56 protein-coding genes and 4 tRNA genes are annotated in these 49,361 nt (G+C 40.5%); 8 read left to right on the top strand and 52 right to left on the bottom strand.

Features of this window, described 5'->3' with window-relative positions; all coding sequences use genetic code 11:
• Nucleotides 1-183: 183 nt before the first annotated feature.
• The 28 genes from AB1721_00300 to AB1721_00165 all read right to left on the bottom strand — a co-directional run bounded on the left by AB1721_00300 (nucleotide 184) and on the right by AB1721_00165 (nucleotide 26,068).
• Complete coding sequence (locus AB1721_00300) at nucleotides 184-432, bottom strand: hypothetical protein (GenBank protein MEW5805162.1); 249 nt, start codon at nucleotides 430-432, stop codon at nucleotides 184-186.
• Between the two features lie 74 nt (nucleotides 433-506).
• Entirely contained in the window at nucleotides 507-2,687 is a 2,181-nt protein-coding gene (locus AB1721_00295) for a heavy metal translocating P-type ATPase (GenBank protein MEW5805161.1), read from the bottom strand.
• Nucleotides 2,687-2,959: a metal-sensing transcriptional repressor gene (locus tag AB1721_00290; GenBank protein ID MEW5805160.1), complete on the bottom strand. Its 273-nt coding sequence runs from the start codon at nucleotides 2,957-2,959 to the stop codon at nucleotides 2,687-2,689. The genes AB1721_00295 and AB1721_00290 overlap by 1 nt, the downstream gene beginning before the upstream one ends.
• Nucleotides 2,960-3,080: 121 nt before the next feature.
• Nucleotides 3,081-3,338 carry a DUF5652 family protein gene (locus tag AB1721_00285; GenBank protein MEW5805159.1) on the bottom strand — a complete coding sequence of 86 codons (258 nt, stop codon included), beginning with the start codon at nucleotides 3,336-3,338 and terminating at the stop codon, nucleotides 3,081-3,083.
• Nucleotides 3,339-3,398: 60 nt separating this feature from the next.
• Complete coding sequence (locus AB1721_00280; GenBank protein ID MEW5805158.1) at nucleotides 3,399-4,628, bottom strand: hypothetical protein; 1,230 nt, start codon at nucleotides 4,626-4,628, stop codon at nucleotides 3,399-3,401.
• The gene (locus tag AB1721_00275; protein MEW5805157.1) at nucleotides 4,628-6,418 is read right to left on the bottom strand and encodes a hypothetical protein; all 1,791 of its coding nucleotides are present in this window, start codon (nucleotides 6,416-6,418) and stop codon (nucleotides 4,628-4,630) included. The genes AB1721_00280 and AB1721_00275 overlap by 1 nt, the downstream gene beginning before the upstream one ends.
• Nucleotides 6,387-7,307, bottom strand: a complete 921-nt coding sequence (locus AB1721_00270) for a cohesin domain-containing protein (GenBank protein MEW5805156.1) — start codon at nucleotides 7,305-7,307, stop codon at nucleotides 6,387-6,389. Before AB1721_00270 ends, AB1721_00275 begins: the two co-directional genes overlap by 32 nt.
• Nucleotides 7,308-7,377: 70 nt before the next feature.
• Nucleotides 7,378-8,253, bottom strand: coding sequence for a hypothetical protein (locus AB1721_00265; protein ID MEW5805155.1), 876 nt, complete (start codon nucleotides 8,251-8,253; stop codon nucleotides 7,378-7,380).
• Between the two features lie 50 nt (nucleotides 8,254-8,303).
• Entirely contained in the window at nucleotides 8,304-9,206 is a 903-nt protein-coding gene (locus AB1721_00260) for a hypothetical protein (protein MEW5805154.1), read from the bottom strand.
• A 32-nt stretch (nucleotides 9,207-9,238) separates the two neighbouring features.
• Nucleotides 9,239-9,829, bottom strand: coding sequence for a hypothetical protein (locus AB1721_00255; GenBank protein ID MEW5805153.1), 591 nt, complete (start codon nucleotides 9,827-9,829; stop codon nucleotides 9,239-9,241).
• A 114-nt stretch (nucleotides 9,830-9,943) separates the two neighbouring features.
• Nucleotides 9,944-12,163 (bottom strand): hypothetical protein, encoded by a 2,220-nt coding sequence (locus tag AB1721_00250; protein ID MEW5805152.1) that lies wholly within the window; start codon nucleotides 12,161-12,163, stop codon nucleotides 9,944-9,946.
• A 24-nt stretch (nucleotides 12,164-12,187) separates the two neighbouring features.
• Complete coding sequence (locus AB1721_00245) at nucleotides 12,188-12,367, bottom strand: GIY-YIG nuclease family protein (GenBank protein ID MEW5805151.1); 180 nt, start codon at nucleotides 12,365-12,367, stop codon at nucleotides 12,188-12,190.
• 54 nt (nucleotides 12,368-12,421) lie between these two features.
• On the bottom strand, nucleotides 12,422-13,078 hold the full coding sequence (locus tag AB1721_00240) for a transposase (GenBank protein MEW5805150.1): 657 nt from the start codon (nucleotides 13,076-13,078) through the stop codon (nucleotides 12,422-12,424).
• 96 nt (nucleotides 13,079-13,174) lie between these two features.
• Nucleotides 13,175-14,068 carry a hypothetical protein gene (locus AB1721_00235; GenBank protein ID MEW5805149.1) on the bottom strand — a complete coding sequence of 298 codons (894 nt, stop codon included), beginning with the start codon at nucleotides 14,066-14,068 and terminating at the stop codon, nucleotides 13,175-13,177.
• A 44-nt stretch (nucleotides 14,069-14,112) separates the two neighbouring features.
• A complete protein-coding gene (locus tag AB1721_00230) occupies nucleotides 14,113-14,535 on the bottom strand; it encodes an EamA family transporter (GenBank protein ID MEW5805148.1) in 423 nt (140 codons plus the stop codon).
• A gap of 123 nt (nucleotides 14,536-14,658) precedes the next feature.
• Entirely contained in the window at nucleotides 14,659-15,150 is a 492-nt protein-coding gene (locus AB1721_00225) for a hypothetical protein (GenBank protein ID MEW5805147.1), read from the bottom strand.
• 6 nt (nucleotides 15,151-15,156) lie between these two features.
• A complete protein-coding gene (locus AB1721_00220) occupies nucleotides 15,157-15,534 on the bottom strand; it encodes a hypothetical protein (GenBank protein MEW5805146.1) in 378 nt (125 codons plus the stop codon).
• 5 nt (nucleotides 15,535-15,539) lie between these two features.
• Nucleotides 15,540-15,869, bottom strand: a complete 330-nt coding sequence (locus tag AB1721_00215; GenBank protein ID MEW5805145.1) for a nucleoside triphosphate pyrophosphohydrolase family protein — start codon at nucleotides 15,867-15,869, stop codon at nucleotides 15,540-15,542.
• A gap of 44 nt (nucleotides 15,870-15,913) precedes the next feature.
• Nucleotides 15,914-17,068, bottom strand: coding sequence for a DUF763 domain-containing protein (locus tag AB1721_00210; protein MEW5805144.1), 1,155 nt, complete (start codon nucleotides 17,066-17,068; stop codon nucleotides 15,914-15,916).
• A 129-nt stretch (nucleotides 17,069-17,197) separates the two neighbouring features.
• Nucleotides 17,198-17,950, bottom strand: a complete 753-nt coding sequence (locus AB1721_00205) for an undecaprenyl-diphosphate phosphatase (GenBank protein MEW5805143.1) — start codon at nucleotides 17,948-17,950, stop codon at nucleotides 17,198-17,200.
• Nucleotides 17,951-18,201: 251 nt separating this feature from the next.
• Nucleotides 18,202-18,807, bottom strand: a complete 606-nt coding sequence (locus tag AB1721_00200) for a nucleoside-diphosphate kinase (GenBank protein MEW5805142.1) — start codon at nucleotides 18,805-18,807, stop codon at nucleotides 18,202-18,204.
• Between the two features lie 80 nt (nucleotides 18,808-18,887).
• Complete coding sequence (gene aspS, locus AB1721_00195) at nucleotides 18,888-20,291, bottom strand: aspartate--tRNA ligase (GenBank protein ID MEW5805141.1); 1,404 nt, start codon at nucleotides 20,289-20,291, stop codon at nucleotides 18,888-18,890.
• A 231-nt stretch (nucleotides 20,292-20,522) separates the two neighbouring features.
• On the bottom strand, nucleotides 20,523-21,392 hold the full coding sequence (locus AB1721_00190) for an MBL fold metallo-hydrolase (GenBank protein ID MEW5805140.1): 870 nt from the start codon (nucleotides 21,390-21,392) through the stop codon (nucleotides 20,523-20,525).
• A gap of 1 nt (nucleotide 21,393) precedes the next feature.
• Nucleotides 21,394-22,560, bottom strand: coding sequence for a ComEC/Rec2 family competence protein (locus AB1721_00185; GenBank protein ID MEW5805139.1), 1,167 nt, complete (start codon nucleotides 22,558-22,560; stop codon nucleotides 21,394-21,396).
• Nucleotides 22,547-23,410: a class II fructose-bisphosphate aldolase gene (locus tag AB1721_00180; GenBank protein ID MEW5805138.1), complete on the bottom strand. Its 864-nt coding sequence runs from the start codon at nucleotides 23,408-23,410 to the stop codon at nucleotides 22,547-22,549. The genes AB1721_00185 and AB1721_00180 overlap by 14 nt, the downstream gene beginning before the upstream one ends.
• Nucleotides 23,407-23,808: a hypothetical protein gene (locus tag AB1721_00175; GenBank protein ID MEW5805137.1), complete on the bottom strand. Its 402-nt coding sequence runs from the start codon at nucleotides 23,806-23,808 to the stop codon at nucleotides 23,407-23,409. The genes AB1721_00180 and AB1721_00175 overlap by 4 nt, the downstream gene beginning before the upstream one ends.
• 6 nt (nucleotides 23,809-23,814) lie before the next feature.
• The gene (locus tag AB1721_00170; protein MEW5805136.1) at nucleotides 23,815-25,044 is read right to left on the bottom strand and encodes a hypothetical protein; all 1,230 of its coding nucleotides are present in this window, start codon (nucleotides 25,042-25,044) and stop codon (nucleotides 23,815-23,817) included.
• Nucleotide 25,045: 1 nt separating this feature from the next.
• Nucleotides 25,046-26,068 (bottom strand): carbohydrate kinase family protein, encoded by a 1,023-nt coding sequence (locus AB1721_00165; protein ID MEW5805135.1) that lies wholly within the window; start codon nucleotides 26,066-26,068, stop codon nucleotides 25,046-25,048.
• Nucleotides 26,069-26,113: 45 nt separating this feature from the next.
• On the opposite strand from AB1721_00165, the gene AB1721_00160 reads away from it, so the two are divergent.
• Nucleotides 26,114-26,374, top strand: a complete 261-nt coding sequence (locus AB1721_00160) for a hypothetical protein (GenBank protein ID MEW5805134.1) — start codon at nucleotides 26,114-26,116, stop codon at nucleotides 26,372-26,374.
• Nucleotides 26,375-26,386: 12 nt separating this feature from the next.
• On the opposite strand, the gene AB1721_00155 is transcribed toward AB1721_00160, so the two are convergent.
• The 13 genes from AB1721_00155 to AB1721_00095 all read right to left on the bottom strand — a co-directional run bounded on the left by AB1721_00155 (nucleotide 26,387) and on the right by AB1721_00095 (nucleotide 35,824).
• On the bottom strand, nucleotides 26,387-27,385 hold the full coding sequence (locus AB1721_00155) for a transketolase C-terminal domain-containing protein (protein MEW5805133.1): 999 nt from the start codon (nucleotides 27,383-27,385) through the stop codon (nucleotides 26,387-26,389).
• Nucleotides 27,386-27,392: 7 nt separating this feature from the next.
• Nucleotides 27,393-27,827 carry a GNAT family N-acetyltransferase gene (locus AB1721_00150; protein MEW5805132.1) on the bottom strand — a complete coding sequence of 145 codons (435 nt, stop codon included), beginning with the start codon at nucleotides 27,825-27,827 and terminating at the stop codon, nucleotides 27,393-27,395.
• Nucleotides 27,828-27,855: 28 nt separating this feature from the next.
• Entirely contained in the window at nucleotides 27,856-28,692 is an 837-nt protein-coding gene (locus tag AB1721_00145; GenBank protein MEW5805131.1) for a transketolase, read from the bottom strand.
• A gap of 3 nt (nucleotides 28,693-28,695) precedes the next feature.
• Entirely contained in the window at nucleotides 28,696-29,394 is a 699-nt protein-coding gene (locus AB1721_00140) for a hypothetical protein (GenBank protein ID MEW5805130.1), read from the bottom strand.
• A gap of 16 nt (nucleotides 29,395-29,410) precedes the next feature.
• On the bottom strand, nucleotides 29,411-30,331 hold the full coding sequence (locus AB1721_00135) for a 2-dehydropantoate 2-reductase (protein ID MEW5805129.1): 921 nt from the start codon (nucleotides 30,329-30,331) through the stop codon (nucleotides 29,411-29,413).
• Between the two features lie 16 nt (nucleotides 30,332-30,347).
• Nucleotides 30,348-30,785, bottom strand: a complete 438-nt coding sequence (locus AB1721_00130) for an RpiB/LacA/LacB family sugar-phosphate isomerase (GenBank protein MEW5805128.1) — start codon at nucleotides 30,783-30,785, stop codon at nucleotides 30,348-30,350.
• Nucleotides 30,786-30,893: 108 nt separating this feature from the next.
• The gene (locus AB1721_00125) at nucleotides 30,894-31,952 is read right to left on the bottom strand and encodes a glyceraldehyde 3-phosphate dehydrogenase NAD-binding domain-containing protein (protein MEW5805127.1); all 1,059 of its coding nucleotides are present in this window, start codon (nucleotides 31,950-31,952) and stop codon (nucleotides 30,894-30,896) included.
• Between the two features lie 6 nt (nucleotides 31,953-31,958).
• A complete protein-coding gene (locus AB1721_00120) occupies nucleotides 31,959-32,390 on the bottom strand; it encodes an HIT family protein (GenBank protein ID MEW5805126.1) in 432 nt (143 codons plus the stop codon).
• Nucleotides 32,391-32,554: 164 nt separating this feature from the next.
• A complete protein-coding gene (locus tag AB1721_00115) occupies nucleotides 32,555-33,025 on the bottom strand; it encodes an RNA methyltransferase (protein MEW5805125.1) in 471 nt (156 codons plus the stop codon).
• A gap of 169 nt (nucleotides 33,026-33,194) precedes the next feature.
• A complete protein-coding gene (locus tag AB1721_00110; GenBank protein ID MEW5805124.1) occupies nucleotides 33,195-33,686 on the bottom strand; it encodes a YerC/YecD family TrpR-related protein in 492 nt (163 codons plus the stop codon).
• A 135-nt stretch (nucleotides 33,687-33,821) separates the two neighbouring features.
• Nucleotides 33,822-34,751 (bottom strand): FAD-dependent oxidoreductase, encoded by a 930-nt coding sequence (locus AB1721_00105; GenBank protein MEW5805123.1) that lies wholly within the window; start codon nucleotides 34,749-34,751, stop codon nucleotides 33,822-33,824.
• A gap of 143 nt (nucleotides 34,752-34,894) precedes the next feature.
• Nucleotides 34,895-35,125 carry a glutaredoxin family protein gene (locus AB1721_00100; GenBank protein MEW5805122.1) on the bottom strand — a complete coding sequence of 77 codons (231 nt, stop codon included), beginning with the start codon at nucleotides 35,123-35,125 and terminating at the stop codon, nucleotides 34,895-34,897.
• Between the two features lie 18 nt (nucleotides 35,126-35,143).
• Entirely contained in the window at nucleotides 35,144-35,824 is a 681-nt protein-coding gene (locus AB1721_00095; GenBank protein ID MEW5805121.1) for a DsbA family protein, read from the bottom strand.
• 91 nt (nucleotides 35,825-35,915) lie between these two features.
• Here AB1721_00095 and AB1721_00090 point away from each other — a divergent pair, with 91 nt between their 5' ends.
• The 3 genes from AB1721_00090 to AB1721_00080 all read left to right on the top strand — a co-directional run bounded on the left by AB1721_00090 (nucleotide 35,916) and on the right by AB1721_00080 (nucleotide 37,346).
• Nucleotides 35,916-36,899 carry a trypsin-like peptidase domain-containing protein gene (locus AB1721_00090; GenBank protein ID MEW5805120.1) on the top strand — a complete coding sequence of 328 codons (984 nt, stop codon included), beginning with the start codon at nucleotides 35,916-35,918 and terminating at the stop codon, nucleotides 36,897-36,899.
• A gap of 66 nt (nucleotides 36,900-36,965) precedes the next feature.
• A complete protein-coding gene (locus tag AB1721_00085; protein MEW5805119.1) occupies nucleotides 36,966-37,121 on the top strand; it encodes a DUF5679 domain-containing protein in 156 nt (51 codons plus the stop codon).
• A gap of 151 nt (nucleotides 37,122-37,272) precedes the next feature.
• Nucleotides 37,273-37,346, top strand: a tRNA-Ala gene (locus AB1721_00080).
• Nucleotides 37,347-37,385: 39 nt separating this feature from the next.
• Here the strand turns inward: AB1721_00080 and AB1721_00075 are convergent.
• From AB1721_00075 to AB1721_00050, 6 genes are all read right to left on the bottom strand, one after another.
• The gene (locus tag AB1721_00075) at nucleotides 37,386-37,745 is read right to left on the bottom strand and encodes a DUF805 domain-containing protein (protein MEW5805118.1); all 360 of its coding nucleotides are present in this window, start codon (nucleotides 37,743-37,745) and stop codon (nucleotides 37,386-37,388) included.
• 159 nt (nucleotides 37,746-37,904) lie between these two features.
• Complete coding sequence (locus AB1721_00070) at nucleotides 37,905-38,156, bottom strand: hypothetical protein (protein MEW5805117.1); 252 nt, start codon at nucleotides 38,154-38,156, stop codon at nucleotides 37,905-37,907.
• Nucleotides 38,157-38,179: 23 nt separating this feature from the next.
• The gene (locus AB1721_00065) at nucleotides 38,180-39,154 is read right to left on the bottom strand and encodes a hypothetical protein (GenBank protein MEW5805116.1); all 975 of its coding nucleotides are present in this window, start codon (nucleotides 39,152-39,154) and stop codon (nucleotides 38,180-38,182) included.
• A gap of 67 nt (nucleotides 39,155-39,221) precedes the next feature.
• On the bottom strand, nucleotides 39,222-40,061 hold the full coding sequence (locus tag AB1721_00060; protein ID MEW5805115.1) for a bifunctional 5,10-methylenetetrahydrofolate dehydrogenase/5,10-methenyltetrahydrofolate cyclohydrolase: 840 nt from the start codon (nucleotides 40,059-40,061) through the stop codon (nucleotides 39,222-39,224).
• Between the two features lie 69 nt (nucleotides 40,062-40,130).
• Nucleotides 40,131-40,814 carry a hypothetical protein gene (locus AB1721_00055; protein ID MEW5805114.1) on the bottom strand — a complete coding sequence of 228 codons (684 nt, stop codon included), beginning with the start codon at nucleotides 40,812-40,814 and terminating at the stop codon, nucleotides 40,131-40,133.
• 139 nt (nucleotides 40,815-40,953) lie between these two features.
• Nucleotides 40,954-41,973 (bottom strand): CapA family protein, encoded by a 1,020-nt coding sequence (locus tag AB1721_00050; GenBank protein MEW5805113.1) that lies wholly within the window; start codon nucleotides 41,971-41,973, stop codon nucleotides 40,954-40,956.
• A 61-nt stretch (nucleotides 41,974-42,034) separates the two neighbouring features.
• Between AB1721_00050 and AB1721_00045 the strand changes: the two genes are divergently transcribed.
• Nucleotides 42,035-42,109 (top strand) — tRNA-Val (locus AB1721_00045).
• 108 nt (nucleotides 42,110-42,217) lie between these two features.
• On the opposite strand, the gene AB1721_00040 is transcribed toward AB1721_00045, so the two are convergent.
• Nucleotides 42,218-44,047, bottom strand: coding sequence for an ABC transporter ATP-binding protein (locus tag AB1721_00040; protein MEW5805112.1), 1,830 nt, complete (start codon nucleotides 44,045-44,047; stop codon nucleotides 42,218-42,220).
• Between the two features lie 82 nt (nucleotides 44,048-44,129).
• On the opposite strand from AB1721_00040, the gene AB1721_00035 reads away from it, so the two are divergent.
• The 3 genes from AB1721_00035 (at nucleotide 44,130) to AB1721_00025 (ending at nucleotide 45,572) form a co-directional block, all read left to right on the top strand.
• Entirely contained in the window at nucleotides 44,130-44,930 is an 801-nt protein-coding gene (locus tag AB1721_00035) for an RluA family pseudouridine synthase (GenBank protein ID MEW5805111.1), read from the top strand.
• A gap of 55 nt (nucleotides 44,931-44,985) precedes the next feature.
• The gene (gene rplS, locus AB1721_00030; GenBank protein ID MEW5805110.1) at nucleotides 44,986-45,414 is read left to right on the top strand and encodes a 50S ribosomal protein L19; all 429 of its coding nucleotides are present in this window, start codon (nucleotides 44,986-44,988) and stop codon (nucleotides 45,412-45,414) included.
• A gap of 73 nt (nucleotides 45,415-45,487) precedes the next feature.
• Nucleotides 45,488-45,572: transfer RNA gene (locus AB1721_00025), tRNA-Leu, on the top strand.
• Between the two features lie 79 nt (nucleotides 45,573-45,651).
• Here the strand turns inward: AB1721_00025 and AB1721_00020 are convergent.
• The 4 genes from AB1721_00020 to glmS all read right to left on the bottom strand — a co-directional run.
• A tRNA-Ala gene (locus AB1721_00020) sits at nucleotides 45,652-45,725 on the bottom strand.
• A gap of 4 nt (nucleotides 45,726-45,729) precedes the next feature.
• Nucleotides 45,730-46,446: a polyprenyl diphosphate synthase gene (gene uppS / locus AB1721_00015; GenBank protein ID MEW5805109.1), complete on the bottom strand. Its 717-nt coding sequence runs from the start codon at nucleotides 46,444-46,446 to the stop codon at nucleotides 45,730-45,732.
• A 23-nt stretch (nucleotides 46,447-46,469) separates the two neighbouring features.
• Nucleotides 46,470-47,528 (bottom strand): gluconeogenesis factor YvcK family protein, encoded by a 1,059-nt coding sequence (locus tag AB1721_00010; protein ID MEW5805108.1) that lies wholly within the window; start codon nucleotides 47,526-47,528, stop codon nucleotides 46,470-46,472.
• A gap of 7 nt (nucleotides 47,529-47,535) precedes the next feature.
• On the bottom strand, nucleotides 47,536-49,361 hold a 1,826-nt coding region (glmS, locus tag AB1721_00005; GenBank protein ID MEW5805107.1), incomplete at its 5' end, for a glutamine--fructose-6-phosphate transaminase (isomerizing).

Here is a 49,361-nt window from a genome sequence, read left to right as displayed (position 1 = left end):
ATAAGCAAGAATTCCCAACCAAGGCCAAAACCCATAACCGGCGCAGCCGGCCCAGCCCATACCCATCATTCCCATTCCCATCATCGGATACTGGCCATTAAACTCGCTTGTCTCGGCATGAGCCAAACTGATTAAAGGCAAAACAAAAGCTAAACTAACAAAAAGAATTTTTTTCATAGAACTTTATTTTATTAATTTGTTGTAAACCCAAGCAAAAACCGCGCCGGCAAAAAACATCAACGCTGCCGCCTCAACCGCGCCGGCAATGATTCCCCAAAAACTCAAAGAAAAGAACAGGTGCCACTCAATCATCATTTCAGCGGCGCCGGTATAAATGCCTAAATTAGCCGCGATGCCAAGCAAAACCATGCCCAAAGCAGAGATAATTGCTGAAGCATTGGCTAAAGCTAAAACATCTAATTTCTTGTCCATTTTTCTAATTTTTTTATTAATTTTCGACCTTTGGCATCCGAATAGCGCATCGCGAATACGCCTATCCGAATAATTTAATTAAATTGTTTTTTCATTAACAAAGCATTAAAAGCAACAATCACCGTGCTCAATGACATCAACAGCGCGGCTAAAGCCGGCTGAAGCATAATTCCCTTAAACGCTAAAGCGCCGGCAGCCAAAGGCAAAGCAAAGATGTTATAGCCGGCGGCCCAGAATAGGTTTTGAATCATCTTTTTGTGGGTTAAGCGGGAAAGCTGAATCACTTTGGCAATATCTCGGGGATCGTTTTTCACTAAAATAATTCCGGCCGACTCAATTGCCACATTGGTGCCGGCGCCAACAGCAATGCCCAAATCCGCCTGAGTTAAAGCCGGCGCGTCATTAATCCCATCACCAACCATTGCCACTTTATTGCCCTTAGCTTGCAAAGCTTTAACCTTAGCGGCTTTTTCTCCGGGCAAAACATTGGCAAAATACTCGTCAATTCCAAGCTGGTTCGCCACCCATTCCGCCACATCTGAATTGTCGCCAGTAAGCATCGCGGTTTTAATCCCCATTTTTTTCAGCTGTTTAATCGCTCCAAAAGACTCTTCACGGATTAAATCCGCCAAAGCAATCGCGCCCCAAATTTCATTATTAACCATTAGGTAAACAATGGTTTTGCCTTGTTCGGCTAATTTTTTCACCCGTTCAGGAATCTCAAACTGATGGTTTAAAATCGCTTCGCCGCCAACAAAAACCGTTTTGTTATTAACCTCTCCTTTTACGCCTTTGCCGGGAATTCTTTGGAAATTCTTTACTTCCGACAGCTCAAGGTTTTTTTCTTGGGCTTGTTTGACAATCGCTCGGGCAACAAAATGTTCGGAATAAAAATCAACTGAACTGGCCAATTGGAGTAAATCATTTTCAGAAATCGAATCTTTAAACCTAATTATCTCGGAAACTCCGTACTGGCCTAAAGTCAGAGTGCCGGTTTTGTCAAACAGAACCAGATCAACGTTCCGAGCGCTTTCCAAAGCCAAGCGCTGACGAACCAAAAACCCGTGATGCGCCGCTAAAGTGGTTGAGATTGAAGCCGCCAACGGCACCGCCAAACCCAAAGCATGAGGACAGGCAATCACCAAAACCGAAACCAATCTTTCCATGGCAAAACTAACCCCGGCCCGAGCTAAAATCCAGGCAAAAAAAGTAATTATTCCCGCGCCAATGGCTATAAGTGTCAGATAAAAAGCGGCTTTGTCAGATAAAATCTGGAGCCGGGATTTTGACGCTTGGGCTTCAGCCACCAAACGCATTACCCCGGACAAAAAAGTCTTTTCACCAAGCTTAATCACCTGAATTTTTAAAGAGCCGTCGCCATTAACCGTGCCGGCAATTACTTCGCTGCCTTGAGTTTTCAGAATCGGCTTTGACTCACCAGTAATCATTGACTCATTCACCTCTGAACTGCCGCTAATAACTTTAGCGTCAGCCGGGATCTTGGCTCCGGGTCGAACCAATAAAACATCGCCAATCATTAACTCGTCCAAACCAACAACTTCAATCTGTTCTTGATCGCCTGATTTTGATTTAACTCTCTCGGCTTTATCCGGTAACAGTTTGGATAATTCTTTTAAAGCGCCTTGAACTCCGGAAACTGCCCGCATCTCAAACCAGTGCCCTAAAAGCATAATCGTGATTAGGGTTGTCAACTCCCAAAAAAGCACCTGGGCCGGAGCAAAAAATACCGCATAAATGCTCCACAGATAAGCCGCGGAGATTGCCAGAGCAATTAAGCTCATCATTCCCGGCAAACGGGCTTTAAGTTCCTGCCAAGCTGATTTTAAAAATACCGCGCCCCCGTAAAAAAACACCACTGACCCCAATATTGCCGGGATCAAAGTTCCGAATTCCCAATTTCCAATTTCCAAATCTGGGAGGCGCAAACCGACAACTTTTTGAAAAATGTCAGAGTACAAAATCACAGGAATGGTCAAAATTAAACTTAACCAGAATTTTTTCAAAAACATTCCGGCTGAATGCCCGGCATGCTTATTATGGTTTTGATGCTTTTTTTGCATCTCTTTTTGACTTTTTGCTTTTGGCTTTTGGCTTTTTATCAAGTGCATGCCGCAAGCCGGACACTGGCCCGGCCGGTCAGACTCCACGCCCGGACACATCGGGCAGATATAAACAGTTTTTCCCTCTGTCTGATGATTATGCTGATGCTGATGTTGATGATTATGATTAGCCATTAAAATTTTTTCTTAGATAATTTATAAACCGCTAAAATCTCTTCAGCGGCTTGTTTTTGCCTGCCGGATTTCATCTGCTCAATCACATGGGTTGAGAGATGGTTTTCTAACATCAAATCCTCAACTCCGGAAAGCGCTTGCTTGACTGCCAAAGACTGGTGGATAACGTCAATACAGTATTTTTCCTGTTGAACCATTTTCTGCAAACCCCGAACCTGGCCCTCAATAATTTTTAATCGCCGAATCACCCGGGCTTTTATTTTTCTATCCATACATCCATTATACCCACTGGGGGTATTAAAGTCAAACTAAAATAAAACAATCCCCGGGAATAATGCCGGGGGATTGTTTCCACGCTAAAAGTTGTCAGCTAGCTGCTTAACCTTAAATTTTTTATGCCGAAGCAGGCTCGGATTCGGTTTTTTGTTTTTTCCGCTTTATCTCGCTAAAAACAAAGAGGTAAAGAATCTCCAGCACGCCCAAAGTATTGATTACCAGCAAAGCGACAAACCAGTATTTTTGGCTTTTTCTGGCTGACCGCCATAACGCCCAACCCTTCCAAACCAAAACCCAAACTGTAATTAAAAACATTAACCAGGGATTTTGATAAACCCAATAAATAAGATTGTTCAGCTGATTAATAAAGTTCATGGATTTTATTTAATTAATTTTTATGCTTTTATCATAACACGGCCAAATGGAATTACCAGTTTATTCCCAGGATTTTCCCTTTGGAATAAAAATAAAATAGGAAAACCCCGAACCAATCGCGGCCAAAAGAAAAACCATCTTCCAGTTCGGGACGAAAAATAAAATTCCCAGCGCCAGCAGTAAAACTAAAAACTGGGAAAAATGCGAGACAGTTTCCTGATAAACAACAAAGTCCGACTCATTCTGGCTAAACTTGGCTTTATCATAAACTTCGGCAATAAAAGAAACTGAATAAATATTGCCATTAAGCCGGTCAACAACATCAATCAGATAGGCGCCAAGGGGATTGGTTAGAAAAATCCTTGGCAGATACAACAAGGTGTTAACCAAAACGCTTTCTTTTTGGAAAAAGCCAGCCTTCTGTTTTTCAATCACCCGGCCAATCAAAAACATTATTAAAATTGAGACAGCTATTGAGGCAGTTACCAAAAAGCCGATCTTGGCAAAATCAGCTAAAAGCAAAAAAAGCAGAATCGGCCAGAAAATATCATAAAGCATTCCCTCAACAGCTTTGCCGGCAAAAGCCAAAGTGGTTTTCCGATAATCCGGGTTAAGGGCATAATTATTGATAATGTTTTTGATTTGATGTTGCTGATGCTGGTGTTCGTGAATAAAAAACAAAATCGGCAGTGAAGCAACCAGCAAAAGCCCAAGAGTCAAAAAAAACAAAGTGTCAAAACCAAAAACTTTAATAATTAAACCGGCAGTCAACGGGCCTAAAGCGCCGGCTAAACTGACCCAAAGCAATTGGGCGGCGGATTCCTCGCCGAAATTGCCGCCTCGATTGGCCTTTCTGACAAAAAGGATATGGAACGGAATCCAGTAAAAATGAACTGCCAAAGCCGCCAAAAAAGCCGCCAAAAAAACAAAAACAAAATTAGTTTCCGCAGCCAGCCAAGATGAAACCGCGCCGATTAGAAATAGGTTGCTGAAAAAAATTGAGTTTTTAAAGCCGAACTTCCTAAATAAAAAATCGGTTAAAAGCAGATGGCAAAGACTGAGGAAAAAAGCGTAAGCCAGATAATAAAAAACCGCCCAAACAAGATTATTAACTAATAAACTGGAATGAATAACCGGCTTGTTGGCTAAATTAAAGATAAAAATCGGCACAAAAATTCCCGGCAAAGACAAAGCCAAACCCCGAAGAAAATGGCCCAAATAAAGAGTTCCGGCTTCACCCGGCTGCCAATGAAAAGATTGAAAATATTTTTTGGTCTCTAAATGCGGCATCAGCTGATTTTATCTTTTATGTCCTGAATTTCTTTTTTAACAGTTTTTTCCGCCATTGCCAAGTGAAGCTTAAGCTTTTCAATTAACTCGGTCTCTTCTTTAGTCAACTCCCTTTTAGTTTTCGCTTGTTCCAAAACCTTTATCTGTTTCTGGACTTCTAACTGGAGCCGGTAAAACTCTTTTGCTAAAACTGACTCTACCTCCTTTACCTCTTTAGCCAGATTCAAACGCCAAACAGAAAGCTTGTGCTTCAAATACCAAAAGCTAATCAAGCAAACAGCCAAAAGTGAAACGATCGCGGCAACAACCCCAAAAGCATTGACTAAAAATAATCCCATCCGGCTGAAGGTCCCGGGGCTGACTGCAATTGCCACTGGTTCAGTATAAAAACTTTCTGCCCCGTCAGAATCAACTGTTTTGGCAGAAAACCGATAAACCCCTGATTCAACCTTATCATGATAGACAAAAACAAAGTTTCCGAATGGATCAGCCTGAACTGCTTGCTCCCCTAAAACCTGGCCTCCTTTTTCAAACTTAAAAACCACTTTTGCTCCGGGTAAAGATCCCCCTTTAATCACCATTGCCTGGCCGGCTTCTAATTCTTTGGGATAATCAGTGATAATTGGCAAAGCAATTGGTTCAACATAAATCTTCTCTGCCAAAGAAGTTAAGTTGCCTGCCCGGTCAAAAACCTGAATTAGGATACCGTTTTCGCCTGGCGCCAAAACCGGAAATTGATAAACTCCATTGTCTAATTCTTCGGCGGGAACTTTCAAGCCCTCTTGGGCGTCAATAGTAATGAGAAAATAATCTATCCCGGACAAAGAATCGCTTCCGGCTAGTTTAAGCTTTGGCCTGGGGCTGCTTTTCTCTTTACTGCCCAAAAATTCAGCTGAAAGTTCTGGCGCCACCGTGTCTATCTGAAACCGAAAATGACTGATTCCGCCCCAACCATTACTATTTTTTTGCTGGGCATGAAAATAATAAACTCCATCTTTAATTTCTGATAATGATTTTTCCGAGATTGGCGGCTGGTAAACCACTGATGGGACTGACCGCGAATAATTGTCATAAAGCAGCCTAATTGCAGTCGCATCTTTGGTCAATTGCCAAGAAAATTCCGGATTGGCATTAGCATACCATTTGTTCGGATCCGGATGGGTTTTAGAAACAATCTCTGGCGCGGCTGGAGTCGATGGATTAACCGAAGGGGTGTCAATCTCGCCCGGACCGGAAGGGGCAGTCGCGCCCTGCAGATTCAGCTCTGCCCGGCCCAGACTGGTTAGAACATTGGTGCCCAAACCGTCATTGGCCAAAACCGAGCCAGAAGAAAAGTTAACTAAACTTAAACCCGGATTCTTTGCCCGAAGCTGCAAGCTAATAATTTTGCCGGCGGCGCCAGTATAACCAGGGTTTAAAATCACGCCCTCAAAATTAATCTGGCCAGTAGAATTAGAATAGTTTGGTTCCTGAACCCAGAGATTAATAATTGAGCCGGTCTTAGACAAAGAAATCACTTCTAATTTGTCTGAAGGAAAACTGACTATTCCGGAAACCGCGTTGATTGACTCATCTGGCGAAGAAACATAAACACTAAGATTAAGGTTAGAGCTAACTGGATATGACCCGAAAGCCGGAGAAAAATATAATGTCGCCGCCCTTGCTAAGCTCGGCAGTCCGCCAATAATAACGAAAGCAAAACAAATGCCAACGAATAATTTCGTTGCTATTAATATAGAATTCCTTAGTGTTCGCAGATTATTTATCCGCGGCTTGCCTTCTTCTTCCATAAATAGGTTTATCAATCGAATAAAGAGCAGCGCTGACACTTAATATTATTATAAACCATAAACTATAATCCTGGTACCAACTGATTTTGTTCTCCGGCGCCAGCTTAACTATCCGCTCATTGCCGGCTTTATCCACAGCTTTAACATAGATCTCGCTTTTTAACGATTGGTCTCTTAACAAATACGGGCTTGGAGCCCGGCGCCAATCCGGAGCAAATAACCGAAACAACAAAAGCTGGGATCGTTCTTTAACCTGATAATAATCAATCCCGGACAGCTTATCTTGAGTGGTAAAAACCAAAAAGTATTTTCCGTCAAATATTGTTGGGTCGTTTGCCACTATCGGCTCAAATGTTTCTGGTATATCAATGTCCTTTTTTTCAGCCGGAGCGAGTTTGAAAGGCGGCGCTTGTTTTAAAATCACAAATTGCAGATTGGCAACCGTTGTTTTTGTTTCTGTCCCTTGTCCGTCGTTTCGCAGGGCCCTAATGCTTTGGATTTCAATAACGCTGTTGCCCTCGGTCCGCGCCTCAAAAATCATTGAAAAAATCAACCCTCTCTTCTCTTGAAATCCGCCGGGAATAATGCCGGAGAAAACAACGCGGTTCTCTGATGTGATTTTTGGCTCCTCAATCCAAAAATTGATAATGGAATTGCCGCTTTTGATTTCTTTTAATTCCAAGAGGTCGGTCGGAAATGTAATCGCGCCCTCAATCGCGTTAATGTCTTCATCCTCGGTATTTAGAAACAATCCTGCTTCAAACTGTTCGCCAACGTCGATTGTCTGATTTTCTGAATCAATACTAATCTCTACGGCTTGAGCCGAAATAGCCGTAAATAGTAAAGAACAGAGCAGGAGAATAATTTTTAATTTTGAAATTTTGATCATCGGAATTTATTTAGAAATTGGGGTTTAGAAATTAGAAATTCTGGACTGGCTAAAATTTTCTCTGAAAATTTTAGCCAGTCCAGTAGTATGCCATAATTGAAAAATCAACTAAATCAACCTTGCCGTCGCCGCTAAGATGTTCTTTTTCTTTTATCGTAAATTCCGCGCTTATTGACCGTTTATACCAGTACGCGCCCACAGAAAAATCAACGAGATTTACGCGTCCATCGCCGTTTAGATCGCCTCTCAATATAACCGTAGATGGTTGCGCGAGAACGTTTTTCGTACCAACCGCAAAGCTTATTGCTTTACTGAAAGAACTTACCTCGCCGTTTAAAGCCGCCTTTGATTTAGTAAAATGCTGCCCCATATCAAGTTGCGCCGTATCAAAATTATATAAATAGGCGCCACTTTGATCGGATTTCACTTTATTAAAAAATTCTTCATCAGAACTTACTGCAATTGTAATCTCGCTGTTTGGCGAACTTTGCCCGAAAATTGCGATATTGTCGCCACGCTTCACTTCGCTTTTGTCAACCGCGATAGTGGGTGCGATAAAAATACCGCTAACTGAAGTATATGAGCCAGAAGTTACACTCAAGGGAAAAGTTAAAAGAGAAGAGCGATTGCCGCGATTATCTTCACTATATAAAGAGAAAATATAATTACCCGAAGATAGTCCGGAGACACTTAATTGAAAATTAGCATCTGGACCAGCTAAAGTTGTTCCTGCTATCTGAGCATCTTTTAACAAAGTAACGCTGCTTTTAGGATAAGCCCTGCCTTCAAACTTAACTGTTGTTTGCGGCGGAACATAAATACCTCCTCCGCCGCCTCCACCGCCACCGCCGCCAGAGGTCGGGGTTGGAGAAGGAGAAGGGGTCGGATCGGGCGTACCAATTACAGCTTTAATATTAACCGAATTAGCAAAAACAAAGCTTGTCAATGTCAATAAGCTAAAAAATACGACTAAACCAACTAAAATCTGAAAAAACTTCATTTACCACTGCTTTTCTCTGCTTTAGAAATTATCCAAGAATTATATTTTTTTATTCCTAAAGGAGCTAAGGCCAAGATAATGATTGCGCCCAAGAAAATAACAATCCCTTTAATTGGTAAAACAAAAAACCAATATGCTTTATTCAGCTCCTGTTGTCCTTCGCCATACTTTAAATTAAGCTCTGCTTTATAAGCGCCAAAAACAGTTTTTTCTGGCGCCCACTCAAGCTGAAATGTTTTTTTGCTTTGGGGAAGAACAGTCAATTCCTTGAGGTTAATCGGCAAAGTTTCTTTAACTTTGCCAAAAATGTTTTTTATCTTTAACTCGCCTCCTGGTTTTAAGTGAACATTCCCGGAATTTTCCAAGACATACTCTAATGCCATTGGTGAATGGCTAAAAAATCTCTTAATTGCTTTAAAACTTAATAAACTTGCCTCTTCTTTAATCTCTCCAGAAACGCGCAGATAAACTAATATCCCGGCTCGGGTAACAATCGCAACCTGTTGGTCTGCTCCAGCAGAAGCAGGAGCGGTCCCCCACCAGATTACGGCAAAATGACCGCCCGGAGAAGCGTTTTTAGGGACAACGATCTCAAAAGAGATCTTTTTCTGTTCATTGGGATTTAAGCTAATCGAGTCTTGAACTTTAAACCAAGAAGCCAAATCTGTCGGCTCGCCCTCTAAAAAAACTTTTGTCCCATCTTCTTCAATAAACTTTTCAAAAACCGGATAAAAAGTTCGCGGTTCCTTTTCTTCATTCTGAACAAAGAGCTCGCCTTTAACGACATCACCCGGGTCAACGCTATACTCAAGTTTAACCGGCCCAACAGTGACCGAATAAGAAATCAGCGGCAAAATAAATAATCCCGCCAAAAATAAAATAATTAATTTCTTAATCATAACAAAAGAGCTCTTTGCTTAGTCTTAAAAAATTAGTTCCCTGTACAGCTGTAAGTGATCGTATCGGCATAAGAGCCGGCCTTGTTCAAACCGGAAATTGCGGCTTTATGGGTAATCGTCACTTCCCGGCTAGAAATTGGTTCGGTTGACGAAGCCAAAGCTGTAGCCGCCAAATTCAAGGCGCCAACATTATCGCCGGTTTTGTTGTAAACGCCGGCCAAAGTTAAGGTGCCTCCAGAACCATTAGCTGTAGTCGCGGCTTGGATGCCATAACCTTCTGTGCCTGCTGATAAAGTTGCGGTTTGGGAATCAATCAGATCAGTCGGAGCAACTGATTTATACAAACCAGGATTAGAAGTATCACCAGCATCATCAACGTTCAAAGTGCAGCCAGAAGCATAATTGCATGACATTGTTGCTGTGATATTCGGCGAAGAAGTATGTACTGACGAGGTGGTCAAAGCGCCAAAATCAGTGGTGGTCGTGGAAGTTGAACAAGAAACACTCGTAGAGATAGAAGCGCTTACTGTAACATCAGCAGTTTTACCAAATTGGGGGAACAGAAAATAGAAAAACAGAGCTAAGCCGACCAAAAATCCAATAAGAGGAAAGCCTTTTTTCATATTGTTTTTTTTAATTCTTATAACTAAATTTTATTTAATCCGCCTAACTAAATTTTAGAAGAATAGTCAAAAAAGTCAAGTATAGTTCCGCCCGGTAAAAACCATCAAACAAACCTAATTGCCAACACAGCTATAAGTAATCGTATCAGCATAGGAGCCGGCTTTGTTCAAAGGAGAGATTGTTGCTTTATGAGTAATCACTACCTCCCTGTCTGTATAAGTAGTGGTTGAGCTGGCTAACGCAGTCGCTGCCAAGTTTAAGCCGCCAACATCATTACCAGTTTTGTTGTAAGTGCCAGATAAAGTTAAGGTGCCGCCAGAACCATTCGCAGTGGTAGTGGCTTGGATGCCATAACCTTCTGTGCCTGCTGATAAAGTTGCGGTTTGGGAATTAATCAGATCTGTGGGAGAAACTGATTTATATAAACCAGGATTAGTGGTATCACCAGCATCATCAACATTCAGAGTGCAGCCAGAGCTATAAGTACAAGAACCAGTAATCGTGATATTCGGTGAAGAGGTATGAACTGAAGAGGTAGTTAAAGCGCCAAAATCAGTGGTTGAAGTTGAAGTATTACACGAAACAGTTGGGGCTGATTGTAATGTGGTTGTGCCAGAGATTGCCACTACTGAAGCAGGGCTAACTGTGCCAGCAGAAACACTCACTTCTGTTGATGGATTAGAGATCTCGATCTCAATAGTTTGCCCCCCGGTTGCACCAGAGCCAACATCTAAAACAACGTAAACGCAAACTTGGGAAGTTCCTACTGCCATTGTACCAGAGACCGTGGCTTTTTCTGAAGCGTTAAAAGAAGTCCCGGTGCCAAAAAGAGTTTCATTTGCCTCATAACTGCAACTTGCCGCTGTTTCATAATACAAATCAACATTGGAGAGATTCAAATTAGCATTAACAGTCCCGGTATCAGTAATAATAATCTGAGTTACATTAGCTGTTCCAGAATCTCGGATAAAAGTGAAAGCGCCGCCAACATAATTATTAGTACTATTGACATTCATATTGGCAGTCTGAGTGCCAGTAGTACTTACAACTGTGGGTGTCAAATCCAAGCTGTTGACATAATTGAAAAGTAAGCCTTCGGTCGCGTCGTTGCGCCAGACAACCCCGAAGCGATTGCCCATCATTCCCGCCCAGTTTTGGCGGAAATTGCCGGTGGATTCGGAATAGGCGGTGTCGCCGGCGCTCCAGTTCACGCCACCGTCCGTGGATTTGGTGTAATAAATTCCGACAGTCGTGCCTAATGTCTCCGAACCATCCCGCTTGCCGGCGTACGAAACATAAATATTGTTGGTATTCTGGTCAATAAAAACAGACGAGTAATAGTTGTCGTCAATGTTCGTGGTAATGGCGGTCTTTTCGGTAACGGAAGCCGCGCCGTTGATGTCAAAAATCCTGAAGTCAGCGGTGGCAGTATCAAGCTCGGTGTGGACGGCGGCAATCAAGTGATTATCGCTCTGCCTTATGGAACCGGAAAAGGGAAATTCGCCGGTCCCGAGGGTGGTATTTTCAACCACGGTGGCAATCGTCGCAGATTCAGACCAGGTGTTCGCGGAATCGTCGTTTGTTTTAAGCGTAAGCGCGTCAGCTGAAACATCATCGTAAAGCATCCAGATGTCATTCGTGTCGACCTCATTGCCCGGATAGAGAAACCCCTGGTCGCCGCAGGCCTCTTGAGGACTCGTGCGTGTAATATCCCAAGTGGCTCCGCCGTCAGTTGAGCGGCCGAATTCACATTCTGCCGCGGCGTCAATAGTACCCACGACATACAGATTGCCGCCGCGGGCCTTGGTGCCGCTGACAAAGTTTGCGCGATTTGAAGCGCCCGAAGCGCCGTCAAAAACCATTGCCCGCGTACCGAGCGTATCATTGCTCGTGTCCAGCGCCCGGTATTGGATACTATCAGTATCAGTGTTAGCCCACCAAATATGGATTTTGGTCCCGCTGTCGCCCGTCGTCCATTTGTCGTACCAAACATCAAATGCGAGCGCGGTGATGGTCGTGTCGGTGTCTATTTCAGCCACTGCAGGAGTCCAACTTGATCCGCCATTCGTGGTCTTGGCGTATTTAAAATCGTTATCGCTGTCTATGTAGAAGAAGTAGCCGACCGAGGCACTCGTCCAGACCAACGCACGGGCGTAGGCGACGGCGATAGGGCTGGTATCGCCAGTATCAATGGTGATATCCGCTGCCTGTGCTTCCTGGATTTCTCGCCCGCCTAAATTTCTCCAAAATCGAAATGGTGGATATTGAAAAACCCAATTGAATACCAAAAGCAGAATAAGGAAAAAATTAAAAAATTTATTTATGCTCTTCATAAAAATAGTGTTTTAATGCGTTCTTTAAATAATTCCTGCCCCAGCCGTTTTCAGCCATTTCTCTCTGGCAAATGCGCCAAATTTATTCAAATAGACCTCGTAATAAATCAATATCAGCGGACAACGCAGCTTGGTCGCATCAATTTTTCCGGCATTATGCAATCTGAACCTCTTCTTTGAATTATCTGTACAACCAGTATACAATTTGTCATTCTTTCTGCTTTTTAATACGTAAACGTAACGGAGAACTGTTCTCCTTTATTCAATACCAACTTCATACCAATCTACTAAATCTTTTTTATATCTTATCCAATTCCTAACCAAGTTTCTACCACCCCCTTTGCCTAAAATAGCATTAACCAAAAAATCTTTTTGGGTAACTGAAGGAAAATTATTTTTGCCAATATAATCTTGATAGCTTGACCACTTAAAGTTTTCCAAAAATTCCGTTGATTTAATTGTCTGTTTTATTCCTTTTTCTTTCCAGCTGGGCTCAATCAAAGAAAGCGGATTGCAATGAATATAAACAAACACTGTTCTTAATTGACTTTCATCTTGGATATGAACTGCGCGAAATCTGCCTTGGAAAAGATGGCCTTTTCTTTTATGTCTTTTATTAAAATAGCTCGCATAACCCGCGCCAAACTTCCGCATAAAATTAGTTATACCTCCATCTTTTTTCTGATAAAGAAGAAGGTGAATGTGATTAGGCATAAAGCAGAAAGCTAAAATTTCCACCAACAAATCCCTATCATCGGAGAACTGTTCTCCTTTATTTTTCTGAATTTTACGCTTCCGGCGCTGGATAGCGATCTCTACGGGTTTTGTAGTATTAAACTCAAAAATTGAAAAAATGCCCCTATAATAATCGTCTTGGTCCTTAAAGATCAGCTCTTCTCCAGTTCCACGTAACACTATATGATAAATTTGTCCTGTTATTAGTGGTGGTCGTTTTGTTGGCATATTCAGGTACTTTTACTCTGATACAAAATAAAGGAGAACAGTTCTCCTTTATCTTTGAATTCTTAGAAACGTTTGATAATCATTTGGCTCAATCTCTTTGTTCTTGCTCGGAAAAGGCAAGACTGAAACTAACTGAATTGAATAATCTTTATCTTGAAATAAAGCCAGTTCAGGATTTTCCGGATCTAGACTTAAAACCACTGATAAAGGCAGCTGGTCAGCAAAATAAACCTTAAATCTGGCGCTAACTTGCCCGGCAGAAACGCAATAAACTCCAGTTGGGCAACGCGAATCTTGGTTAATTTTTTCAAAAGCAACTGCTAAATCGCCCGAGTTTAAAACTCCAACTTGGCCGCCAAAAAGCTTAAACTCCTCGTCTGGTTCAACCCCAAAAACCCTTTTGTTTGGTTCAGCCCAAAAAACCTGATAAAAAGAACTGGCTCCAGCCACAGGAAAAGAAACTTCTGAAACCAATTTATTTTCTTGGTTAAACCCGAACCCAAAAAGCTCGGTAATTAAAATTGGCTCCTTGGGCAGTTTAAACAGCCAAGCCTGGGAGCCCTGATTTTCAGAAGCTAAAACTGCCTGGCCCCAAAGATTCTTTTTATTCCCCTGTTTGCCCCAGATCTCAACCCGAGCCAGATTCTCGCCCTTAATAATTAAATTTTCTCCATCAGAATCCAGAAAAAAACTTTTTATTTTGACATTAGTTTCGTCTTTAATAAAAACCTTTGGCTCATCTTGGGAAGCTAAATTTTTGCTCTTAAAAATACACTGTTCTGGCGCGCCAAGAACAACCTTACCCTCTAAGCTCTGAAGGCAATCTTCAAAATTAAGGACTTGATTTTTAAGCTTGACTTTCTCAACCAAAAACATTCCCGGCCAAAGAATCAAACTGATAAACAAACTCAAAACAATAAAAATTCTGGCTTTTTTAGTCATTAATTAATTTTAAAACTAATCAGTTAAAGTTGCAACCAACTCTTTTATTTTAGGGAGATTAGAGCCGCGCCCAAAACCATTAACAAGGCGCCAAGAATCGTCTTGGCTGTCAGTTTTTCGCCCAAAAACAATCCGGCAAGAATAATCACGAAAACTAAACTTAACCTGTCAACCGCAGACACTTTAGAAGCCAAACCGAGCTTTAAAGCTAAAAAGTAAAACAACCAAGAAACTGCGCCCGCAATTCCGGATAACAAAACCAAGCCCCAGTCTCTATTGCCCAAACTGGTAAAAGAAAAATTGCTAAATTTGTTTGTCGCCGCGCCAAAAACCACCAGAAACCCGGCCATAATTACGGCCCGAATAATTGTCACTAGGGTTGAATCAACTGTTTTTAAACCCAACTTGGCAAAGATTGCCACTAAGGCCGCGAACAAAGCTGATAATAAAGCGTAGATTAACCACATGGGATAAGTTTTCAATTTCCAATTCCTAAATTCCTAATTCCCAATTTCTAATACTTAATTTCCCCGCCAAAAGCGCCCGCCTGTCCGCCAGACAGAAATCCGCCTTGGGCGGACAATTTTCAATTACCAATTTTCAACCTGCTTTACTTTATTTGAATTGATTCGGCCAAACCCGCCTAAAAGCCAAAGCGCTATTAGCATTAAGCCAATTATCCCCAACATTACCCAGATCCGATACTGGGCTAAAAAACTAAATCCCGCTGTTGGCAGGGCAATTGCCAGAAAAGACAAACATTGAGGGCAAAACGGCACTGCCGCGGCTAAAAAAGAACTTAAAGAGCCCAAAATTCCTGATTGCCAAAGTTTGCTGGTTGAGCAAATTTTTTCATCATTGCGCCAGACAAAAACCGCAAAACTAAGGCCAAAAACCAGCGAATAAACTAAATAAACCAGCCAATCAATTGGCTTAAGCAAAGAAAACCAAAACCAAAAATTATTCAGGCCCTGGGGCGCCACTTGAACCAAAGGATAAAACAAGCCCATTGCGAAAGAAAAAACAATCGCATTGAAAAAATACTTTGGTTTTCTCAAAACCGAAAATAAAACAATCTTCATAAAACTCTAATCTTTATCCCCTTCTGGCTGACTTTTATAAATTCCCGAATCAGTAGGATCGGCAGTTACCTGATACGGATCAGGGGGTTCGCCACCAGCAGTTTTTGACCAGCTCGCTCTGCCTTGGTTATATCTCGCCCGGTAAACAATTGAATTTCCGTCCAGGAGTTTAACTAGAACCTCGGCTATTTTTTTTGACTGGCGCCATCTTTTCACTGTTACCACAGTGCCATCAAAAAGTGTTTTTTCAATAACATTAAAATCCGGTCTCTCATTCCATTCCTTTTTTAATCTGGCTCGTTTTTTAGCCCAGTCTTTAGCTTCTCTGCTCCATCCAGCACCCTGTTCAGGAGTAATTTTTCCTAATTTTGGTTGCCAAGCCATAATTTTTATCGGCTGTCGCCGTCGCCCTGAATTACTCCCCGGTTTAATCTTGACAGCAGTTTATCCAAATTTAAAACCGCGACTTGCTCCAAAGAAATACCTAACTCTGTTGCCAATTGGGCCAAATACCAAAGCACATCGCCCAGCTCTTTTTCAATTTCTTGACGATACTCCTCGGTCAGCTCGCTGTTTTTATCCCGAATTAGTTTTTTTATTTTCTCGATGACTTCGCCCGTCTCGCCCGCCAAACCCAAAGCCGGGTAAATAAAATTTTTTCCTGATTCTGGATATTGGGCAGTTTTCCGGGAAATCTTTTGGTACTCTTCAAAAGTCATTGGGTTAATTTAATAAAATAAAACTCTAATCCTTTAAACAAAACTTATTTACCTATTTTAAATAAAATCTTATCTTTTTCAACCGGATTGATTTTCGCTTTGGCAACCAACTGCTTCATTATTTGAATGGCTTGGTCATAAGTCGGGCAATCGACCGGATAGGGAGTCGCATCTTTGCCGCCAAAAGCAAAACTGAATCTGGCTGGATCTTGATAAGACGGCTTAGCGCCATAAATCACTTCGCCAACCAAACTCAAAGCCCTGACTGTTTTCGGCCCGACCCCTGGCAAACTAACCAGTTCCTGGTAAGTTTTTGGCTGGACTTCGCAAACTTGGTTAATAATCTTTCTTAAATACCTGTTCTCAAAAAAATTTTCTTTTTCCACTGGATGATGCTGGAATTCTTTTCTCTCCAAATTCAGCAAATCTAAGTTCTCGCCCCTAAACTGCAGTCTTAGAGATTGGCTTAATGGCGTTTGATAATAATCTAAAACCTTAAAATTTTTCATTACTGACTTAAAGCCGCCGTCAACCAAATTCAAGCTTAACTCCCGATTTTTATTGCTGATTTTCGCGGTTAGATCCAGCACTGATTTTTTTCTTATCTGGCTGACAATGCCTAAATGCGGCTTATCAACAAAATCAAAATTTTCTTTTAGCGAGCTTGACCAGTGATAACGTCGGGCAGTTTGATTTTGAATATTCATTCCCTGCTGAACCACAGTCCAGGCGCCGTTTTTAGAAAAGAAAAAGCTGTGGTGATAAATCTGAAACCCATCTTGAATTAAAGAGCTGTCAACCTTGGCGGCCATCTTTGAGCTAAAAACCAACTGACGGGTGGCTTTTTCTGAAAAATCAATATTCCCGCTCCAGTTTTTTATCTCTTCTGGAGTCTTTTTTGAGGTTTTGCCTTTGCCGCCGCAGATAAACACGCCCAGATCCCGCTCCTGCCCGCGAATCGCCTCTTTTAATGCCGCGGTTAAAATTGTGGTCAAACCAGAAGCGTTCCAATCAAAAGCCAAAACAGTTCCCAATGACTGAAACCAGGCCGGCTGACCGATTCTTTTGACAAACTCATCCGGACCGAACTCATCAATCATCACCTCAATCATTGACCGGCCCAGTTTAACCATCCGTTGGAACAGCCAGGGCGGGCAAACTCCGTAATCCAATGTAAAAGTCGCTATTCCTCTGTTCATGATTATTTATAACTTAAAATGCTTGCCCCGCAGCGAGCCTTGCTCTACTGCTAGAGTTGCCGTGATTTGGTTCATAATTTAAGCAATTAAACGCTTAAGTCTATTTTAGCAAAATTAAAAAATTATGGGTTAAAAGAAAATCAAAAACATCAAAAGCGCAAACGCCATCCGATACCAGCCAAAAGCCAAAAAATTATTCTTCTGAATCAGTCTTAATAAAAACTTCACCCCGAACAAGGCGCTCAAGAACGCCAAAGAAAATCCCAATCCTAAAATCCGCCAATCAGAAAAACTAAACAATGAATAATTTTTATATAAATCCAAACTCACTGCCCCTAACATTGTCGGCAAAGCCAGCAAAAAAGAAAACTCAACTGCAGTTTTTCTAGAATAACCCAAAAACATTCCGCTGATAATTGTTGCCAAAGCCCGGGAAACTCCGGGGATCATTGCCAAAGTTTGCCCGCAACCAATTAAAAAAGCGTCTTTTAAACTTATCTCGGTTTTATTCTTTTCTTTAAAAAACTTCTCAAGTAAAACCAAAAACGCGCCGCCAATAAAAAGCATTGCCAGGGCTAAATCAATCCGGCCGAGCCAAAATTTAAATAAAGAATAAAAAAATAAACCGGTTATTCCGGTTGGCAAAAAACCGATAGCGATTTTTTTAATTAAACCAAAATTGGAAAATATCTTTTTAAAATATAAAAACAAAACTGCGCTGATTGCTCCAAGTTGAATTACAATCTCAAAAGTTTTTAAGAACTCGGTTGGCTCCAGGCTTAAAAGTTTGGAAAAAATCATTAAATGCGCCGTGGAAGAAATCGGCAGGAACTCAGTCAACCCCTCGATTACAGACAAAATTAATATTTGAAACAAATGCATAAAAAAATTATACCATTCTAAGCAAATATAAAAGGGCCCTCGCGCTAAGACCTGGCTCTTACCAGGTGGGTGGCCTCAACTCCGACATTATATCGGAGCGCTGTTGGCCTCCCGATTTGGACTTACTTAGCCCAGGTTTAACCACGAGAGCCTCTTATATTATAAAGAAATTTTTCTTTCAGCTCAATGAATAAAAAATCAAGAATTAATAAGCAAAAAATATCCCCAATTTGACTCGCCTTAATTTCTGATTACTCCAAAATCCCGTCTAAATTAACATCATAAAGAATTGACTCGCCAACCAAACGGTAATTAACCAGCTCTTTTTGCCCAAACCATAAGCCAATTTCTTTTTCTGCTTCTTCAACTGAGCCAGAAGCGTGAATCAAATTTCTTACTGCCCGTCCGTCAATATCAGCCACTTGATAAGAATCAATTGTTAGATCGCCCCGAATCGTGCCGACATCTGAAGTTAATGGCTCGGTTCCGCCGGTAATTTTTCTAATAATCTTAACGGCGTTCATTCCTTGCCAAGCCATTGCCACGACCGGCCCGGAGCTTAAATATTTTTTCAAGCTGTTTAAAACTTTCTCACCGGCTTTCCCCGGTTCTGTTTCCGCAGGCTCCAAACCTTTATCTTTATACGCCTGAATAGATTTTTCTCCGACTTTTTTCTTCCAATCCGGATCAACCAAATAATGCTTCTCTATTAACTCTTCGGTCGGAACAATTAATTTCAAACTAATCAGTTTCAAGCCGCTTCTTTCATACCTTTTAATCACTTCGCCGATCAAGCCCCTTTGGACTCCGTCCGGTTTAATTACTGCCAATGTTCTTTCTTGCTTATAATTATTCATAAAACTTCATTGAAAGATTAATTATAAATTTAAATCTCCGGCATCTGTAAATTCAGATACCTCCGTAAATTAGCATCGCTTTATTTTTCTATTTTCAGCTTCAGCTCTTTTAACTGCGCCTCGTCTATCGCTGACGGCGCTCCCATCATCAAATCCCGGCCATCACCGGTTTTTGGAAAAGCAAATACCTCCCTGATGCTTGGCTCATTCTGCAAAATCATAATTAATCGATCAATTCCAGGCGCAATCCCACCATGGGGCGGCACACCGTAAGAAAACGCCTCCAACATATGGCCAAATTTATTTTCTATTTCCTGTTTTTTATTCCCCATCGCCTCAAAAACGGCTGCCAAAAGATCGGCGTTATGAATTCTCAACGACCCGCCGGCAATCTCATAACCATTCAAAACAAAATCATACTGCTTGGCTAAAATTTTTCCGGGATCAGTTTTAAATTTTTGCCAAAAATCCTCAGCGCTATCTGCTTTAGGCATAGTAAAAGGATGATGAACCGCATCCCATCTTTTTTCTGTTTCTTTCCACTCAAACATCGGAAAATCAACAACAAAGCCAAAGGCTAATTCATTCGGGTCGTTTTTGTTTTTTCTTAAATCCGGTTTATCCGAGCCATATTTCTCCATTGCTTCTTGATAAGAAATTCTCGGAAAAGGAATCTGGCTAATGGTTTTTCCCGGCACCAGCTTCTGAACCATCTCAATAAAAAGCTGTTCCACCAATGAAAGAATTTCCTCTTCTTCATTAACAAAACTCATCTCAATATCCAATTGGGTAAACTCTGGCTGGCGATCCCCTCTCGGATCCTCGTCTCTTAAACATCGGGCAATCTGAAAATACTTTTCAAAACCAGCTACCATTAATAACTGCTTATACTGCTGGGGCGATTGAGGCAAGGCATAAAACTTTCCTGGCTCAACTCTTGAAGGAACAACATAATCTCTAGCTCCCTCTGGAGTTGATTTGGTTAAAATCGGGGTTTCAATTTCTATAAAACCTCTTGCTGTTAGCCATTCTCTCATAAACAGCTCAACTTGATGTCTTAACCCAAGATTCTCCTGCATTCTTTTTCTCCGAAGGTCTAGATACCGATACTTTAATCTAAGCTCTTCAGAAACCTCTTTACCGTCAGTTTCAACCAAAAACGGCAGAGTTTTCGCTTCTGAATAAACAACCAACTCTTTTGCCTGAAGTTCAATCTGGCCGGTTTCTAACTCCGGATTTTCCATCCCTTTTGGCCTCTGATTGATTTTCCCTTTAATGCCAATTACCCATTCTGACCGAAGTTTGTCCGCGGTTTGATGAAGCTGCTGATTGTCCGGAGCGAAAACCACTTGCAAGATTCCTGACCGGTCTCGTAAATCAATAAAAATCAGCTTGCCATGGTCTCGTCTTGAATTAATCCAGCCGGCAACAAAAACTTCCTGGCCCATTTTATTCTTTGTTTGATTAATTGATATCCTTTCCATATCTTTATTAAAAAACACCCCTAAATTATGCCAACAAGTGCCATATCTTAGGGGTGCTTTTTATTATCAATTTATTAAGCACGGTGCCACCCTATTTTTGACTTATCCCGATTCCCACGGTCTGCGTGATAACGGACGCTCTCCGAGGGGTTCTACTTTCCTAAGGATTTCTTCCCCTGACTCAGCGGTGTTTGCCGCTTCACGGTCTTTAATATAGATTATTATCCTTGTTTAATCAGTTGTCAAGTTTATCTGGTTATTTTGCCAAAAAATCCTGACCAGTCCGTCAACATCGGTCCGGAAAACTTCAGCGCCAATAGCTTTCAGCCGGCTTAAAGCTTCTGGGGTTGGGTGGCCATAAGAATTTTTGCCCACTCCGATTGCCGCAATTTCAGGCCTAATTTTCTCAAGAAAAACCTCTGAACTCGAATATTTTGAACCGTGATGCGGCACTTTTAAAAAATCAACATCAGGCAAACTCGCCAAAAGCGCTTTTTCTGCCTTAGTCGAGATATCACCGGTAAACAGCCCCTGAAGACCCTGATAAGAAAACAAACCAACAATTGAGGTATCATTTAACTGCTTATCTTTAATAAGCGCTCCGGACTTCAGCTCTAAACCGGGCCAAAGAATAACAAATTTTGCCTCTTTTTCTTGCCCGGTTAAAAAACTTATTTCTTGGCCCCGCCGGGCGTAGATTATTGGTATCTGCTGTTCTTTTATCAGATTAATCAAGTTTTTATAGCTGCCCTGTTCTGTCCGGACGCCGTTCAAAAATACTGCTCTGATTTTATACCTTTTTGCCAGTTCAAAAACCCCGCCAAAATGATCTATGTTCGGGTGAGAAATAAACAATAAGTCTATCTTCCGGTTATAAAGCGGGATTATTCCGTCCAGCTGATTAACAATCTTTGATGACGGTCCGGCATCAATTAAGATATTATTTTTTTGAATTGTCAACAAAGCCGCATCGCCTTGGCCAACCGGCAAAAAATAAACACTCGGCTCTTCAACCGCTAGGCCCCTTAAAATCACACCAAAAACAGAGAAATTAGCAAAAACCAAAATTAAGATTAAATAAAACTTCCAATTATTCGGCACGCTAAGGGGATTTTTTAATAATTAAACCAATAAAACCATAGTAAATTATTATTAACAGCGGCGCAATAAAAATCCCAGAAATGCCGGCTAAGGGAAAACGAGCAAAACCCCGGATTATCTCAATAATCAAACTAAGCAAGGGAAAGCTTAGAAAACCGATTGTCTGCCCGAGAGCCGGATAAACCAAAAATCCCAAACCGGACAAAAAACTCAAGCTCATTGCTAAAGGAATTAAAGGCAAAACCAAAAAGTTTGCCAGCATACCGGTCAGCGACAAACTGCCAAAATTATAAATCAAGATCGGCAAAACCATTGCCTGGGCAGATAAGGTTTCAGCCGCGATTTTCTTTAACTCCAAAATCCAGTTCTTTTCTTCTCCGTGTTTCTGTTTAAACCAAACCGGCGCCAGATAGAAAATTCCAAAAGCAGCTAAAAATGAAAGTTGAAAACTTAAATCATATCTTAAAGACAAGGGGTCAATCAAAACCATCAGCCCCAAAACAAAAGCAAAAGCAATCTTGGTATTTTGCTGGCGGCTAAATCTTTCGGCTATAACCACTAAAGCGGCCATAATTCCGGCCCGAACCGCAGAGATCGGCGCGCCAACAAAAACAGTAAAAACAAAGATTCCGGCTAAAGCAAACAGCCAGATCAGTTTCCGATGGACTGTCAACCAAGACAAAAGCCGGGTAATAAATCTGGCCACAATAGTAATGTTATAACCTGAAACCGCAATCAAATGAGCAGTGCTGGTAATTTTCAGCGCCTGCCAAAAATCAGGTTCAAACTTAACTCCCTGGCTGCCGGTAATAATTCCCTGGCTAAAACCAGCTGCTGGTTCTGGAAAAATCCGGCCTAAAGCTAAAGAAAGCTGACCCCGAAGATTTACAAGATAAGATCTCGAGTCGGCCGAAATTAAAGAAAAATTAATTTCCGGAACAAAAATAATTCTTAATAAAGCTAAAATAAAACCAGCCAAAAAACTAACTGCCAACCAGCTAAACTGCGGCCTGACTAATAACAAAAAAATAATCAAAACAACTGCGCCCAACAAAATCTGCCAGATTTTAATGCTGAAAAAAGAAAGCAAAAAAACATTGCTGATAATTCCGATTAAAAACCAGAAAAAATAATCAGCCGGAACGAAAATTTTTTCATTCTCTGCCATTAAAAACTGCTATTTTTTCTTTAATAACAGCTTTTATTTCTTCCACTGCCGGCAGCAAAACTTTATATGGCGCAATCTCCTTTGGATTTTCCTCCAAAGATTTTTCCAAGGCGTTTTTCCAAGCCAAGCGCAGTTCAGTATTTATATGAACAATGCTAACCCCGGCCTGAATTGCTTTTGCTATTGATTGATTGTCTATCCCAGAAGCGCCATGAAGAACTAAATATGCCGGAACAGCATCTTTAATCTCTTGAATCCTTTGAAAAGAAAGGTTTTCTTTGTAGCCTTTAACAATGCCGTGGATATTGCCCACGCCCGGCCCAATCAAATCAACTCCGGTTTCCTGAACAAATCTTTTTGCTTGTTCCGGTTTAATCATTTGTTCTTCTGAAACCACCGCGCCTTCTGGCAGTTGCTCCCGAACCACTGAGCCAAAACCAATATAGCCCAGCTCGCCCTCGGTTAAAATATCCGGATTGATTGATTTAACCAGCTCAACTGCCTGTTTTGTTTTTTTAATGTTCTCCTCTAAATCAAACTCAACCGCGTCAAATAAAATTGCGTCAAAACCCGCTTCAGCGGCCTGCTTGATTTTTCCCAAATCTTTAAAATGGTCTGCGTTTAAAAACAGCGGCAGATTATAAGTCTGGCGGAAATGCCGGACAATAGCGGAAATCTCTTTAATGCCTAAAAATTCGGCTTCGCCTTCTGACGCGCCGATAATAATTGGTTGGTTTAATTCCCGACTAATCTCTTTAACTGCCCGAATTCCTTCCCAGTTAGAAACATTAAAATGGCCAATGGCTTTTTTATTCTCAACTGCTTGGTCTAAATAATTTTTTAAATTCATATGCCTAATTTTTGTTTTAATTCTTCAACTGCTTTAGCCGCATCTTTTAAGGACAAAAATTTTCTTAACCAAGGAAAAGATCCGGGGGATTCAGCCAACTCATTTAATGTTCCTGAGGCAGTTTCCGGGTGTATAATAATATGGACCAAAAAATTAAAGGCGCTTAACCAGTCATCATTTTTAACCCTGTCTAAATTTTGAAAAATCCCTCGGTGAAGATCTCTGTCCCTCGCTCCATAAGCATCAACTAATCTTTTTGCCTTAACCATAAGCTTAACCAGTTTGTCCCAGTTTGGCCGGCCTTGAGAAACCCTAATCATCTTGTCTGCCAAAGCTTTAACTGCTGGTTTTTCAAACTGATAACCCGTATTTTCCGGAGGTTTAAATCCAAAACCCATAAAAAATTAAAACTTAATTCTGGCGCTGATAATATTTTCTTTGGCTAATTTTTCTAAAGCTTCTTCGCCAAAATATTCCTGGAAAATTTTGTTCCACAACGCTTCGCGCTGGTGATAAGTATAAAACACCTTTTTGTCTTTGTCCGCTAAACTCATTGCCAGATCGACCAAATTAAAACTCACCAAAGTGTCAGCGCCGATTTCGTCTTCAAAGTAACCGCCGACCCAATCTAAGTTGTGCCAAAACTCAAATTCGGGGTTAATTTTAGCAATCCGGTTTTGGGCTCTTGACCAATGAATTGATTCGGGATTAATATGCGGTACAATCAAGCCAATTTCATAAGAGTCGTCTTTTTCTAAATACCTTTGAGTCACCAGCCAATCATTGGTTTTTAAATTAATTTTTGGCTCAGCCACATCGCCGCGCAAAAGCGAGACCAACTTATCTTTAAAATTTGAATCGCCAGAGTATTTTTCAATCAGCTCGGAATAAAACTTGACTTCGTAAAAATAATGAAAGCTCAAAGAAAAAATTTTCATCAGTTGCCCCGGACCAATTAGATATTCGGTTGGGACAATAAAGATTGTTCCTAACTCTTTTAGATGGGAAAGGTTATGGTATTTTTTAGCAATAAACTCTTTTGCCAACGGGGCAAATTTTTCTGAAAAGGCAAAATAATGAATTTTCCGCTTTTCAAAATCTGCCGGAGTTAAACTCTCATATTGCTTAAAAAATTCCCGATTCAACCACTGATTTGATTCGCCAAATCGGAGACTGGCAAATAGCTCAAACAAATCCTCGTTTGCCAAAGCTTGTTCAATATCAGAATAGCCTAAAAATTTTAAGATATTTTCCGGAGGCTTGTTTCTTAACAGCTCCTTAGCTTTTTCTTTTTTTAGAAAATAGCCCTCGCTAAAACCCAGAAGTTTATCGGCAAACTCAAGAATTTTTTGGCAATCCTGCTGGCTTGCCAAGTTCAAACCGCTAAAAAGCTGGCTGATTTTTTCTTCGTCTTTTTTAACCCGGTTTAACAAGCTCAAAACAATCTGTTTTAACGAGCGGTTTGGATTTAAACCAAAACTGATCAATTTTTTCTCAATCAAACTCTGGTTTTCTGAAATAACCTTGTCTAAAACCCCGGTTTTGCCGGTGATTTTTTCTGTTTTCTGTTCCAAGTTTTTAATAATATCTTGGTCGGTCCGCAAAATCTTGGCAAGAATTTTATATCCTTCCATTTTATATTTTTTCTGTTTTAATCTTTAAACTCTTCCAGCGTTTAGTTGCCTCAAACTGCTTTTTGGTTAAAACCCCGGCTTTGGTTCCCAATGACTCCACTACCGAGGTGGCATTGGCTGAACCCAAACGAATCGCATAAGCAATGTTTTTCAAGCCGCAAATGCCTTTTTTACACTCTTCTTTTTTGCGGATTAAGCCGGCGACAAAACCAGAGCCAAAAGCATCGCCAGCCCCGGACCGATCGACCACTCTTTTATCTTTAAATATCTCTGCTCGCCATAAATGATAGCCATCGGAGACCTTCACGCCTTTTGGTCCTTCAGTCATTACCAAAATCCCGGGAACTACTTTATCTAAACTCTGAAAAATTTTTTTTTCGTTTTCATATTTAACCCCGGTCAGATAAGCCGCTTCTTCCTGATTTAAAAGTAAAACATCAGCCGAGTTCAGAATTTTTTTAAGCTTAACCATGCCCAGCCGGATCTGGGCTTTTGAAGGATTTAAAGCAATCTTGACCCCCTGATTGTGAAAATAAGAAACGATTTTCTCAAAAGTCTTAAACTGAATTCCGCCCGGAGCTAAATAAACCCAGCTGGTTTTTAATTTTTCAAAAGGAATTTCTTTTAAAGTCAAATCCGAAGCCGCGCCCCGGAAGACAAAAATTGTCCGTTCGCCAGAGTAATTAATAAAAATTGCCGAAAAAGCCGTAGGAATTTTCCTGTTAAGAGAAAAGACTGGTTCGACTTTTTCTTTTTTAAGCTCTTGCCTAATCAGTTCGCCAAACTCGTCTCGCCCGACTTCAGAAATGCAAGCGGTTTTTAAACCTTGTTTGGCAAAAGTTGCAGCGGCATTGGTCGCGCCGCCGCCCGAACCATAGCTCAAGCTCTCTATTTCTAACTTGCCGCCCAAAGGAAAACATTGCAAACTCAACCCTTTCGGCTGGCTGATTTCTAAACTTTTGTATCCTTTTAAATAAACATCAAAAGTCGCGGTGCCGATTGAAATTACATCAAATTTAGCCATAAACCAAAGGCAATAAATAGGTTATAATTATTATAAACTAAAAATATGGACAAACCAAATTTTCAAGTCTCATTTCTTGGGAATAAAACTGAAATTTTTAAAGATAAGATTATTTATCAAGCTCTCTGGGGAATCTTGGGAGAAGTTTCCATCCCTCTAAAAGAAATCTCTTCGGTTAAATTAGCGGCTATCTGGACTCCGGAGGTTTTAATTGAGACCTCTGGGGGCCAAAAATATAGTCTGTTTACCCCCTGGCTCTTAAAAAAGAGATTAAAGCAAGAAATTGAAAAAGCTCAAAAGACTTAATTGTCAGAGTGTTTACCGATCCTGATGATGTTTTTGTATTTCCTTCACTGCTTTTTTAATGTTTTCTACGTTCAAACCATAATAATTTAACAACTCTTCCGGTTGGCCTGACTGACCGAACTGATCGCGAACGCCAATAAATTTAATCGGCACCGGACAAATTTCAGCCAAAAACTCTGCCACCGCTGAGCCCATACCACCGGCAACCTGATGATCTTCAACAGTAATTACCCTGCCTGATTTTTCCACTAACTCTAAAATTGTTTTTGTGTCTAGCGGCTTGACTGTTGATAAATTAATTACCTCTACCTCTATACCTTCTCCCCCTAATTCCCGAGCTGCCAAAAGTGAGTAATAAACCATCTCTCCAGCGGCAATAATGGTTACTTGCGGTTTTTTTGTTTGCCAAAACACCTGGACTTTGCCAATCTCAAACGGAGTTTTTTCTGTGGTAATTATTGGAATATCTGGCCGAGTTAACCGGAGATAACTCGGTTTGTTAGTTTCTGTTATCGCTAAAGTTGCTTTTTCTGCCTCAAAATAATCGCACGGGACAATCACTTCTAAATTCGGCAAAATCCTCATCAAAGCAATATCCTCTAAAGCTTGATGAGTAGCTCCGTCCGGGCCAGTTAATAAACCTGTATGGGCGCCGATTATCTTAACCGGCACATTATTATAAGCAATTGTCGTCCTAATCTGTTCCCAGTTCCTCTCCGGAGAAAAAACTGCGTAAGAAGCGGCAAACGGAATCTTGCCGGACGCGGCTAAACCCGAAGCAATCGTAATCATATTTTGTTCAGCCACACCGCTCTCAAAAAACCGCGCGGGAAATTTTTTCGCAAACCCATCAATTTTGGTTGATTCCATTAAATCACCGGTCAGTGCCACAATATTAGAATTTTTTTCTCCGGCTTTAATTAAACCAGAACCAAACCCGGCCCGGGTTGATTTTTTCTCAACTTTGTCAGAAAATAAATTTTCATTCAAGTGCAATTTTTTATTAAGCATACGGGGGTTATTTTAAATATTTAACAAAAAATAAAAAGTCCTTTTTGCCAAAAAACTTTCTGAATCTAAAAACTGATTTGTATCCCAACGAACGATAAAATTTAACCGCTTGCCAATCGGCTCCAGCCTCTAAATAAATCAAATGGAGATTATGTTTCCTGGCATAATTTTCAGCATACCTAATCAATTTGATACCCACGCCCCGCCTTCTTTCTAAATGAGAAACAATTAAAGCACCAATATACATTACTCCCAACAAATAATGTCCGCTTAAGACGCCTAAAATTTTCTCTCCTTCTTTAGCAACGAAACGAAATTCTTTTTTCTTAGCATAACCCCAATTTATCTCCTTACCAAAATGTTCGGGATTAACCAACGCCCATTCTCGCTTGCCGAATCTACCTAATTCCGGCGTTTTATTTTTTGCTAAAACTATCCTCATAATTCATGATTCATTATTCGCTGGCACATTAATCTTCTTCCAACTTCCCCTGTAAAGTCCTCAATTCTCTTAGCGCCTCAACTGTTTCGCCCGGGCTCGGCGTTTTGCCGTGGAACTCAAAATCAAACTCCATAAAATCAATTCCTTTGCCCGGAATCGTGTGGGCAATAATCACCACCGGTTTCTCAAAAATTGCCTTGGCTTCATTACAGGCGTCAATAATCTGCTGATAATTATGGCCATCAATCTCCAAAACATGCCAATTAAACGCTTCGTATTTCTCTTTTAACGGCTCTAGGGGCATAACCTGTTCAGTAAAACCGTCAATCTGGATATTATTCCGGTCAATAATCATGGTTAGGTTATTAAGCTTGTGCTTGGCGGCAAACATCACTGCCTCCCAATGATTACCCTCTTGAATCTCACCATCAGAACATAAACAGAAAACATCGTATTTTTTATTGTCTAACTTGCCGGCTAAAGCCATGCCAATCGCTTGGGACAAACCCGAACCCAAAGGCCCAGAAGTGGTTTCTAATCCGGGCAAAGATTCCCGGTGCGGATGGCCTTGTAAACGAGAGCCCAGATTTCTTAAAGAATAAAGCTCCTCTTTAGGAAAATAACCAGCATAAGCCATTACTGCATACAATCCCGGACAGATATGGCCGTTAGAAACCACCATCCTGTCTCTATCTTCCCAAAAAGGATTTTTCGGGTCGTGTTTTAAAACATTGAAATAAAGCGCCACTAAAACATCGGTAATGCCCAAAGCGCCGGCCGGATGGCCGGAGCCAACATCAACTAAAGATTTGATTATCTCTTCTCTAACCTGAATCGCCAAATTTTCCAGCTCTTTGATCCCCATAGCTTATTCTCTAATCACTTTTACCAACGCCTCAACTGCTTGAGCCGGTTCAGCCGCGCCAAAAACAAAAGAGGTAGAAGCGATAATCTCGGCGCCGGCCGCTTTTATTTTCTTAACCGTTTCAATATCAACCCCGCCATCCCACTCAATTTTATAGCCAAATCCGGTTTCGCCGAAGATTTGATCTTGCCAAATTCTTAACTCTTCAGCTTTCCTTAGCTGTTTTTCGTCAAACCCATAACCGCTCAAGCCTATCGGCACAGCTAAAATCTGAACCAAATCAACCGAGCCCAAAAATGGCCGCAATTTTGCCACTGAAGTTTTGGGTGAAATTGAAATACCAAACTCAACCCAATTATTTTTGCACTCGTCTGCTATTTGTTTAATCGTTTTTTTTCTTTTTCTGCCCCAAAGCCCGCCGGCAATCCCTTCGTACTGAACAATGATTCTCCGAATACCGGCACCAATCCAATTTTCAATTACCTTGTCCGGATTTTTTATCATTAAATGAGCGGCAAACCGAATTGGCCGGAGCAGCTTCAGGCTTTTTAAATCTTCTGGATTGTCCCAAGTTTTCGCCTGGCCCAAACTGCCATCGCCGATATCCAACTCAATCCAGTCAGCAAAAGACTCGGCTTTTTTAATGTCTTGTTCAACTTCCGGCCAGGTTGATTTGTTAATTGAGGGAATAATTTCAATCATAAATCAGATTTTAGATTTAAGAAAAAGCAGAAGCCCATAATTTAATCGCGCCATAAATCAACTCATTTATCGGCGTCTCTATATCCAGCTCCTGTGCTAATTTTACCAATGAACCATTCAAAGTTTCAATCTCAGTTTTTCGTCCTTTTTCAATATCCACTAATAGGGAAGATTTTGAATTTGGGTCAGTAGTTTTTGAAATATCCATTATTCTCTCAAAAGAGCCCGGCTCCAACTTAACCCCTTTTACCTTAGCCACTGATAAAGCTTCGTTTAAACACTTTTGATAAAGATTATTGGTAATCGGATCAGCTAAAACTTTGCCAATCGGACTCCGGCAGATCGCTGTCATTCCTGAAAACGGGAGAATAAATAGGAATTTCCTCCACAGCTCTAATTCTATCTCTCCAGAAAGAACTGTATCAACGCCAGCGTTTTTAAAAATCTGTTCTATTTCTTTTAGTTCGAAATTCTCGGTGTTTTTTCTATTGCCAAAAATAAACTTCCTTAATCCGCCAGTTTGTTCAATTAAACCCGGCCTTGTTTTAGTAGAAATTATATAAACAACACCAGGATAAATCTTTGCTTTATTAAGATACTGTTTTATCTGCTCATCATTACCAACCCCGTTTTGAAAAGTAATAATGGCGGTTTTCTCATTAACAACACCAGCCAACTGTTTAGCTAACCCTTCGGTATCATAAGTTTTTACCGCAAAGATTATTAAATCCGGATCAGAGATCTCTTTTACAGAGTTTACTGCTTGAGTCGGGTAAACCCTAAAATCACCAACAACACTTTTAACTTCTAAACCTCTTGTTTTGATTGCCTGATAATGCTCGCCTCTAGCTAAAAAGACTACCTCATTCCCAGCCTTTGCCAAAACCGCACCCAAATAGCCGCCAACCCCACCCGAACCAACAATATAGATTTTCATTGTCTCTTTGCGCGATTTAATTCAACTCTTCAATTTTTTTCAACCGCCTGATTCTACGTTCAGCGTTATCAAACTCTGCAATTAAAAACGCATTAACTGATTCTAGCGCAGTTTTCTCATCAATAAAATTAGCCGGCAAAACCAAGACATTGATATTGTCTTCTTGTTTGTTTGCCCGCGCCATTTTCGGATTAGCGGCTAAACCAGCGAAAACCCCCCTGAATCGGTTTAAAGCGATTGTCATTCCCGCGCCTGAACCGCATAGAGCAACGCCTAAATTTTCCTTGCCTGCTAAAATTTTCTCTGCCAATTTCTTAGCATAATCAGGATAATCATCGCCCTGGATATATTCAAAAGCGCCCAAGTCTTCAAACTCGATACCTTTGTTTGAAAGATATTGTTTGATTTTTTCTTTCAATTCAAACCCGCGATGATCACTGATTATGTATAACATAGTTTATTAATTCCCAATTACCAATTTCCAATTCCCAATCAATAACTCAATTTGAAAATTCTCAAACTGAAAATTCAATGAAAACTAAGAATTGAAAACTGAAAATTGCTATAAAACTCGTTTTATAGCGCGAGCGTGTTCAATCAATGTTCGAGTGTACCCCATCTCATTATCATACCAAGACAGCACCTTAACTAAATCCCCATCAACGACTTTAGTAAAACCTAAATCAACGATCGCGCCATAGGCCTGACCAACAATATCTGAGGACACCAACGGCTCGTTAGTGGTTTTCATTATTTTGTTCCAGCGCGGTTCTTTGGCTGCTTCTTCCAAAATTTGATTAATTTCCTCCGGGGTAGTCTCCCGCGTCATCAACATAGTAATATCTGCAATTGAACCAGCTACTACCGGCACCCGAAAAGCAATCCCATCAAACCTGCCGGCCAATTCCTTTACTGCTTTAGTTACTGTGGTTGCCGCGCCAGTAGTTGACGGAACAATGTTTTGGCCAGCGGCCCGGCCGCGCCTCAAATCGTGCCCCTTAACCGGTCCGTCAACAAGATTTTGAGTGGCGGTATAGCCGTGAACAGTTGATAAAATCGCTTTTTTAATCCCGATTTTCTCTGACAAAATCTGAATCACCGGATGGGCCGAATTAGTCGTGCAAGAACCGTTTGACGAAATCAAACAAGTTTTTAAATCATCTTCATTAACCCCAATTAAAACTGTTTTGCCATTTTCGCCATCTTCATCTTTTGACGGCGCAGACAATAAAATTCTTTTAGCGCCGGCATCCAAGTGAACTTTAGCTTTTTCATAAGACTCAAACGCTCCGGTTGACTCAATCACCAAATCTATGTCCAGCTCTTGCCAGGGAAGATTTAGCGGCTCTTTTTCCTGAAAAAGGGGCAATTCTTTGCCGCCGATCACTAGCTGGGCAGAACTTTTTGCTTTGCCAACGCTTAATTCATTATTCTTAATCCCTAATTCTTTCCCGTATCTGCCATAAACAGTGTCGTATTTCAGCAGATAGAGCATATTTTCCGGTTCGCCCAGATCGTTTAAAGCAACAAACTCAAAATCCGGATCGCCAAACCCCAATCGGAAGACCAGCCGGCCGATCCGGCCAAAACCATTAATCGCAATCCTCAAAGGTTTAGTCATAATTTTTTAATTCCTATAATTATCTTTTTTAATTTGCTCGGCCAATTTTTTTAGTTCTTCGGGACCGGCTTGTTTAGCTTTAGACTGCCACCATTGATTAAACTCTAATTTATCATCCTCGTATCTAGGGATAATATGAATGTGGAAATGCGGCACTGATTGGCCGGCCGCTTCTCCAGAGGCATTAACCAAATTAACGCCCTTGGCAGAGAGAGAACTTTTAATATTATTAGCCAGAGTTTTCGCGTTTGAAATCACCGTTTTCAAACCATCAAACGGAATATCAAAAACATCTTCATAATGCTCTTTAGGAATTATCAAGCAATGGCCGTAGGTTAAAGGATTAATATCTAAAAAGGCCAGAGTTTTTTCATCTTCAAAAATCTTTATTGACGGAATCTCGCCGGAAACGATTTTGCAAAAAACGCAATCAGCCATAAATTTGTTTTTAATAAATTTAGGAAATCCTAATTTTTAATATCTAATTTCTAAATAATAACTAAATTCGAAATATTAAAAATTTTAAGCTGTTTAAGAATTTAAGATTCGGTTATTGGAATTTATTTAGGGTTTAGGATTTTGGATTTAGGGCTTGCTAAAATTCATTTTCTGAATTTTAGGCAATAACTTGCTATTCCAAATGCCACAGCAACATTTAAAGATTCTTTTTTGCCGAACATCGGAATATAAATTATTTTATCACATTTTTTCAAGATGTTTTTAGAAATGCCCCTAACTTCATTGCCCAAAACCAGAGCGATTTTTTGCTTTTTGCCTAGCCGAAACTTAAAAACATCAACCGCTTTTTTATCCTGCTCCAAAGCAATAATCTTAAACCTTTGTTTTTTTAACTGGTTAATCGCATCGCCAGCGCGCTTTTTATATTCCCAAGCAAGATGCTTTTCCGCTCCCAAAGCGGTCTTAGCCAGATCTTTGCCTGCCCGACCTGATTGGCTTGGGCGCGGGGTGATGCCGCAAAGATAAATTCTTTCAACGCCAACAGCGTCAGCGGTCCGGAAAATCGCCCCAGCATTGAGGGCGCTGCGAAGATTATCTAAAACCAGACAAAACATAATCTATTATCAATATTATCAATAATTAAAATTAATAATCAATTATCAACTAATAAACCGACAGATGTCTGCGGTTAAAACACAGCCACAAACTAACATTTATCAACTAACAGCCATAAACTACCCACTTCTATACTCTAGAGTATAGAAGTAGGGTAAAAATTAAAAATTACCTCTTAGGCTTAGGCGTAGGCGTAGGGCTTTTTTTCTTTTTATCTTCTTTAATCCCAAATTGTAAAAGACTCACCAAAAGAAAATGGAACGGATATTTTCTTTTCATCCATTCAATCCCGGTAAAGGGATGATTGGCTTCAATTTTTTTCAGCGCCTCGGCTTCTTCTTCATATACAACTTGTTCCATTTTTTTCATTTCCTTCTGGTAACCGCCAAAACCGCCTTCAAGCCAGCGGTGGACCGAAGCGATTGTGGCCGCAGCAGTAGAAAGCTCTTTTTTAATCTCCTCATAACTCCAGTTTTGCAATAACAATCGGGCAATTTCAATTCGCCTGGCCAGCATCAATGCTTCGGTTTCGCTTAATAAGTCTTTAAAAAAGTTTTTCGCCTCTTCTTTGGTTCCCAAAAGAGAGACCATGGTCCAAAACTGATTTAAAATTCTTTTTCTTTCAATTTCTTCAATTGTTTCCGGCCGCTTTCTTGGCATATTATTTTACTGTGAATTTAACAGTTTATTTAAATTGAACAAAACGCCTTACTTCTATACTCTAGAGTATAGAAGTAAGATAAAACAAGATCAAGCGAGATAAAAAAGAAAGGCGGAAAAAACTAATTAATTCAGTTAGTCCAGTTTATTCAAATAATCAACCGCGGATAAGCCGGCGCAGATTCCTTGACCAACCGCAATCCCGATCTGCTTATACTGAACATCAGTGATATCCCCGGCAGCAAAAACTCCGGGAAGATTGGTCCGGCAAAACTTATCAATAATAATCTCGCCCCGCTCATTTTTAGCCAATTCCGGCATAACAAAATCCGAGTTCGGGATCATACCGATATGAATAAACACGCCCTGCGCCTGAATTGTTTTTGTTTCTCCTGAACTCAGGTCTTTATACTCAATTCCGGAAACAAAACCGTCGCCAAGAATTTTTTCTGTCATCGCTTTCGGAATAATCTCAACATTCTTTGACTCTTTCAAACGCCTGATCAAAGACGGGTCGCCTTTCATCTCCGGATTTTTCGTTATCAGATAAGTTTTTTGAGCAATTTCGTTCATCATTATTCCGGCTTCATTGGCTGAATCGCCGCCGCCGATAATCACCACGACTTTATCTTTAAACAACGGCCCGTCACAAACAGTGCAATAACTCACGCCTTTACCGCGCAACTCTTTTTCTCCGGGCACATTTAACTCTCTTGGATGAGCGCCCGAAGCGATAATCACAGCTTTAGCTTGATATTTAACCTGATTAGCTTCTGAATCTTTCCAGCCCTCAACCGTAAAACCGTCATCAGCTTTTTTCAGGCCGGTTATCTTAACCCCCAAAACCGGCTCTGCCTGATACTGCCTTAAATGGCTTAAAAACTTTTCAGTTAACTCAACTCCGTTGGTTTGACCAAAGCCGGGATAATTCCCCACTTCGCCTGACAAAGCCATCTCTCCGCCAAGCTCAAAACCTAAAATCAGCGGTTTAATCCCCCGTCGCGAAAGATAGATTGCTGAAGAAATTCCGGCCGCTGAAGCGCCAATAATAATTACCTCAAACATAAAACTGAAAATCCCAATATCTAATTCCTAATTTCTAAACAAATTCCAACAACCAAAATCAAAAATGGCTTTAAGTAAAGGGAAATCTACTTTCATATCGGAAGCGCCCGATTAATATTATTTAAAGATTAGAATTTAGGATTTTAAATTCCCAGCAATTGGGCTAATTTTGGCCGGTCAAAACCAACCACAATCTGGCCATCTATCTCAATTACCGGCACGCCCATCTGGCCGCTTTTTTGAACCATCTGGGTCAACGCCTGCTGATCTTCAGCTACATTAATCTCCTGAAACTCAATTCCGTTTTCTTTCATAAATGCCTTTGCCATCTGGCAATAAGGACAGGTTGAAGTGGTATAAATCTTTACTTCCATAACTTTTTTAAATTATTCTTAATTACTTTCTAAAAGCGGATCAATGATTGTCTCAAAAGCAGAAAGTCCTTGGGCGCCAAGAACCGGCTGGCCATTAATAAATGAGGTTGGCGTCCCTTCAATTCCGAAACTAATGCCCTCATTGGTTGACTGATCCACCTTATCGGCATATTTACCGGAGTCAAGACAGGAATCAAATTCCTGACTATTTAAACCGAGGTCGCTGGCAATATTTTTTAGCAATTCCGAATTTAAGCCATCGGCTTGGTTGTTAAAAATTTCATCATGGTACTCAAAAAATTTGCCCTGATCGCCGGCGCAATGGGCTGCCTGGGCTGCCAGCTTAGAAATCTCGCCAAAAATAACGAAATCCTTATAAACAAACTTAATCTTGCCGGTATCAATGTACTTTTCTTTTAATTCGGGTAAAGTTTCTTGATTAAACCGGCCGCAAAAACCGCATTGGTAGTCGCCAAACTCAACAAAAACCACTTTGGCGTCTGGATTACCCAAAAACGGCCAACCATCTATGTTCGGATTGCTCGCTAATTGACCGGAGCCGGGCGGTTCTGCTATTGCCGGCTTTACTTGTTTAGGGACGCGGCTCTGGGAAACAGCCAAATAAACAATTCCTCCCATAACCAGTAAAGCAAAAATGCTTAAACTATTTTCTTTAAAAAGTTTTTTCAGTTTTTCCATTGATTTATTAGTTAATTAAAATAATCTATCACGGCCAAACCCTAAAGTCAAAATTGTTTTAATTTAAACAAGTTTTGCTATACTAAATAAAATGGCTTCAGTTCCAAAAATTATTAAGAAAATCTCTCCGGCAGTTGCCAGCATCATTTTAATCAAACCGACAAAGGAAATCGGCGATCTGGCGGACAAAACAACAGAGCAAGAATTAACCGAATTGGAAACCGGTTCAGGATTTTTTATCAACAATTCCGGACTGGTTGCCACTAACCGGCATGTAGTTTTTGAAACTGCCGGCGATTATTGGCTTAATTGGAACGGAAAAAAATATTACGCTGAAGTGATTAGCCGCGACCCAATCAATGACATTGCTTTGCTTCAGATTAAAACCAAAGAAAAAACTCCTTTTATTAAACTCGGTAATTCGGCAAAATTAGAGTTGGGTGAAGCCGTAATTGCCATTGGCAATGTTCTCGGAGGTTTACACAAGACTGTTTCCACAGGAATTGTTTCCGGCTTGTCGCGGAATATCTTAGCTACTGACGAAGCTTATCACCAAACTTTTGAGTTAAGAGGTTTAATCCAGACCGATGCAGCAATCAACCCGGGCAACTCCGGAGGACCGTTAATTAATTTATCCGGCAAAGCAATTGGAATTAACACCGCGATGATTAACAGCTATGAAAACATTGGCTTTGCCATCCCGATAGACTTAATTAAACAGGATTTGGCGGATATTAAAAAATTCGGCAAAATTAAGCGGTTTTATCTTGGCATCCGCTATATTACTTTAAATAAAGATCTTAAACAAAAATACAACCTGCCGGTTGATTACGGCGCTTATATTTTGCGCGAGCCAGAACCGGACGGCCAAGGCGTTATCCCCCATAGCCCGGCTGACCGGGCCGGCTTAAAAGAAGGCGACATCATTTTGGAAGCAGACAATGAAAAAATCACCCAGAAAAACAGCTTAAAGCAGATTTTAAGGAAAAAGAATCAAGGCAAACCAATCAGCTTTAAGATTTTAAGAAACAAAAATGAAATTACTGCTCAAACTGCTTTAGAAGACCAAACCTGAATTAAATTTGACTAATCTAAAAAATAGTTTATTATTAAGTAAGAATTAAGCCATTAAAACAAAATTATGGAAGCATACTGCGTCAGATGCAAGGCAAAAAAAGAGATGAAAGACGCCAAAGAAACCAAGGTCAATGCCAGAGGCGGCAAAACCAGACCGGCAATGAAAGGCGTTTGCCCTGATTGCGGCACCACAATGATGAGATTTTTGCCTCAAAAATAGCTTTAATTGGATACAATAAACAACCCCGCCACGTTTGACGTGGCGGGGTTGTTTATTGAAAAACCAAAATATTTAAGCTAAGCTAAATCCAATCCGGGCTCGTAGTTCAGCTGGCAGAACACCGCGCTTTGTTCATTCTGCTGGAGATTTGGGGCCGTTAGCATAGTGGCAGTGCACCCGCCTTGCACGCGGGAGACGCGAGTTCAATTCTCGCACGGTCCACCAAGGGTTCGCCCCGTGTTTACCACGGGGCGAGTCTAGTTTTTAATTTTGGGAAACAACAACATTCTCGTTGGTGCCTGTTGCTTTTGGATCAGGGCCATATTTATTATCACCCCTCGTCCCATCAATAACTGTCAAGATAAAATTATAAATCGGAATTAAAAGGAACCAACCGCTCTTATTAACGTCATGCATTCTGCGGACACCGACCGCAATAGTTGGAACTATCACAGCTAGCTGATAAATCCCGCTCAAAATACCTCCGCCACCAAACAAAGTTTCTACTAAATTTAACCCAAAAATAATAATGGCGTTAAATAGAACAAAATACCAATACTCTGCTCTACGGGCGCGTCCATTAAACTCCGCGTATTTTTTTAAAACTGATAAATAATAATTCATTGCAATAAAAATCAAATCCTGGACAATTAATTTCTCTTCGAGTGAGTCCCGACCCAAAATAGATTACCAAAAACTCTGGAAAATAGCTAAAAGTTGAAAATGGTGACTATTCCGCCCCACTCGTTTAAACACATAAATATTCAACCAGGGTCAAAGTTTCTATAGATTTTCCAGTTCCTGGTCAATCGCTTGGAGTTCGCTGTCCAGATCGCCCAAATCAATATTCTCAATCTCCTGCTGGATCGCTGAACTGGTGTCGCCGCTGGTTATCTCTTCCAATGGAATCGGTTCAGCTGACGGCACTGCTTGTTCTAAACCTTTTTGCCGGTTCGTTTGCCAGTAAAAATAAAGCCCGATACCAAGCAAAAGAACAACCAGTCCGATTGCCAAAAGAATTTTTTTCTTATTCATAGTTTTAGTTTATTAGTTTTAATTTAATCTGCTGGCTCTGGGGTCGGACTTGTCTCAATCTCCAGTTCATCAACCCGAGGAATCTGCGCTAAAGCTACTGCGGCCCGACGGACTGCGTCATGAGCTGATTTAATTACTTCTCTGACCGCTTTCAGATCTTCAGCCAAAGCTTGACGGGCTTGGCCAACATCAGCTTTCAAGTTTTCCTCGTCAGTAATATTAATTAAATAGGTCTTCCCTGATTGCTCTGCCACAGCGGTTCTGGCCGCGGCAATTGCCTGTTCAGCTTCGGTAATCGCTGACCTAACCGCGGAAACATCAAGGCCATTGGCTTCGGCTTTATCGGCCCGGGAACCAATCCGCTCCAAAACGGTTTCCAGTTTTTCCAAAACTGCCAAAAAATGATTGGTCATTCTTTGATTCAGTTCATCTATTCTTTGATCAATTCGCTCAACAATCGCCTGCTTGCGCTCATCCCGGATATTCTGCAGCTGCTCTTTTAAAGCAACCCGTTTTTCTTCAATATAAGTTTTTAGTTCGGCCCGATTCTCCTGAATCTGGGCTCTGAACTCTTCTTGGCGCTGCTGGATTTGGTTGCGCCATTCTTCCCGCTTTTGCAAAAACTCTTCTTGAGTCTGAACTTTTTTATTCAGCAATTCGCGCCTGACCTCTGTCGGCACCAAAGGCTGTGCTAAGGGTTGTTTTTTAACTTCCAAAACCCTTAAGCGCAAATTCTTGCGCTGCTCTTGTGTCTCTTGCTGTAATTCCTGCCTTTGCTCCTGAATCTGCTGTTTTATTTCCTGTCTTTGCTGGCGCTGTTCCTGGGACTCAACTTTGAATAAATCCTGTTTTAACTCCTGAATTTTTTCAGGCGCCAAAGCTCTTTCTACCTGGTTAATCTGACCGAGCAGAAAATCGCCTGCTTGATCAAACCAACCCGCATAAGCACTCTGGCCTAAAAAACCAAACAGGACCAAAGCGATAAGGAATTGTTTCATATTTTTTATTTTAATTATTTAGATTAATTTTAACTCTTAATTAAATCGTGTCAATTTCTGGCAAAACTTAATTAACCAAAGATCTCTCATAAAGCCTGAACAGATTCTCAAACAAGCAAGCCACAACCAAAGGCCCAATTCCGCCTGGCACCGGGGTGATTATTTCTGCTTTTTTGCTGACTGAAGCAAAATCAACATCGCCTTTAATTTTGCCATTAACTAAATTATAACCAACATCAAAAACGCAAACTCCGTTTTTCAGGCATTCAGCCTTAACAATCTCCGGCTTGCCTAAACCGGTAATCAAAATATCGGCCCGGGGTAAAAAGTACTCAGCAGAATCAGACCAATCCTTTAAAGAACAAACCTCAACGCCTTTTTTAGCCAGCCAGGCTAAAGCGGGGATGCCGATTAATTTGCCGGCGCCCAAAACTACAGCGGATTTATTTGTCAAATTCAGTTGGTGTTCTTTAAAAATGCGGTCAATCGCGCCAATAACCGGAGGTAAAATCTCTTCGGCTTCAAAAAACAGCAGATGAAAAGCTTCCTCGGAAAGCAAGTCAATATCCTTAAACACCGGCACGGCATTAAACAAAGCTTGCCGGTCAAGATGCTGGGGCAGGGGCAGTTGAATAATTATGCCGGCAACCACCGGATCTTGTCCCAATTGCCTGATTTCATTAACCAGTTCTTTGATTGACAAATTTTTGGGAAATTCCAAAACCTCAAAATTAAGCCCTAGTTCTTGGGCAATTTTCTGTTTTTGTTTTAAAAAATGAACTGTTTCCTGATTCGGCTCAACCGCAACCGCGCTGATTTTCTTTCTTTTAAGCTGTTCTTTCACCGGACTCTGTTTCAGTCCCCTTAGAACTTTTTCAGCGATTTTTTTGCCATCAACAATAATCATAAAGATATTTTAGCACAGAAAAACCCCGTCAACCGGGGTTTTTTCTGTGATTTCTGCTGTTTTTAAAACCTATCTTTCTTCAACATCGCGGCGAATGCCGGCTAAAAGATCTTGGGCAAAATCCTTGCCGCCCAAACCAAAAGCCAAGCCGCCGGAGATTGCTAACATTGCCACCAAACCGGTAAACAGAATGTTGATAATATCAACCGCGATCTGGAGTTCTCTCAAAGCAATCAAAAGTCCGAAGATCAGAACTGCCCATTTAGCCAAAGCGCTGACAAAGCCGCTGTTTTTGAGATTGGCTCCTGAAATCGCGCTTTTAACCAATTTTTGGGTAACATTGGCAAAAAATAAAGTGACAATCATTACCACTGCGGCAACAACAACTTTGGGGAAATAGAAAAGCAGTCTTTCAATCGCGCCAGTCACTGCGGTTAATTTCAAAATATCAGCCGCGGCCATTAAAAAGGCCAGGATAATAAACCATCTGACCAACTCGCCAAAAAATCTGGCTGAATTTAGCTGCATTCCGGCCCGATCAAAAAATGTTCTCAAGCCGGTTTTTGCCAACCCCTGATCAAGCTTGGTTGCCATTAACAACTTTTCCACTAAACTGCCTAAGCCCTTAGCCACAATCAAGCCCAGAACAAAAACCAACAACGCCACTAAAACCAATGGCGTATAAATAATAATCTCTTGCCAAACCAGCAACAAAGCGCTGTTAAGCGAATCAATAAAACTAAGTGAATTCATTTTTTATTTTTAATTAGTTTAACGACCTAATTATTTTTTCCGTTTGGGAGCCGACCGAACTCCCAATAAATAAGGGGCAAATTTATTTGCTTTTATTATAACACAATTGTCAAAATTTCAATATTCACAGCTGATTGCTTTAAAACTCTTTTATTTCCGGCTGAAAATAATCATTTATCTCTGCTTGATATAACTTCGGCTCAAAATCTTGGCTTGATTTAAAGATTAATTCCACAACCAACCCGTTCATTGTCTCTTCAGAAAAATTCTGGTCAAAAACAAAATTACCCAGACTGTAAAATATCCAGGAAATTTTACTTGTCCCGAACGAAATCGAGGGGTATTTTTCCTCCCGCTGAACCACATGCGGATGATGGCCAATAATAAAATCTGCTCCAGCTTCAGCCAGTTCATGGGCAATCCGAATCTGTTCCGGGCTTGGCGCTTGTTTATACTCTTCTCCCCAGTGTAAAGAAACAACCATAACTTCAGCCAATCCGGATTGTTTTAACTCCTTTATCTGCCCCTTAACCTTAGTTAAATCAAAATCGCTGATTCCTGGATTAGTTTCATCAGCTTTCAAAGATTCTGGATAGAGATTGGTAAAAGCTAAAAAGGCAAACTTGATTCCGCTTTTCTCAATTATCACCGGCTGATTTGCCTCTAAATAATTTCTGCCGGCGCCGACAGAATAAATATTATTCTGCTTCAAAAGCTCAATTGTTTGAACCAGCGCTCTCCTGCCCCAGTCCAAGATATGATTATTAGCCAGAGAGAGAACATTAAAATTCGCCAGCTTCAGTCCCTCAATCACCCGGGGATCAGCCCGAAAAGAATAAATACTACCAAGATTTTCTCCTTGGTCAGAAATCGGCCCCTCTAAATTACCAAAAACAATGTCCGCGGTTTGAAAAAACTCGGCTGATCTTAAAAACGGAAATTGATAGTTATTATTTTTTTTCATTAATCTATCCACTGCCCGAGAAAGCATAATATCACCGACAAAAACAACCCTGATTGGTTTCGGTTCGGATTGAAAAATCAATGGCGATTCGAAATCAATAAGCTCATCTGGCTGATTGCCGATTTTTATTCCCAAAATCAAACTCAAGCCAAACAGCAAGCTAAAAACAAAAAGAATTAGGAAAATCTTTCTCATCCAAGATTAATCTTAACAAATTATTGCCAAAAACGAGCAAATAATCTAAAATAAACTCTAAGCGCGATTAGCTCAGTGGCAGAGCGCTTCGTTGACATCGAAGAGGTCGTAGGTCCAATCCCTACATCGCGCACCAGAAAAATCTACGGGGGCAGATTGAAAAGGCCTTCTGCCCGAGTCGGAGCGCGCGCATCATTTGTTTGGGGCATAATTTAGCAGGCGGCGCACAGCGCCGCCTGCTAAATTATTGATACCCTTTTGCCTGAAGCTTAAACAATCGGGCATAAGTTTTATTGTTTTTTAATAATTCTTCATGGCTCCCTAATTCAGTAATCTCCCCGTTCTCAATTACGGCGATTCTTTGGGCATGGCGCACTGTGGAAAAACGATGAGAGATCAACATCACGGTCTTTGTTTTAGACAGTTTCTCTAATTTTTCGAATATCTTTGCTTCTGCCTCGGCGTCGATTGACGCCGTCGGTTCATCTAAGATATAAATTTCCGGATCGCGATAAAAAGTCCGCGCCAAAGCCAATTTTTGCCATTGGCCGATTGACGGCTCGACTCCGCCGGCAAACTCTTTGCCGACCTGTTGCTCATATTGTTTTTCCCATTCAGAGATAAAACTATGGGCACCGCTTTTCTGGGCAGATTTTCTTGCTTTTTCCAATGAAAACTCCAGATCAGTTCTTCCTATCCCGATAGATTCTTTGGCCACAAGATGATAGTTAGAATAGTCCTGAAACAAAACGCCAAGCATTGAATACCAACTGACCAGATCAATCTTTTTTAAATCTACCCCGTCAATTAAAATTCTGCCTTTGGTTGGATCATAAAAGCGGCACAAAAGTTTTATAATTGTTGTTTTCCCGGCGCCATTTGCCCCAACAAAAGCAATCTTCTCCCCTGATTCTATTACCAAAGAAAAATCTTTTAAGACTTCGTTTTCTGTGCCGGGATAAATAAAAGAAACATTTTCAAACTCAATTTTTGGAGCTTTCTTTCGGTTTAAAACAATTCCTCTTTCTGGCTTTTTGAGATTTTCAGGTATATCTAAGAATTTAAAGACATCGCTGACAAAAAGATTATCCTGATAATGCCTGCCCAGCATCCAGAAAAAACCAGTCAAGGCTCCGGAAAATGTCCCTACCGCGCCAATAAAAAATGTAAAGGTGCCTATCTCTAAACCGCTGAAAACAACTTGATAAACAAAATAAACATAAATTGAAGCAAAACTTACCTGCTTGAGCAGCCCAGCAAAAACCGCTTCTTTTAGCCGTTTTTTATCACTTTTATACTGCTCCTGATGAAATTCGGTAAACAACCTTCTAATCAAATCTAAAAGATATTTTATGTTTTGAAAAACTTTTAACTCAATTGCCGAAGAAACATTTTTAAACTTCCATTCAAGATGCCAAAATTTCCGCTTTGTTTCAGCCTTATCGTCGTGAATACTCCAGATAGTTTTCCCGTACCTAGTCTCAACAGCAAGTTGAGGGATAATGCCAATAACAATAATTACAAACATCCACCAATTGGCAAATGAAAGCGCCACTGCGGCAGTAATAATCTCAACAATTCTTTGCAAAGCATAAAAATTGTGTTCAGCAAAACTCTGCATCCTCCAAGTACCGCTTTCAGAGACTTTTTGTAATAAATCTTTTTGCTTTGGATCTTCAAAACTGGCCACATCTAAATGGCCCAATTTTTCCAAAACCAGAAATTGAGATTTCTCTTCTAGATAAAGCCAAACAAGCTTATTAAGATACCAATCAATATCATTAAGAACAGATCTCAATAAATACAAAAACAAAAGCCCTGCCAGCCAAAAAACCAACGAACCAGTTAGGGCCCCTGTTCCAACTGAATGAACCAGTTCATTAATAAGCAAACCGTAAGCCCCGGCATTGGAAATCGGCAAAAGCGCCAACACAAAAGAAACAGCTCCATAACCGATAAAAAGCCACTTTTTTTCAGGCCAAACGATCTTCAACAACCGAACCGTATTAGACAACATCTCTGCAATCGCTGAAACTGAAAACTTTTTCTTTTCTTTATCTTCTTTATCCAACATAGATATTAATGATAAAATAATATATCAATAAACAAAAATAAGGAAGCTGAAAACTCCCTTATATTTATATTATACCATAAAAATGAACAAAAATCAAAGAGAAATCGAAATTATTTTTGAAAGCAATGATTTTTTGGTGATTGACAAACCGGCCAACCTTCTGGTTCATCCGACACCAGAAGGAAACTCCGGGCATCAAACTTCAAATAACAAACAAATATCAAAATCCAAAAATATTCAAAAATCCAAAATCTCAAATCTAAAATCTTACACTCTAATTGATTGGTTGATTGAAAAATATCCGGGGATAAAAACTGTTGGCGATCAGCCGGAAATCCGGCCCGGGATTGTCCATCGTTTGGATAAAGAAACTTCAGGAATAATGATTATTGCTAAAAATCAGCTAACTTTTGAAAAGCTTAAAAAATTATTTCAAACCCGACAAGTCGAGAAAACCTATTTAACTCTAGTGTTGGGTAGAATGCCAAAAGAAAAAGGAGAAATAAATTTGAAGATCGCCAAATCCCCTGTCTCGACTAAAAGAACCGCAAAAATAAGACCAGGGCAAAAATTATCTGAAGCTAAAACTGAATGGAAAGTTTTAAAAACTTACAAAAATCAGCAGAATCAGATATTTTCTTTGCTTGAATTAAAACCAAAAACCGGCCGAACTCATCAGCTTAGAGTTCATTTGGCGGCGATCGGCCACCCGATTATCAGCGACTATCTATACGGCGGCAAAACAGCGAGAGGTTATCGGCTCCAGTTGAACCGAGTATTTTTGCATGCCAAATCTTTGGAGTTTGAGCTTGATAAAACTAATTATTTTTTTGAAGCGCCACTAGCAAAAGATCTAAGCGATTTTCTCCTAACTTTAAAATAAAAAAGTCAGATTGCGCCTGGAGTGATTTTATGATATTATGTTTTTACTAAAAATTATGACCAGCACGAAAATCTTAGCCATTCATAAAAAATTAGCCAAAACCAACCTGCCCGAACTCAAATCGGGCATGAAAGTTAAAGTTTGGTATAAAGTTAAGGAAAAAGATAAATGGCGAACCACTTATTTTGAAGGCATTATCATTGCGGTTAAGCACGGCCAAAAAACCCTAAATGGCACTTTTACGGTCAGGAGAATCAGCATCAATGATGTTGGCGTGGAAATGACCTGGCCGCTTCACTCCCCGGTAATTGAGAAAATTCAGATTTTGCAAACCTCAAAAACAAGGCGGGCAAAACTTTACTATATTAGAGAAAGATCAAGAAAACAGATTAAAGCAAAATTGAAAACCGCTGTAACCCAGAAAACAGCCGAACAACCAAAAGAACAAGAGGCTTCAAACCAAACTCAAGAACAAGAAAAATAAACTTAAAACCTCTGCTTTAAAAGCAGAGGTTTTAAGTTGAAAAAAACGTTTGTTTAAGGGATAATGACAGCAAGCCCGGGTGCTGGAATCGGTAGACAGGCATGCTTGAGGTGCATGTGTCGCAAGACGTGGAGGTTCAAATCCTCTCCCGGGCACCAAAACTAACTTTGTCGGAAATGATTGCCCCGCTCGCCGCCCGACGGCGGCGAACTACTGGGCGAGGCGGCTAATTCAATATGGTGGACCTAGGCGGAGTCGAACCGCCGATACGGCAATGCGAATGCCGCGTTATACCACTTAACTATAGGCCCTTAATTATTTGCCCAATCGCCTTTCAGTTTTTTGATAACTTCTAATTGCTTTTTTAAGCTCTCTGACTGAAAAATCTGGCCACAAAGTTTTGGTGAAATAAAACTGGGAATTAGCACAATGCCACATCATAAATCCAGCTGACCAATGCGGGTCCTGTTTAATTCCTGTTCTGATTACCAAATCAACCTCGGGCAGTTCCCCGGTCCAGAGATTTTTCTGAATTAATTGTTTGGTTATTTTTAAGCTTTTATTTTTCAATTTACTATTAGCTATTTGCGATAGACAATCTTTCATCTCTTCTCTGCCGTCATAAGCAATCAGAAAAGTCAGCTGATAAGTCTGATGATTTTTTGTTTTTTTATTAATCTCGGAAAATATAGTCTGCAGATTTTCGGGCAGATATTTTCTCCAGTTGCCCAAAATCCTTACCCGAATATCTTTTTCTTTAAGTTCTTTTTTTGCTGAAAGTTTTTTAAAGTATTGTTCGTAAATGCCCAAAAGCTTTTTGGTTTCGTTTTTCGGGCGTTCGGTTAAATTGCTGACTGACCCGCCCCAAAAAGTTAAATAAGCAATTCCAAGCTGATCGGCTGTTTCAATCAGTTTTTTTAAAGTCTCCGCGCCTTGCTGATGGCCCAGATAAGAAGCCAATCCCCTTTTCTTGGCCCAGCGCCGATTTCCGTCTAAAATAAAAGCAATGTGCTTAGGCAAATTCGTTTCCATAGAAAAACTATTTTAAAACAAAATCAGTCTAAAGAAAAGATCAGTTCGGATAAGAACTTGCCCAGTTTTTTATAGTCATGGCGGATTAAGTTTCTTTTAATCAAATGGTCTGACTCACTTTGTTCAGCAATATTGTTGCCAATAAGATTCCCCCCAATGAACTCGATCTGATTAAAGACAAATCTGTTTTTGGAGAGCGGTCTTGCTTTTTCCGGCAGATTAGATTTTTGGAGCCTGAAAACTATTGGCTTTGATTTTTCCAAACGAAAATATCTTTTTATCAGCTGGTCTTGCGGCTCTTGAGTGTTAAAAACAGCCAAATCTATTATCCCTTTGCCAAGAAATTTCTCTATCTCGGCAACAAAATCAAAAATAGAGAAGTTGTCTGTCTGACCAAACTTAGTGATTAAATTGATGATTAAAATCTTCTTCGCTTTTGACTGTTTTAAAGTTTGCTTTAGGCCATCAACTAAAAACAAAGGAATAATGCTGGTATAGAGGTTGCCCGGGCCAATAATGATTGCTTTAGCGTTTAAGGTTGCCTTTTGGGCTTTCGGATTAATCTTCGCCTTTGGCTTAAGATAATATTTTTTAATCCCGATTGGCTGGATAAACTCTGACGGGGTAATATTTCTCTCGCCTTCAAGCACTGTCCCATTCTTTAAAACCATTGCCAATTTAACGCTATTCAAAACTACCGGGATCACCTCGCCTTTAATTCTGATAATTTTGCTAATCTCGGCAATGCCTTTTTCAAACGAACCGCTAACCTTTTCCAAGGCGCTTAAAAACAGATTGCCAAAGCTGTGACCCTTTAAAGAACCGTTATCAAAACGATAATTTAAAAGCTCCCGGACCGTTTCCGGCGCTTCTGACAAGGCCACTAAACACTGGCGAATATCTCCGGGCGGCAGAACCCCCAACTCATCTCGCAAAACTCCGGTTGAACCGCCATCATCAGTCATTGCCACAACTGCTTTTAAATCCAGTTCTGGATATTTTTTCAAAGCAGTTAAAACCGCATAAGTGCCGGTGCCACCGCCCATCGCCACAACAGATTTTCTGTTTTTTCGCTTAGCCATTTATCTTTTATTCTACGGTTACTGATTTAGCTAAATTTCTTGGCCGGTCAATATCTTTTTTTAATTCTTTGGCAAAATAATAAGCGAACAGATGCAGAGGCACCACAGTTAAGATTGGTTGAAGCAATTCTAAAGTCTTAGGTAGATAAATCACTGCTTCTGCTTTTTTCGCCAACTCTTTATTGCCTGCTGTTGTCAGGACAATAATTTTCCCGTGACGGGCTTTTATTTCCTGAAGATTGGAGATAATCTTTTCATAAACACTGTCTCTAGGCGCCAAAACCACTGTAGGAAAATTTTTATCAATCAAAGCAATCGGGCCGTGTTTCATCTCTCCGGCCGGGTAGGCTTCTGAATGAACATAAGCAATCTCTTTAAGCTTTAAGGCGCCCTCCAAACTAATTGGCCAATGATATTTCCGCCCCAGATAAAGGAAGTTCTTATATTTGGCATATTTTTTCGCCAAAGCCCTAATTGTTTTTTCCTGTTCGAAAATCTGGTTAATTTTCTCCGGCAGACTCGCTAACTCTTTTAAGATAATCTTTGCCTGGACAGAAGACATCTTTCTCTGCCGGGCTAAAAATACGCCAACCAAAACCAAGGCGGCAATTTGAGAAACAAAAGCTTTGGTTGAAGCTACAGCATATTCTGGCCCAGCATAAGTATAAACGCCAAAGTCAACTAACCGGGACAAGCTTGAACCAACCACATTAACAATTCCCATAGTTAAAACCCCGTCTCTTTTAGCCAACTTGACTGCTTCAAGGGTATCTGCGGTTTCTCCTGATTGAGAAATAGCAATTACCAAGCTGTTTTTCGGATGAATAAATTTGGCATAACGAAACTCTGAAGCTGCCTCAACCTCAACATCTATTCCGGCCAGCTCCTGAATCAGATATTTGCCAACTAAACCCGCATAATAAGCCGTGCCGCAAGCAACAATAAAAATTTTCTCTATTTTCTTTAGTTCGTTTCTGTACTGCTCTAAGCCGCCAAGTTTAACATTGGTTTTATCTCTTAGAATCCTGCCCCTTAAAGTATTTTTCACTGCTTCTGGCTCTTGCTTAATCTCCTTGAGCATAAAATGCTCAAAACCAGACTTGCCTTCATCAATAGCGGTAAAATTAATTGCTTGAGCTTTTTTATTTATTTTTTTATTGTTTAAAAAGTTTTTGATCTTATAAGCTCTCGGGCTGACAACAACAAGCTCGCCGTCGTCTAAAAAGACCGCTTTTCTTGCCCAAGAATTAATCGCATTAGGATCTGAAGCAAAAATATATTCATCCTTGCCTACACCTAAAACCAACGGGCTGGAAATCCTTGCCCCGATTAATTTTTCCGGTTCGGCTTTGTTAAAAATTACCAAAGCAAAACTGCCCCGAAGGTCGTTCAGGGTTTTTAAAACCGCTGATTCATAATCGATGCCTTGGTTTAGATATTCTTCAATTAAATGAGGGATGACTTCGGTATCGGTTTCAGACCTAAACTGATGGTTCTTCTTAAGCAAAAATTTTTTTATCTCTTCAAAGTTTTCAATAATGCCGTTATGAACAACAAAGATATTTTTAGCGCAATCAAGATGCGGATGGGCGTTTTTGTTTGAAACTCCACCATGGGTTGCCCATCTTGTCTGCGAGATTGCCACTTTGCCTTTTTGCTTAAAATCTATATTTTTCTCAAAATCCTTAATCCGTTTGGTTGTTTTTTTAAGATAAAGATAATTTTTTTCTTTATCAAACACGGCAAAACCAAACGAATCATAGCCCCGATATTCAAGCTTTTTCAAGCCCTTAATCACTATTGGCAAAGCTTGGTTTTTGCCCAGATAACCAA

Source organism: Patescibacteria group bacterium, assembly GCA_040753135.1.
In the GTDB taxonomy this organism is placed as follows: domain Bacteria; phylum Patescibacteriota; class Minisyncoccia; order UBA6257; family Brennerbacteraceae; genus JBFMGR01.
The sequence above is the reverse complement of the archived record's forward strand: the minus strand, read 5'-3'. Positions and strand labels throughout refer to the sequence as shown.

Excerpts from the sequence above, each read along its gene's own strand:
- AB1721_00145 (MEW5805131.1), bottom strand. The coding sequence starts at position 28,692 with ATGGGGATCAAAGAGCTGGAAAATTTGGCGATTCAGGTTAGAGAAGAG.
- AB1721_00295 (MEW5805161.1), bottom strand. The coding sequence starts at position 2,687 with ATGGCTAATCATAATCATCAACATCAGCATCAGCATAATCATCAGACA.
- AB1721_00220 (MEW5805146.1), bottom strand. The coding sequence starts at position 15,534 with ATGGCTTGGCAACCAAAATTAGGAAAAATTACTCCTGAACAGGGTGCT.
- AB1721_00170 (MEW5805136.1), bottom strand. The coding sequence starts at position 25,044 with ATGGAAGGATATAAAATTCTTGCCAAGATTTTGCGGACCGACCAAGAT.
- AB1721_00260 (MEW5805154.1), bottom strand. The coding sequence starts at position 9,206 with ATGATTAAGAAATTAATTATTTTATTTTTGGCGGGATTATTTATTTTG.
- aspS (MEW5805141.1), bottom strand. The coding sequence starts at position 20,291 with ATGGAAAGGATATCAATTAATCAAACAAAGAATAAAATGGGCCAGGAA.
- AB1721_00140 (MEW5805130.1), bottom strand. The coding sequence starts at position 29,394 with ATGATTGAAATTATTCCCTCAATTAACAAATCAACCTGGCCGGAAGTT.
- AB1721_00185 (MEW5805139.1), bottom strand. The coding sequence starts at position 22,560 with ATGGCAGAGAATGAAAAAATTTTCGTTCCGGCTGATTATTTTTTCTGG.
- AB1721_00205 (MEW5805143.1), bottom strand. The coding sequence starts at position 17,950 with ATGCATTTGTTTCAAATATTAATTTTGTCTGTAATCGAGGGGTTGACT.
- AB1721_00270 (MEW5805156.1), bottom strand. The coding sequence starts at position 7,307 with ATGATCAAAATTTCAAAATTAAAAATTATTCTCCTGCTCTGTTCTTTA.
- AB1721_00160 (MEW5805134.1), top strand. The coding sequence starts at position 26,114 with ATGGACAAACCAAATTTTCAAGTCTCATTTCTTGGGAATAAAACTGAA.
- AB1721_00110 (MEW5805124.1), bottom strand. The coding sequence starts at position 33,686 with ATGCCAAGAAAGCGGCCGGAAACAATTGAAGAAATTGAAAGAAAAAGA.
- AB1721_00100 (MEW5805122.1), bottom strand. The coding sequence starts at position 35,125 with ATGGAAGTAAAGATTTATACCACTTCAACCTGTCCTTATTGCCAGATG.
- AB1721_00235 (MEW5805149.1), bottom strand. The coding sequence starts at position 14,068 with ATGACTAAAAAAGCCAGAATTTTTATTGTTTTGAGTTTGTTTATCAGT.
- AB1721_00055 (MEW5805114.1), bottom strand. The coding sequence starts at position 40,814 with ATGAATTCACTTAGTTTTATTGATTCGCTTAACAGCGCTTTGTTGCTG.
- AB1721_00085 (MEW5805119.1), top strand. The coding sequence starts at position 36,966 with ATGGAAGCATACTGCGTCAGATGCAAGGCAAAAAAAGAGATGAAAGAC.
- AB1721_00215 (MEW5805145.1), bottom strand. The coding sequence starts at position 15,869 with ATGACTTTTGAAGAGTACCAAAAGATTTCCCGGAAAACTGCCCAATAT.
- rplS (MEW5805110.1), top strand. The coding sequence starts at position 44,986 with ATGACCAGCACGAAAATCTTAGCCATTCATAAAAAATTAGCCAAAACC.
- AB1721_00075 (MEW5805118.1), bottom strand. The coding sequence starts at position 37,745 with ATGAATTATTATTTATCAGTTTTAAAAAAATACGCGGAGTTTAATGGA.
- AB1721_00255 (MEW5805153.1), bottom strand. The coding sequence starts at position 9,829 with ATGAAAAAAGGCTTTCCTCTTATTGGATTTTTGGTCGGCTTAGCTCTG.
- AB1721_00095 (MEW5805121.1), bottom strand. The coding sequence starts at position 35,824 with ATGGAAAAACTGAAAAAACTTTTTAAAGAAAATAGTTTAAGCATTTTT.
- AB1721_00105 (MEW5805123.1), bottom strand. The coding sequence starts at position 34,751 with ATGTTTGAGGTAATTATTATTGGCGCTTCAGCGGCCGGAATTTCTTCA.
- AB1721_00175 (MEW5805137.1), bottom strand. The coding sequence starts at position 23,808 with ATGGGTTTTGGATTTAAACCTCCGGAAAATACGGGTTATCAGTTTGAA.
- AB1721_00210 (MEW5805144.1), bottom strand. The coding sequence starts at position 17,068 with ATGAACAGAGGAATAGCGACTTTTACATTGGATTACGGAGTTTGCCCG.
- AB1721_00130 (MEW5805128.1), bottom strand. The coding sequence starts at position 30,785 with ATGTTATACATAATCAGTGATCATCGCGGGTTTGAATTGAAAGAAAAA.
- AB1721_00150 (MEW5805132.1), bottom strand. The coding sequence starts at position 27,827 with ATGAGGATAGTTTTAGCAAAAAATAAAACGCCGGAATTAGGTAGATTC.
- AB1721_00125 (MEW5805127.1), bottom strand. The coding sequence starts at position 31,952 with ATGACTAAACCTTTGAGGATTGCGATTAATGGTTTTGGCCGGATCGGC.
- AB1721_00300 (MEW5805162.1), bottom strand. The coding sequence starts at position 432 with ATGGACAAGAAATTAGATGTTTTAGCTTTAGCCAATGCTTCAGCAATT.
- AB1721_00070 (MEW5805117.1), bottom strand. The coding sequence starts at position 38,156 with ATGAATAAGAAAAAAATTCTTTTGGCAATCGGACTGGTTGTTCTTTTG.
- AB1721_00285 (MEW5805159.1), bottom strand. The coding sequence starts at position 3,338 with ATGAACTTTATTAATCAGCTGAACAATCTTATTTATTGGGTTTATCAA.
- AB1721_00230 (MEW5805148.1), bottom strand. The coding sequence starts at position 14,535 with ATGTGGTTAATCTACGCTTTATTATCAGCTTTGTTCGCGGCCTTAGTG.
- AB1721_00225 (MEW5805147.1), bottom strand. The coding sequence starts at position 15,150 with ATGAAGATTGTTTTATTTTCGGTTTTGAGAAAACCAAAGTATTTTTTC.
- AB1721_00290 (MEW5805160.1), bottom strand. The coding sequence starts at position 2,959 with ATGGATAGAAAAATAAAAGCCCGGGTGATTCGGCGATTAAAAATTATT.
- AB1721_00250 (MEW5805152.1), bottom strand. The coding sequence starts at position 12,163 with ATGAAGAGCATAAATAAATTTTTTAATTTTTTCCTTATTCTGCTTTTG.
- AB1721_00180 (MEW5805138.1), bottom strand. The coding sequence starts at position 23,410 with ATGAATTTAAAAAATTATTTAGACCAAGCAGTTGAGAATAAAAAAGCC.
- AB1721_00090 (MEW5805120.1), top strand. The coding sequence starts at position 35,916 with ATGGCTTCAGTTCCAAAAATTATTAAGAAAATCTCTCCGGCAGTTGCC.
- AB1721_00275 (MEW5805157.1), bottom strand. The coding sequence starts at position 6,418 with ATGGAAGAAGAAGGCAAGCCGCGGATAAATAATCTGCGAACACTAAGG.
- AB1721_00035 (MEW5805111.1), top strand. The coding sequence starts at position 44,130 with ATGAACAAAAATCAAAGAGAAATCGAAATTATTTTTGAAAGCAATGAT.
- AB1721_00115 (MEW5805125.1), bottom strand. The coding sequence starts at position 33,025 with ATGTTTTGTCTGGTTTTAGATAATCTTCGCAGCGCCCTCAATGCTGGG.
- AB1721_00050 (MEW5805113.1), bottom strand. The coding sequence starts at position 41,973 with ATGAGAAAGATTTTCCTAATTCTTTTTGTTTTTAGCTTGCTGTTTGGC.
- AB1721_00200 (MEW5805142.1), bottom strand. The coding sequence starts at position 18,807 with ATGAATAATTATAAGCAAGAAAGAACATTGGCAGTAATTAAACCGGAC.
- AB1721_00155 (MEW5805133.1), bottom strand. The coding sequence starts at position 27,385 with ATGCTTAATAAAAAATTGCACTTGAATGAAAATTTATTTTCTGACAAA.
- AB1721_00280 (MEW5805158.1), bottom strand. The coding sequence starts at position 4,628 with ATGCCGCATTTAGAGACCAAAAAATATTTTCAATCTTTTCATTGGCAG.
- AB1721_00060 (MEW5805115.1), bottom strand. The coding sequence starts at position 40,061 with ATGATTATTGTTGATGGCAAAAAAATCGCTGAAAAAGTTCTAAGGGGA.
- AB1721_00165 (MEW5805135.1), bottom strand. The coding sequence starts at position 26,068 with ATGGCTAAATTTGATGTAATTTCAATCGGCACCGCGACTTTTGATGTT.
- uppS (MEW5805109.1), bottom strand. The coding sequence starts at position 46,446 with ATGGAAACGAATTTGCCTAAGCACATTGCTTTTATTTTAGACGGAAAT.
- AB1721_00065 (MEW5805116.1), bottom strand. The coding sequence starts at position 39,154 with ATGAAACAATTCCTTATCGCTTTGGTCCTGTTTGGTTTTTTAGGCCAG.
- AB1721_00010 (MEW5805108.1), bottom strand. The coding sequence starts at position 47,528 with ATGGCTAAGCGAAAAAACAGAAAATCTGTTGTGGCGATGGGCGGTGGC.
- AB1721_00040 (MEW5805112.1), bottom strand. The coding sequence starts at position 44,047 with ATGTTGGATAAAGAAGATAAAGAAAAGAAAAAGTTTTCAGTTTCAGCG.
- AB1721_00120 (MEW5805126.1), bottom strand. The coding sequence starts at position 32,390 with ATGGCTGATTGCGTTTTTTGCAAAATCGTTTCCGGCGAGATTCCGTCA.
- AB1721_00135 (MEW5805129.1), bottom strand. The coding sequence starts at position 30,331 with ATGAAAATCTATATTGTTGGTTCGGGTGGGGTTGGCGGCTATTTGGGT.